The organism is [Pseudopropionibacterium] massiliense (genome assembly GCF_900607225.1).
GTDB lineage: Bacteria > Actinomycetota > Actinomycetes > Propionibacteriales > Propionibacteriaceae > Arachnia > Arachnia massiliensis.
In genome coordinates this window covers 1,652,067-1,709,737 of sequence record NZ_LR027842.1, presented here as the reverse complement: position 1 = coordinate 1,709,737, position 57,671 = coordinate 1,652,067, and the positions used below count along the sequence as shown (strand labels likewise).

The following is a 57,671-nucleotide window of genomic DNA, read 5'->3' as shown; positions in this document are numbered from 1 at the left end:
GCAGAGCTGCTGGGATCGCACATCGCATCAGGGCGCTCCCACGTCACGGGGCGTTGGCACGATCTCAACCACCGCGCCGCCACGGCGGTTTTCGGGCACCTCGGGATCGAATGGGACCTGGCCCGGGCCTCGGAGGAAGAGCTTGCCGGGCTGGCCTGGTGGATCGCCTGGTACAAGGAACACCGCGGGCGACTGCTGACGGGGCGGCTGGTGCGGGTCGCCATGCCGGACCCCGGGGTCTGGTTCAAGGGTGTGGTCAACGAGATGGGTGGCATCTACTCTCTCTCGATGCTCGAGGCGACGCCCGCGGTGAACCTCGGTGTGCTGAGGTTCCCGGGGTTGGAGCCCGGGCCGCGCTACCGGGTTCAGGTCATTGAGCGCCCCGCGCTGGCGTCGAACCACCAGGTTCCCTGGGTCAACGCCGGGCATCCCCTCGAACTGACCGGGGCGCAGCTGATGCACGTCGGTCTGAGGGCCCCGGTGCTCCGACCGTCGACAACCGTCCTGTTCGTTGTCACGAAGGCCTGAGAATTCGGCCGCGGGGCTTGTGCCATTACATATCTTTGTTGCAGAATCAAGTCATTCGTACCAACGGAGGTATGGCATGACCAGTCCAGGACTGACAGCGTCCGACCGGGTGGGCGCTGGCAAGGGCAGGAGCGATCTGCTTCTCGCCATGACGATGATCGCGCCTGCGTTCATCGGGTTCATCGTTTTCCTGTTGTGGCCGACGCTGAACGGCATCTGGCTCAGCTTCACCAACTACAACCTTCTCACGCAACCTGAGTTCGTCGGGTTCAAGAACTATCTTCGCATGCTGGAGGATCCGGTTTTCTGGAACGCGGCGGGCGTCACCGTCTACTACGTGGTGGTCAACATAGGGGTTCAGACCGTTCTGGCCCTGCTCATCGCGGTGTTGATGCACAGGCTCACCCAGTCCACCTGGGTGCGGTCCATAGTGCTGACCCCGTACCTGGTCTCCAACGTGGTGGCGGCGCTCGTGTTTATGTGGATCCTCGACACCCAGCTGGGAATCGGGAACCAGGTTCTCGCCTCGATGGGATTGAACACGATCCCCTTCCTGTCCCAGGAGTCGACGGTCATTCCCACGATCGCGTTGATCAATGTGTGGCGGCACATGGGGTACACGGCTCTGCTGATCTTCGCGGGCCTGCAGACCATCCCCGAATCTGCCTACGAGGCCGCGCGGGTGGACGGAGCTTCGGAGTGGCAGATGTTCTGGCGCATCACCATACCGCTGCTGCGCCCGATCCTGGCCCTGGTGCTGATCATGACGATCATCGGCTCGTTCCAGGTCTTCGACACGGTGGCGATCGCCACCCAGGGCGGACCCGTCAACTCGTCCCGGGTGCTCCAGCTCTACATCTACGACATGGCCTTCGGGAGATTCCAGTTCGGCTACGCATCCGCGCTCTCCGTGGCATTGCTGCTGATTCTCGTGGTGATCACTTTCTTCCAGTACCGGCTGACCCGCGCCGGTGAGACCGACTTGAACTGAGGAGCACGAGATGTCAACAGCAGCAGTCACCGCTCCCGGCCGGGCCAATGAGCGCCGTCAACTCGCCTGGGGAAGGACCCTCGCCTGGGTGGTGATGGGGATCATCATGCTGACCACCCTGTTCCCCCTCTACTGGATCCTGCGCACCGCGCTGTCCTCGAACTCCTCCCTCTACGGTGGCGCCACCTCGTGGTTGCCGACCGACTGGAACACCGGAAGCTTCGCCCGGGTCTTCGGGATCCAGGCCGGGGAGGAGGCGCTGGCGGAGGGAGGTTCCGGCCAGTCCATCGACTTCTGGCGCTACCTGGGCAACAGCATCGTCGTCGCGACCCTGGTCACGGTCGGGCAGGTGTTCTTCTCCGCCAGCGCCGCCTACGCCTTCTCGAGGCTGAAATGGAAAGGCAGGGACCTGGTCTACGGCCTCTTCCTCGGAGGTCTGATGGTGCCGGCCATCTTCACCTTCCTGCCGAACTTCGTGCTCATCAAACAACTCGGCCTGATCGACACCCTGCTCGGCATCTCGCTGCCGACCATGCTCATGACGCCGTTCGCGGTGTTCTTCCTGCGGCAGTTCTTCATGAACGTGCCCGTCGAGCTGGAGGAGGCCGCCCTGCTCGACGGTTCCAGCAAGATCGGCAACTTCTTCCGGCTCATCCTCCCGATGTCGGCGGCCCCGATAGCGACAATTTCCCTGCTCACCTTCATCAGCTCGTGGAACGATTACTTCTGGCCGTTGATGGTCTCCTACTCCGAGAACTCGCGGGTCCTCACCGTCGGCCTGGGTGTTTTCCGCTCCCAGACCCCGAGTACCGGACCCGACTGGTCAGGTCTCATGGCTGCCGCCCTCGTGGCGGCGGTCCCGATGCTCGTGCTCTTCGCCCTGAGTGCCAAGCGCATCGTCAATTCCATCGGTTTCAGCGGCATCAAGTGAGGATCACCATGAAGAAACGAACCGCAGCGGCCCTGTCCCTGCTGACCGTGGGAACACTGCTCACCGGCGGCTGCGTCGCGAAGGACGGTGGCCCTGACGGGGTCATCGACTACTGGTTGTGGGACGCCACCCAGCAACCCGGGTACCAGGCCTGCGCCGATTCCTTCGAGGCGGCGAATCCCGGGCTGAAGGTCAGGATCACCCAGTACGGGTGGGACGACTACTGGAGCAAGCTGACCGCCGGGTTCATCGCGGATCAGGCGCCCGATGTGTTCACCAATCACCTGACCAAGTACACGCAGTTCGTCGACCTGGAGGTCCTGGTACCGCTCGACGACCTCGAAGCGACCCGCGACGTCAGTGACGCCGACTACGTCGGGGGACTGGCGGGCCTCTGGAAGGGGCAGGACGGCAAACGCTACGGAATCCCCAAGGACTGGGACACCGTCGCCTACTTCTACGACCAGAGGGTCACCGATGCCGCCGGCGTAACCCGGGAACAGCTGACGAACATGGACTGGAATCCCGACGACGGGGGCAGTTTCGAGAAGGTCATCGCCCACCTGAGTGTGGACGTCAATGGTGTCCGCGGCGATGAGCCGGGGTTCGACAGGGACAACGTCGCGGTCTACGGACTCGCATCGGAGGGGGCCGGGGGCGAGAACCTCGGGCAGACCCAGTGGGGTGCCTACACCGGTTCCATCGGCTGGGAGCCCTTGGACAAGAACCCCTGGGGCACCCACTTCAACCTGGACGACCCCAGCTTCCAGAAGACCATGGCCTGGTACTTCGGCCTGGTGCAGAAGGGCTACATGCCCTCCTACGAAACCTTCGGCAAGCGGTCGGGCTCCTACCAGCAGGTGGCCCAGGGCAAGGCCGTGCTCGGCATGAACGGTTCCTGGATGATCTCCAGCTTCGCATCGATTCCCGGGATCGACCTGAGAACCGCCCCGACCCCCGTCGGCCCCATCGGGCATCGTTCGAGCCCCTTCAACGGTCTGGCGGACTCCGTCACCAGATTCGCCGACGACAAGGATGCGGCGGGCAAATGGGTTGCCTATCTGGGGTCCTCGGAGTGCCAGATGAAGATTGCCGACGCCGGGGTGGTCTTCCCCGCGCGACCCGAGGCGATGGAGCGGTCCATTCAGGTGCGCAACGCATCCGGGCTGGATGTCACGGCCTTCACATCGCACGTCAAGGATGGCACCACCCAGAATCCCGCGGTGACCATGAACGCGGCCGACGTGGCGGCCCTGACCTCTCCCGGATTCGAGGCGGTGTTCATCGGTCAGAAGGACGTGAGCTACCTGAGTGAGGTGAACCACCAAGTCAACCGGCTGTTGTCGCTAACATCGTAGTGACTACCACCAGAAGGAAAAACCAGTGATTCTCAACTCCATCGATCCCACGTCGCGACTAGTGGTGCAGACGGTTCTGCGTCACGGTCCCATCGCCCGAGTCGGCGTCGCCCAGCGCACCGGCCTGAGCTCAGGTTCCATGACCAGGCTGACCACCCCACTCGTCGCGGCGGGGATCCTCAAGGAGCAGAGGCCCGTGCCGGTCAAACAGCTCGGACGACCCGCGCTTCCTCTGGTGGTGGTCGATGACGCCGCGAGATTCGTCGGGATCAAGGTGATACCGGGGGAGCTGCACGCGGTGGTCACCGGGCTTGCCGGTCACGTGCGGGCCACGGATGTCCGCTCCGCCGACACTTCCACCCTCGAATCGACCGCGAGAGCAGTCGCCCGGGTCGTCGAGGACTTCGCCGATCACGAACCCAGCGCGGTCGGTGTGGCCTTGGCGGCCGCGGTGGATCCGTTCGGTGAGGTGCGGGCCTCGCCTCTGCTCGGTTGGGAGAACGGGAATCTTGCGGCACTCGTGACCGAGGCCTGCGGGCTTCCCTGCAAGGCCGCCAACGACGTCGATGCCCTGACACTCGCCGAGCACTGGGTGGGGCACGGGCGTGGCACACACAATTTCGCCGTCATCACGGTTGGCGCAGGGGTTGGTGCCGGCGCGGTGATCGCCGACGAGCTGCTCGTCGGGCACCAGGGGTCGACAGGCATGGTGGGGGAGGCGTGGACCACGTGGGGACAGCGGTTCCACGACGTCCTGGCCGACGAACCTCTTCGGGAGGCGGCGAGCGAGGCTGCGGGACGAGAAGTGGCCTTGGCGGAGCTGCGCATCACCGATGATCCCGCGATCGAGGCGGTACTGGAGCGGGCCGCAAGTGCCTTGGGGGAGCTCGTGGTGCTGACCAAACAATTCTGGGGACCGGAGAAGATTCTCCTGACCGGTGAGGGCATCGTCCACTTCGAGAGCCGCATGGGCCGGGTACATCACGTTGTGGCGGAGCGGCGCTTCGAGGACATTGATCCACCCGAACTCGTGGTCGCGAAACAGGACTTCCACGCCTGGGCGCGCGGAGCGGCGGCCCTGGCGACCCGGCTGAGTCTCGCGTACTGAGAGCGTCAACCGAGCTTGATCCTTTTTCCGGCGCGATGGGCCAGGCCGTCAGCGATGAGACCCGCGACGCAGCGGTCCAGCTGAACGGGATCATCCCAGACCAGGTCCACCGGTAGGACTCCGTGAGTGGACGCTCGCAGGGACGCCATGATCCGGCCCCTACACTGGCGGTCGGTTCCCGTCCACGGCTGGGCGGGGCGGGTGGGGCCATCCCACGCAGGGCTGCCGCTGGCGATCCAGCGGCAGTGTCCTCGAACCGGACAGGCGTCGCACGTGGGTGCTCCGGCCACGCACAGCAGCGCTCCCAGCTCCATCACCGCCTGCGACCATGCCGCGCACTCGGCGTCGCCCTCGGGGAGCCACGCGGTGGCGCGAGCGCGCTCGGCCCCGGTCTCGGTGGGGGCGGGTCGGGCCTGACCGTCGGCCAGGCGTGCAAGGACCCGGCGAACGTTGACATCCAGCACCAGCGAACGCCGCCCGAAGGCGAAGGCCAGGATTGCGGCGGCGGTGTAGCGGCCCACACCTGGCAGTTCTCGCAGCGCCTGTTCGTTGTCCGGAACTTCGTTGTCACGTGCCGCCAGTTTCTGTGCGGTTTCAATCAGACGTAGGGCGCGACGCGGATACCCGAGCCGACCCCAGGCTCTCAGCACCTCGTCGGTTCCGGCACGGGCCAGATCCGCGGGGGTGGGCCAACGGTTCATCCAGTGCCGCCAGGGTTCCACCACCCTGGAAACCGGGGTTTGCTGACTCATCACCTCACTCACCAACACGCCCCAGGCGCTCACGCCGGGGGTGCGCCACGGCAATGATCGTGCGTTCGCGACGTACCAGTCCATGATCAGGCCTCGGACGATCCCCCTGAACGCAGCACCGGCGGTTGATGGCGCCGTGGACCGCCCCCGGATCCCCTCGGTTCCCACATCAACCCCGGTTCGCCATGCTGCTCACCGCTGCTCGACGGGCAGCCCCTTGCGGCGCAGCAGATGCGACACATCGGGATCCGCCCGGCGGAAATCGCGCCACGCCCGCATGGGTTCGATGCTTCCGCCGCGCCCCAACAGCGTGCGGCGGAAGTGTTCCCCGGCTTCCCGGCACGAGCCGAGGTTTTCCGAGAACCAGGCGCAGGCATCGGCGTCCAAAACCTCGGCCCACAGATATCCGTAGTAGGCGGCCGCGTAGCCACCACCGAAGACGTGACTGAAGTAGCAGGAACGGTAACGCGGGGGAACCAGCTCATGGGCGACCCCGGCCCGCTCCAGCGCCGCGGTCTCGAAGGACTCCACATCCTCCACCGAGGCGGGCAGCTCCTCCAGGGCAGTGGTGTGCCAGGCCTGGTCCAGCAGCATCGCGGCCACCAACTCCAAGGTGTGGCGCCCCTCACCTGCGGCCTTGGAGGCCCGCAGCCTCGCCACCAGCCCGGCCGGCAACGGCTCGCCAGTTTCGTGATGGACCGCGAACCGGGAGATCAGGGTGTCGTCCCACGCCCACAGCTCGTTGACCTGCGAGGGGAATTCCACGAAATCGCGGGGAACCGCGGTCCCGGAACGTGACGGGTACCTGACCTCGGAGAGCAGGCCGTGGAGGGCGTGGCCGAACTCGTGGAACATCGTGATCACGTTGTCCCAGGTCAACAGGCAGGCATCACCCTCGGCGGGACGGGTGAAATTGCAGGTGTTCGTCACCACGGGCAGGGCACCGGTCAGATCCGACTGGTCCACCACCGAGGTCATCCACGCTCCGCCTCGCTTGGTGGGCCTGGTGAACGGGTCAAGGATCACCGCACCCAGCGGGGTACCGTCGGCCTCACGGACCTCGTAGACCTCGGACTCCGGGGTGAAGCCGCGCAGATCGGCTCGCGCATGGAAGGTGATGCCGTAGAGGGCGGTCGCGGCGGCGAAGACACCCTCGTGCAGCACCCGGTGATACTCCAGGTAGGGACGCAGCACGGCCGGGTCGACGGCCTCGGCGGCTGACTGCTTCGCGGCGTAGTGCTCCCAGTCCCAGGCCGCGAGTTCCGCCCCAGGGTGGTCCCGTTCCAAGGCCTTCTGCAGTTCTGCGGCCTCGCGGCCGGCGAGTTCGACGGCCCCCGGAGCCACCCGTCCGAGCAGTTCGAGAACCGCCTCGGTGGTGCGGGCGCAGCCATTGGCGGCCACCCAGGCCGCGTGGTGCTCGTAGCCCAGGAGCCGGGCACGTTCGGCGCGGCGCCGCGCGATGCCCAGCACCAGTCGCCGGGTGTCGTGCTCACCTCCCAGTCCCCGCCCCAAGGAGGCCTCCAGGACGCGGCGACGCAGATCACGGTTGGTCAGGTTCTCCAACACCGGCTGGCCCGTGGTGTTGGTCAGCTCGATCAGCCAGCCCTCCTGCCCGCGGTCCCGGGCGGCCTGCCGGGCGGCGGCGACCTCGTCCTCACCGAGCCCGGTCAACTCAGCGGGGTCGGTGACCAGTACCGCCGCGGCGTTCCGGCCCTCCACCAGGGCCTGCTCGAATGCCACGGACAGCCCGGCCAACTCCACGTTCAGCTCCCGCAGGCGCTGCTGTGCGGCGGCGTCGAGTGAGATCCCGGAACGCTCGAACTCGCGAATGTGCTCGTCCAGCCAGTAACGGTCCTGCTCGTCCAGGTTCACCTCCGCCGCCTCGGCGCGGGCGCGGAGCGCCATCAAACGGTCGTAGAGGCGCCGGTCCAGCAGGATCGCATTGCCGTGTTCGGCCAGTTTCGGCGCCAAGGCCGTTTCGACGGCATCACGTTGTTCGTTGGCATCGGCGGCCTTCGCCACCCAGAAAGCTGATCCAGCGCGATCCAACGTCGTCGAGCTGAGTTCCCAGGCCACGATGGTGTTCTCCACGTCGGGTGCATCGGGATTGGTCGCGATCGCATCCAAGGCGGTTCGCTGCTCGGCCAGGCCGACCTCCATCGCATCCTTGAACTGTGCATCGGTCAGGTTGGCGTAGTCGGGAAGTTGGAAGGGCAGCGTCGGGGCGGTCAGCAGCGGGTTCATGGCCCCATCCAACCATGCGTAGAATCTCCCGGTCCGAAACTTGGAAGGAGGATCGAGTGGTCGAGCCGCTCCACCTGCACGCGCCCAGCAGGCGTGACGCCGTCGTGGTGGCGCTTCCCGTGGTGCTGGCCCCCATGGCAGGAATCACGAATGCCGCCTACCGGGCACTCTGCCTGGAGCAGGGGGCCGGGTTGTACGTCTGCGAGATGATGACATCACGGGGAATCGTCGTTGGTGACCACAAAACCCGCTCTATGCTGGCCTTCGACCCGACCGAGACCATCCGCTCGGTGCAGCTCTACGGCGTGGACCCGGAGGTCATGGCGCATGCGACGAAAATCCTGATCGCCGAGCACGGAGTTCACCACATCGACCTCAATTTCGGCTGTCCCGTTCCCAAGGTCACCCGGAAAGGCGGGGGTGGGGTCCTGCCATACAAACGCGACCGGTTGCGCGCCATCATCCGTGCCACGGTGCGCGCCGCCGATGAGTTCGGGGTTCCTGTCACGGTCAAGACCCGGGTCGGCATCGACGAGGCCCATGAGACCTTCCTTGACACGGGGCGCATCGCCGAGGAGGAGGGGGTCGCGGCCATAGCGCTGCACGCCAGAACCGTGCAGCAGGCCTACTCCGGCAGGGCCGACTGGTCCCGGATCGCAGAACTCAAACAGGCAGTGGGCATTCCCGTGCTGGGCAACGGCGACCTGTGGGAAGCAGAGGACGCGTTGCGGATGATGAACGAGACAGGCTGCGACGGGGTGGTCATCGGGCGCGGCTGCCTCGGCAGACCGTGGCTGTTCGGTGACCTGGCAGCCGCCTTCGCCGGGGAACCTCGACGTGCCCGACCCACGCTCGGGGAGGTCGGCTCCATGATCATCCGCCATGCGGAGCTGCTGACCGCTCTCAGGGGTGAACGGGGGGTGGTGGATCTGCGCAAACACATGGCCTGGTACTTCAAGGGCTATCCCGTCGGGGAGCTGCGGAGGCGATTCGCCATGGTCGCATCGCTCGACGAGTTGCGCACACTGGTCGAGCTTCTTGAGGCTGATCAACCCTTCCCCGTGGGAGAACTCGGAACTCCCAGGGGTCGGCAGGGCGGCCCGAGGGGAAAAGTTGTCCTTCCCCATGGCTGGTATGACGACACAGGAGGGTGTGGGCTCGACCTGTCCGATGCCGAGGACGACATCAGCGGAGGATAGCCGGTCGGTTTCCTTCACCCGCTTGTAACAGGGGCGTCACACAACCCGGATACGGTGACCGGATCTTTGGAGAAACGGAGGAGTCTTCATGTCCGATACCGTGACCCTGATCGTCGACGGCATCGCCCACGAACTGCCCCTCGTCACCGGAACCGAGGGAGAAAGGGCGGTGGACATCTCGAAACTACGGGCCACCACCGGTCTCATCACCCTCGACGACGCCTACAGCAACACCGGATCCTGCAGCTCGGCCATCACCTTCATCGACGGTGAACGCGGCATCCTTCGATACCGAGGGGTTCCCATCGAGGACCTTGCCGCTCGCTCCTCCTTCATCGAGGTGGCGGAACTGCTGATCTTCGGCGACCTGCCTGACGACGACGAGCGCGACGAGTTCCGTCAGCTGTTGACCGAGAACTCCTCCCTCCACCGTGACATGCGCAAACACTTCGACGGATTCCCTGTCGACGCCCACCCCATGGCGATCCTCTCGGCGATGATCAACGCCATCCAGGCCTATGACCTGCCCGAGATCCACATCACCGAAGAAGCGGGATTCCGCCGGGCGGCCGCCTTGCTGCTGGCCAAGACCCGCACCATCGCGGCCGCATCCTACAAGAGCCACATCGGGCAGCCCATCGCGTATCCCCGCTACGACCTGCCGTATGCGGAGAACTTCCTCCACATGATGTTCACCGTTCCCTATCGGGAATACGAGGCCACCCCCGAGGCGGCTCATGCCTTGAACATGTTCTTCGTGCTTCATGCCGACCACGAACAGAACTGCTCCACATCCACGGTGCGAACGGTTGCCTCCAGCGGCGCGAACCTGTTCACCGCCGTGTCCGCAGGGGTCACGGCCCTGTGGGGGCCGTTGCACGGTGGGGCGAACATGGGTGTGATCGAGATGCTGGAGCAGATCCGTAACGAGGGCATGTCGGTGGGTTCATACCTGGCCAAGGCCAAGGATCGGAAATCCGGGATCCGGCTCATGGGTTTCGGGCACCGCGTCTACCGTAACTTCGACCCGCGTGCGAAGATCCTCAAGAAAGCCGCTCACGACCTCCTGGAATCGATGAACATCGACGATCCGCTGCTCGACATAGCCCGGGAGGTGGAGGATGCGGCACTGGCCGACGACTACTTCGCTGAACGCCGTCTCTACCCCAACGTCGACTTCTACTCGGGCATCATCCTGCGGGCCATCGGGATTCCCCTCGACATGTTCACGGTGCTGTTCGCCATCGGGCGTACCGCTGGTTGGATCGCTCACTGGAAGGAGGTCAACGACAACACCGCCCAGCGCATCCACCGCCCCCGCCAGCTCTACACGGGAAACAAGCTCACGAAGTGGCTACCCCTCGACGAACGCTGAGTTCGCCCGGATCGGTGAGCGCCTGAGGGTGATGACTCCCCGGGCCTCGTAGGCTGTCTGGTGATGAACGAACCGCTCCCCAGGGCCCGTGAATGGGCCAGGACCATGCACGGCCACGGCGATGACGTGGTGGTGGCCCACCGCGACTCCGCAGCCCGGGTGATGCCCTACCCGCCCAGGCGCAGGGAGCAACGGGAGGATCTGGAGAGACTCAGCCTCAACCCGGCCGCGACCTTCGCCTCCGGCGCGGGGGAGAGGGAACGGGAGGAGGAGCCCTGCGAGTTCCGCACCTGTTTCGAGCGAGACCGGGACCGCATCGTCCACTCGGCCTCGTTCCGGAGGCTGGCGGGCAAGACCCAGGTGGTCGTGTACCCCACCGACCACCAGCGCACCCGGCTGACCCACGCCATCGAGGTGGCGCAGTGCGCCGTCGCGATGGCCCGCGGGATCGGGGCCAACCCGGCCCTCACCGAGGCCATGGCGCTCGGCCACGACTGCGGACACGGCCCCGGCGGTCACGCCTCCGAGGACGCCTTCGACGCCTTTCTCCCGGGGGGTTACGATCACGGCCCGTGGGGCGCCGACGTGGTGCTCAAGGGCCTGAACCTGACATCCCAGACCCTCGACGGCATCCGCAACCACTCCTGGTCGCGGCCTGCACCCGCCACCCTGGAGGGGGAGATCGTCAGCTGGGCCGACCGGATCGCCTACTGCGCCCACGATCTGGAGGACGCCATCGCGGCCGGGATCGTCACGGCCACCGAACTGCCCCGGGTGGTGACCGAGGTGGCAGGCACTGCGCGCCGCGTTCAGCTGGCACAGTTCATCGGGGCCGTGATCGAGACCACCATGGCCACCGGCATCGTCGGCATGGACCCACTGACCGCGGAGGCGCTGGGGGAACTGCGTCGTTTCAACTATGAACGCATCTACACCCGCCCCGAGTCGGTGGCGCAGTCCCGCACGGTGGTGGAGGTGCTGCGAGGGCTGGTCGAGTACTTCCTGGAGCATCCCGGAGAACTGCCCGCTGAGTACCGGACGGAGGACGCGGTGCGCGGGGCCGTGACCTACGTCGGGGGGATGACCGACCGGTTCGCCTTCGACCACGCCGAGCGCCTGCTCGGCTGGGACCGGGCGCTGCTGCCCAGGGGCATCGGGCGGGGCGCCTGAGAGGCGGTTGACCGGGGCGGGCGTGATGTTTGTCATGCCGTAATCGTGATTGCCGCCCCGGGTCCGGGGCCCAGCCGGCTGTGATCCTGAGGACATGAACGCCATTGAGTTGCAGCAGCTGCGCAAGACCTTCCGCAGCCCCGGTGGGCACGTCGAGGCCGTGTCCGGAATCGACGTGGTCATCGAACCGGGGGAGATCGTCGCCTTCCTCGGCCCCAACGGGGCCGGGAAAACCACCACCCTCGACATGGTGCTGGGGTTGACCGGCCCCACCTCGGGAACGGCTCGGGTCTGCGGTCTGGAACCCCGGGAAGCCATCCGGCGGGGAATGGTCGGGGCGGTGCTGCAGACGGGGGGTCTGCTGCGCGACATGAGCGTCGGCGAGACCATCCGGGCGATCGCGGCCCTGCAGGAGGCCACCCCCCGGATCGGGGCGGTGATGTCGACAGCAGGGCTGGAGGAGATCGCCCGAAGACACGTTTCCCGCTGCTCCGGCGGGGAACAACAACGGATCAAGTTCGCACTGGCCCTGCTCACCGACCCCCGGGTGCTGATCCTCGACGAACCCACCGCGGGACTGGACGTCACCGCCCGGCGTGACTTCTGGGATGCCATGCGCCAGCAGGCGGAAAGGGGCCGCACCATCGTGTTCGCCACCCACTACCTGGAGGAGGCGCAGAACTTCGCCGACCGGATCGTGCTCATCGCGAAGGGCCACATCATCGCGGACGGCACGGTCGATCAGATCCGTGCCCTGACCAGTCACCGCCATGTCACCGCCCTGCTGCCGGTGGATCGCGCGGACGCCCTGGTGACGGAGCTCCGGCCCCTCCTCGGCAGGAACGTCACTCTGGAAGGGACCCGTCTCAGCGCGATGGTTCCCGATTCCGACGCCCTGGCCCTGGCCCTGCTGCAGCGGGGTGCCCACGACCTGGAGGTGGTTGCCCCCAGCCTGGAGGACGCCTTCCTCGCCCTCACGGGGACGAGGTGAGCGACGTGAATCTCACCTACATCCGCATCGACCTGGCCCGTTGCTTCCGGGACGTCACCAACCTGTTGTTCACCCTCGCCATGCCGGTGTTCATGTACCTGCTGTTCGGCAGGGCCCAGTACTCCGACTACCAGTCGGGCCGGGGCACGGTCGGGTTCTACGTCATGTCGTCCATGGGAGCCTACGGTGCCGTCATCGCCGCAACAGCCATCGCCGCCACGGCGGCCACCGAGTCGATGCTGGGCTGGGGCCGCCAGCTGGCCCTGACCAAGCAGCGGCCGCTGGGTTTCGTCGCGAACAAGGTCGCGGTCGCCCTCGTGCTCGGCGCCCTCTCCTCCGGGCTGGTGTTCATGGTCGGGGCCCTCACCGGCGCCAAGGCCGATGCCTGGTGGGTCTGGGTTGCCTCCTGGGTCATTGGCATCCTCGGTGCGGGGCTGTTCGGGGTCTACGGGCTGGCGATGGGATTGCTGCTCAAATCCGAGAGCGCCGCAGGCATAGCGTCGGGAACCGTGGTTTTCCTGGCCTTCTTCGGGAACATGTTCATGCCCCTCACCGGCGTGATGCTCGACATTGCCAGGTTCACCCCCATGTACGGCTATGTTGGCCTCGTGAGGTATCCGCAAGTCGAGGGTGAGATCCAGCAGACCGATCCGCCGCAGACCGACTCGGTCTGGCTGCTGGCCGCCAACTGTCTCGCCTGGCTGCTGGTCTTCTCTGGGTTGGCGGTGCTGGGTCACAGACGCTCCAGGAAGCGCCGGTGAAACGTCTCAGGAGCTGGCTTCTGGAGGCGGTCACGGGCCCCCACGTGGGGGTCGTGATCGCCTCCGTCTGGCTGGTGTGCCTCGTTTTCCCGGTGCACTCCCTGCTGAGTCTGGAGGACCGGGTCCGCTGCCTCGTGGGCCTGCTCGCGTTGGTCCTCTTCGTTCCCGTCTACCTCGCGGGTTTCCGTGACCTGGGGAGCCGGCTCGACGCGGCTGGCAGGCGCTGGCAGCTGCTGCGGGGCGGTTTCGTGCTGGCGGTGATGGGTGTGCTCTGCTGGGCCATCGGCCTTGACGCGATCAGCCTGCTGCCCTTCCTGGTCACCTTCGCCAGCTACGGCCTGTGGCCCCCGGTACGTCTGCCCGCCGTTGTCGTGCTGGTCGGTTCCGGTTTCCTGGTTCTGGCTCTGATGAACGAACCGGATGCCGGCAAAAGCGTCAACATGCTCATCACCGCGCTCGTCGCCGTTCTCGGCTTGCTCACCGTGAAGACGATCGAGAGCGGCATCGCCGTCTCCGAACAGGACCGGCGGCGCGCAGCCCTGGAGCAGCGAGAACGGATGGCCCGCGACGTCCACGACCTGCTCGGGCACTCCCTGACCGTTGCGAACCTCCAGCTTCAGCTGGCGGAACGCCTGTTCGACTCCGATCCGGAACGTGCCCGCGCCGAACTGGCCCGGACCCGGGTCTTCCTGGGCGAGGCCCAGGAGGAACTGCGGCGCAGCGTCACCGACCAGCGCGGGCGAACCATCGCGGAGGAGCTCGACAGCGTCCGCGACGTGTTGCTCTCGGGCGGCCTCGAGGTCGCCGTCACGGGGGACCCGGACGAGATCACCGGGCCCATCGGGCTCGTGCTCGGCTGGGTGCTGAGGGAGGCCGCCACCAATGTGCTGCGGCACGCGCACGCCACACGCGTCGAGATCTCCTTCGCCCCCGGCAGGTTCTCGGTGGCCGACGACGGCGACGGATACGCGGGGGGAGAGGGCAACGGCCTTACCGGGATGCGGGAGCGAGTGGCCGCCGCCGGCGGTGAATTACGCTGCGGCGCATCCCCGCTCGGGGGTTTCGAGGTGGTGGTTATGTGGTGATCAGGGTGCTGCTCGCCGACGACCAGGCTCTCGTCCGCGGGGCCATGGGGGCGCTGCTCGACCTCGAACCCGACATCGAGGTGGTTGCCCAGGCCGGGCGGGGCGACGAGGTGGTTGCCGCGGCCCGGGAATCCGGGGCCGATGTGTGTCTGTTGGACATCCAGATGCCCGGTGTCGACGGCGTGGAAGCGGCCCGGCAGGTCCGGGATCAGCTTCCCGGGGTGCGGGTGGTGATGGTGACCACCTTCGACCGCCCCGGCTACCTGAGACGCGCACTGGACGCGGGGGCCGTCGGTTTCGTGGTGAAAACCACCCCGGCAGCGCGGCTCGCGGAGGCGGTGCGGCGCGCCCACGCGGGTCTTCGCACCGTGGATCCGCAGCTCGCCAACGACCTGCTGTTCAGCGGCCCCAATCCCCTGACCGCCAGGGAACAGGAGGTGTTGCGCCTGGCCCGGGACGGGGAACCCGTCGCGAAGCTGGCCCGGAAACTGTTCCTGTCCCCGGGGACGGTGCGCAACCACCTCTCCAACGCCATCGGCAAGACGGGCGCGGCCAACCGGGTGGAGGCGGCACGGATCGCCACCGAACGCGGCTGGTTGTGAACCCGCACTACACTTCCCGCCATGGCAGGGCGGATCAACGACGAGGACATCGCACTGGTTCGGGAGCGCTGCCGGATAGATGACGTGGTTCGCGACTACGTCGCCCTGCGCTCCGCGGGCGGTGGGTCATGGAAGGGGCTGTGCCCGTTCCACGACGAGAAGACCCCGAGTTTCACCGTCACCCCGTCGCGTGGCTTCTTCTACTGCTTCGGGTGCGGTGAGGGCGGTGACGTCATCACCTTCCTGCAACGCCAGCAGAACCTCAGTTTCACCGAGGCCGTGCAGACCCTCGCGGACCGCGCCGGGATCACCCTGAGGATCACCGACGACGGTCAGGGACCCGGCCAGCCGCCGGGACAGCGCAAACGCATCCTCGAGGCGAACGCCGCCGCCCAGGAGTTCTTCGCCGCCCAACTGGCTTCCCCGGAGGCCGTAACGGCGCGCCAGTTCCTCGACCAGCGGGGCTTCGACCGGGCCGTCGCGGAACAGTTCGTGCTCGGCTACGCCCCCCGTGGCGGGCATGCACTCAGGCAGGCGCTCACCTCGCAGGGCTTCGACGAGGCCACGCTGAGGGCAGCGGGACTCGTGCGCGACGGAGGCCGCGACTTCTTCGCCGGGAGATTGCTGTGGCCGATCCGCGACTCGGCCAGCTCAGTGCTGGGTTTCGGCGGCCGCCGGATCTTCGACGACGACCGGCTGCCCGCCAAGTACATCAACACTCCCGAAACCCCCGTCTACAAGAAATCCCACGTGCTCTACGGCCTGGACCTGGCCCGCAGGGCCATCGGGAAACGCGCGCAGGCTGTGGTGGTCGAGGGCTACACCGACGTGATGGCCGCCCACCTGTCCGGGGTCGACACCGCCGTGGCCAGCTGCGGCACCGCCTTCGGCGACGACCACGCCCGCATGCTCCAGCGCCTCCTCGGCACCCACGACGGGCTGCACGGTGAGGTGGTCTTCACCTTCGACGGCGACACAGCGGGCCAGAAGGCCGCGTTGAAGGTGTTCCAGGGGGACCACAACTTCATGGTCCAGACCTATGTCGCGGTCGAACCATCGGGCCTCGATCCCTGCGACCTCTGGCAGCGCGACGGGGAGGCCGCGGTCCGGGAACTCGTCGGCAGACGGATACCGCTGTACCGGTTCGTGATGTCCAACGTCCTGAAGGGCTACGACCTGGAACGCGCTGACGGGCGGCTGGGGGCGCTCCGTGAGGCCGCCGGGCTGCTGGGCGCGATTCGTGACCGTTCCTTGGTGAACCAGTACCTGAGGGAACTGGCCGACATGCTCGGCATGGACCTGGAGGACGTGCGCAGGGAGGCCGCGAACCGGTCCCGCCGCACCCCGGGCGGCAGCCCCGGCCTGGACGCGAACCCGCGCTCCGGCAGGGCCAATGCGGACTGGCCGGACCCGGACGATCCTGCGCTGCGGCTGGAACGCGACACCCTGAAGCTGATGCTCCAGTATCCGTTCACCTTCGATCAGGCCTGGAACTCGGTTCGACCCGAGCAGTTCTCCCACCCCGGCTACGCCGCGGTGTTCCGGGTGATCTCCGCAACCGAGCCGGGGGACGGCTGGACGGAGGAGCTGCGGCGAGGCTGCCCGAACGAACTGGTGCTCCAACTGCTCGTCATGCTGCTGGTAGAACCCCTCCTGCGGCAGGCGGACGAGAGCTACTCCCTGGCCCACACGAACCGGCTTCAGCTGGCGGACCTGTCCCGGCGAATAACCGGGCTGAAATCCAGGCTCCAGCGGACCGATCCCGTCAAGGAACCGGAACAGCACAAGGCGATGTTCGAGGAACTGACCGGGCTCGAGCTGCGCCGCAAGCGCCTCCTGGAGCAGAGCCTTTCCTGATGACCTCGATCCGGCAGCGCTCCGCGTTCAAAAGTCGACGCGCCTCGAGCAGAGCACGTTCCTCGATGCGTTTGATGCTCGTCGCCGACATTCCGAGCACGGCTCCGGCCTGGCCTCGCGTGCGGCAGGCGGTCCCGATTCCGAAACGGAGTTTCAGCACCGTTCCGCCGACACCCAGCAGGTCGAGGAAATCCATGGAGGAGAGCTCCACCGCGTCGAATCCACCATCGCATGCGAGCATGTGGGACGGCACCTGGTCCAGGTCCGTGAACTGTATCGGGCGACGACTTCCGTCGGCGGGCCTCACCAGATCCAGGCTTCCGCATCGTGTGCGCGCGGAACGCGTCAGGGCCCGCGACACGTACTCGTGAGCGAGGGTGCTGAAACGTGTGCCACGTGTGTGGTCGAAGTGCTGAATGGCTTCTCCCAGCGCCAGACATCCTTCCTGGAACAGGTCATCGAGGGGTAGACCCGTACGCTTCACGGCCTTCCCCGTGAGTTTCATGACAAGCCGGAGATTTGCCCGGAAAAGAGTCTCCCGGGCCTTGGAACCGTTCTCCACGACGCACATCAGCGCGCTGATGCGATGACGCCGGTCGGCGGTGATGATCAAATGTCTGGCGTAGACACCGGCCTCGATCCTCCGGGCCAGTTCTCTCTCCTCCTCGGCGCTGAGCAACGGGGTCGAGAAAACGAGTTTCGTGGTATCCATGCCCGGAACGCTGCCATCGTGCGGGAGACGGGTCCAGTGTTTCAGATGGATCACCAACACCGGGGAAAGAAGTGACAACACCTTGCGCAACCGGGAAAACACCTCACCGGTTCGCGGGCACAATGGGTGCATGCCGAACCGAACGCGTCACATGCCCCATCGCCCAGAGGTGGAGGCGGTGACCGGTGACGGCCACTCGGCTGGGCCGAGGGGCCGGGGGCAGTGGTGGCCACCACGGGCATGCTCGTCGCGCGGCTCGACGGTGGGTGGCGGAGCTGTGGGAGCAGGTGTTGCGTGGGGGGTGGCGCGAGGAGGGCTCCGTGCTGTTCTGGGAGGCCGGTGGGGAACGCCTCGAATGCGTGCTCGACTCCCCGGGAGAGTTGCTGTCGATTTTCAGGGAACGGGTGCTCGCATCGACGGTGATGACCGTCAATCACGACCTTCCGGATGGTGCCGTGCAGATCATCGCCCGGCGAAACCTCCTGGACGGGGACGTGACCTGGCTGGCCAGTGTCAGCGGTGGAGCCAGCCTGGAGGATCCCGGAACGGCAGCCTTCGTGGTGGCCGAGACCGACCGACTGCGATCCGAGTACGGAATCTGAACGGTAGGTTCTTCCCTCGTGGACATCATCTTCATCAGGCACGCCGAATCCACCAACAACAAGACCTGGGCCGAGAAGCGCGACGAGACGCTCAGGGTGCCCGATCCCCGGCTGACCGAACTCGGGCGGACCCAGGCGAGGGCGCTGGCCGAGTGGTTCCCGGGATTCACTCCGCGCCCGACCCGCGTGTTCTCCTCACCGTTCATGCGCGCCTTGGAGACGGCGGTTCCCCTGGCGAAGAACCTCGGTATGGACGTTGCGGTCAGAACCGACTTGATGGAACGCGGCGGACCGTTCGTAGGCCCGATCATGGATCACCGTCACCATCCGGGGTCGCCCCGATCGGTGCTCCAGAAGGTCTCCTCCCGGCTCGTGCTGCCGGACGAGGTCACGGAGGAAGGGTGGTGGAAGGGTCCTTTCGAGACCCGCGACCAGGCCATTGAACGCGCCAAGAACCTGGTGACGTGGTTGCGTCGGGACTTCGATTCCGACGACTGCGTGGTGCTCGTCAGCCACGGGGCCATCGGTTCCCTGTTCGCAACCGCCCTGTTCTGCCCGTCCGAGCTGACCCGGTGTTCCGACCAGATCGTGGGGGAGACCTCGAGCTGGTTCGCCCTCGACAACACCTCGGTCTCGTGGTTCCGGTTGTTCCCCGGCAACGACACGGAGCTGCGCTGCTTCAACCGTGTCGATCACCTGGTGCTGGCAGGAATACCGAGCGTCATCATGCTCCAGCCAAGCTGATTGGCGTTCCCGGTGAGACCCTGCTAGAGTCTCACCCCGTGGCCAGCAGGCCGCGATGATCCCTGGTAGCTCAATTGGCAGAGCATTCGACTGTTAATCGAAGGGTTACTGGTTCGAGTCCAGTCCGGGGAGCTCTCCCTTACGCCTCGCCGGGTGAAACGTCACCAGACGGGGTACTTGTCGTTTCCGGAGCCACACCCGATCCGTCCCTCCCAGGTTCGGGAGAACGCGCCAAATTTTGGATTTTCCCCCACATGACCCGGATTTCCTCTAGGGTGGCGAGAACACGCAGTTTCAAGGCAGAGAGAACTTTGCAGTTCGTGAGGAGAACGATGAGGTTCAAAACTAGGGCAGTCGCATTTCTGGCGACCGCTGCTCTGATTGCCCCGGGATTGGTGGCGTGCTCGTCAGGATCGGGGGGAGGGACAACACTGACATGGTTCATCAACCCTGATGGTGGCGGATCCTCCGAGACCGGGGGTGGGCAGGCGCAGCTGGCAGCCGAGTGCAGCGCGGCCTCCGGCGGCGAGTACACCATCAGGGTCGAGCAACTACCCAACGATGCGTCGGACCAGCGGCAACAGCTCATCCGGCGGCTGGCGGCCCACGACACCGGGGTCGACATCATGAGCCTGGACCCGGTGGTGGTACCGGAATTCGCCGAGGCAAACTACCTGGTGGACGTCCCGGGGCAGTACGAACAGGACTTCACCGCGGACCGGGTGAAGGGCTCGCTGGACGCGTCCAGATGGAAGGGCAAGATGGTGGCGGCACCGTTCTGGGCCAATACCCAGCTGCTGTGGTATCGCAAGTCCGTGGCCCAGCAGGCCGGGCTCGACATGACCCGGCCGGTCACCTTCGACCAGCTGATGGATGCCGCCAAGGCAACCGGCAAGGACATCGCGGTGCAGGGCAAGCGCTACGAGGGATACACCGTTCTCGTCAACGCACTGGTCTCGGGAGCCGGCGGGAAGATCGTCGAGAACGAGGGCGCCGCCGCCGAGGACACCAAGCTGGGGTTCGACACCCCGGCCGGCCAGCGGGCAGCGTCCCTGATCTCGAAACTCGCCCACTCCGGAGTCGTCGGCCCCGCCATGTCGTCGATGGACGAGACCATGTCGCTCAACATGTTCCAGGCCGAGGACAGCTCGGGATTCATGCTGAACTGGCCCTACGTCTACGCGGCCATGAAGGCCAACGGGGTCTCCTTCATCGATGATGTCGCGTGGACCACCTATCCCCGGGTGGACGCGGACAAGGAATCCGCGCCGCCGTTCGGCGGCATCGAACTCGGGGTGAACGCGGCCTCCCAGAAACAGGACGCGGCCTGGAAGGCGATCCAGTGCATCACCAGTGAGCAGCACCAGAAGGACTACATGCTGGGAACCGGTAATCCGGCCTCCAGGGCGGCGGTCTTCGGGGACGCAGAAGTACGTGAGCAGTTCCCGATGGCCGATGCCATCAGGGAATCGCTCGATGCAGCGGTTCAACGGCCCCGCACCGCCTACTACGGGGATCTGTCGACGGCGGTCCAGCGCACTTGGTCGCCACCCGAATCGGTGGACCCTGCGACTACCCCGAAGCAGTCCACCGACCTGATCATGAAGGTTCTCAAGGGGGAGGCGTTGCTGTGAGCAAGTCCAGTTCCAGTGGATCGCAAATGTCGGATCGCGCGCGTGAGGAACGCAGGCTCGGTTGGAAACTCGCCGGCCCAGCCTTCGTGATCATGGTGCTGGTGACCTTCTACCCGATTCTCCAGGCCGTCTACAGTTCCCTTTTCAAGCACCGGCTCACCGATCCCGGGGCCCAGAAGTTCGTGTTTCTCGAGAATTACCTGATCATTCTCCGTGATCCGCTCTGGTGGCAGGCGTTCGGGACCACGGCCTTCATCACCGTCGTCACGGTGGTGGTTGAGCTCGTACTCGGGTTCCTGATCGCGCTGGCGATGGCCAAGATCATCTATGGTCGCGGACTGCTGCGCACCATCGTGCTGATCCCCTACTCGATCATCACCGTGGTCTCGGCGTTCTCCTGGTTCTACGCCTTCGCCACCGACACCGGATTCGTCGACCCCCTGCTGCACACTCTCAGCTTCGGGGTCTTCCCGGAGAAGTTCGACTGGTTCGGCGGGTTCTGGACCTCCATGGTCCCGATCTGTGTCTCCGAGATCTGGAAGACCACCCCCTTCATGTCGTTGCTGCTGCTGGCAGGCCTCACCCAGATCGACTCGGCAATGGAGGAGGCCGCGATCGTCGACGGCGCCACCTGGGGTGAACGGATGCGACGTGTCGTGCTGCCGAACATGAAGTCGGCGATCATGGTCGCGCTGCTGTTCCGCACCCTCGACGCCTTCCGTATCTTCGACAACATCTTCATCATGACCGCGGGCAGCCACGACACGGCGTCGCTGTCCCTGGTCGCCTACAACCAGACCATCTCGCGCACGGAGGTCGGGCTCGGCTCCGCTGTGTCGGTGCTGCTGTTCCTGTGCGTGGTCATCATCGCAGTGATCTTTGTCAAGGGGTTCCGTGTGGACCTCGCCCGGGGAAGGAGGTGAGCGGACATGACTCGGGAACTCACCGCCGGCCAGAAGTTCTGGCAGATCGTCGTCACCATCGCGATCATCGTCTACACGATCATTCCGCTGCTCTGGATCGTCAACCTGTCGCTCAAACCGAGCGCGGACCGTGCCGACGGCAATTTCTGGGCTGTGCACCCGACCTTCGAGAACTACGAGCTGATCTTCACCGGGGGTGCGAAGGACCTGTTCCTTCCTGCCCTGGTCAACTCGGTCGTGGTGACGCTCGTCGCGACGCTCATCGCCGTGATTCTTGCAACTTTCTGCGCCTATGCCATCGCCCGACTCGACTTTCCCGGCAAACGGCTCATCCTCGGGACGGCACTCACGGTGTCGTTCTTCCCCGTGATCTCACTGGTCACCCCGCTGTTCGACCTGTGGCGCCAGATCCACCTGTTCGACACCATCCCGGGTCTGATCCTGCCCTACCTGGTTCTCACCCTGCCGCTGTCGATCTGGACGCTGTCCGCTTTCTTCCAGCAGATTCCCTGGGAGATGGAGCAGGCTGCCCAGGTTGATGGCGCGAGCAGCTGGGAGGCATTTCGCAAGGTCATCGTGCCCCTGGCGGCGCCCGGGGTGTTCACGACCGCGATCATCGCTTTCTTCACGGCATGGAACGACTTCGTCTTCGCGATCTCGCTCACCAGCGACAAGGCACGCACCGTCCCGGCGGCGCTGGCCTTCTTCACCGGCGCCAGCCAGTTCGAGTCACCCACCGGCGCCATCTGCGCCGCGGGCGTCGTCGTGACGGTCCCCGTGGTCGTGCTCGTCCTCATCTTCCAGCGCCGGATCGTCTCCGGCCTCACCTCTGGCGCAGTCAAGGGCTGACCCCGACAAGGAGCAGAAAGTAATGGCCCACATCACCCTCAAGAACATCGTCAAGGAGTACGGAGACGGCTTCAAGGCCGTCAACAACATCAACCTGGACATCGCGGACGGCGAGTTCATGATCTTCGTCGGACCCTCCGGCTGCGGCAAGTCGACAACCCTGCGCATGGTCGTCGGGTTGGAGGACATCACCTCCGGTGACCTTCTGATCGACGGGAAACCCGTGAACGACCTGGCCCCCAAGGACCGCAACCTGGCCATGGTCTTCCAGAACTACGCCCTGTACCCGCACCTGACCGTCCGGGAGAACATCGCCTTCCCGTTGCGTCTCAACCGCAACAAGCTCCCGGAACAGGAGATCCGCCACCGAGTGGACCAGGCAGCCGAGATGCTGGAACTGACGGAACACCTGGAACGCAAACCCGCCAACCTCTCGGGTGGCCAGCGGCAGCGCGTCGCGATGGGACGCGCGATCGTCCGGGAAGCCGACGCGTTCCTCTTCGACGAGCCGTTGAGCAACCTCGACGCCAAGCTGCGCGGTCAGATGCGTACGGAGATCTCCCGGCTGCAGCGCCGGCTGGGCATCACCACCATCTACGTCACCCACGACCAGACCGAGGCCATGACCCTGGGAGACAGGGTCGCGGTGCTGAAACGCGGGGTGTTGCAGCAGTGCGCCTCCCCACGGGAGCTCTACGAGGAGCCGGTGAACCTGTTCGTCGCGGGTTTCATCGGGTCGCCTCCGATGAACTTCCTCCCGGCCACGGTCCAGGGGGATCACCTGGAGCTTCCCATGGCCACCGTTCCCGTTCCGGAAAGCGCCCGCCAGGACCTCGCCGGCAAGAAGGTCGTCATCGTCGGGTTGCGTCCTGAACACATCAAGGACGCCGATGTGGTAACGCCTCCCGAGGGAGCCGTGGTTTTCAACTCGGTCGTCGACGTCACCGAATGGCTCGGCAACGAGCAGTACGCCTACATCCCGTTCCAATCCGATCCGTCCGTACAGAGCACCCTGGAGGAACTGGACCGGGACCTCGACGGCGAGGGCATGCGCACCCAGTTCGTCGTCAACCTCGATCCCAGATCCCAGATCCTGGAGGGCGAGGAGGCCAGGCTCTACTTCATGCCGGAGAACATGATGGTCTTCGATCCCGAATCCGGCCGCAACCTGACCCGGGACGAGCAGAACGCCCAGCGCATCGCCGAGCGTTCCGAAACGGCCAGGAAACGTGCCTTGGAGCGGGCCAGGACCCAGGAGAACGAATCGAGCAAATCCCAAAAGGACGAGCCGCGGTAGAGCAGTTGCTGCCCGTCCGCGGGTTCCGCGGACGGGCAGCAACTGCACGCCGGAATCCGGTCACCGCCGAAAGGAGTCATCGAAATGGCCAACCACATCATCATCGGGGGGCACGGGAAGGTTGCCCTGCTGACCATGCCCCTGCTCCGGGAAGCTGGGCATTCGGTGACGGGTGTGATCCGCAATCCGGAACACGAGCATGACATCGAAGCGGCAGGCGGGAAACCGCTCGTGCTGGACATGGAAACCGCGTTGGAGGATGACCTGGTGCGGGCCTTCGAGGGGAAGGACGCGGTGGTGTGGTCGGCCGGGGCCGGGGGAGGGAATCCCGGACGCACCTACGCGGTCGACCGGGACGCGGCGATCCGCAGCATGGACGCCGCGCTCCGGGCGGGTGCGCGGCGATACGTCATGGTTTCCTACTTCGGGGCGGGCCCGGACCACGGCATTCCCCAGGATGATCCCTTCCACGCCTACGCTCAGGCCAAGGCTGCGGCGGACGCTCATCTGCGTTCCTCCGGGCTCGACTGGACGATTCTCGGTCCCGCCACCCTCACCCTCGAGAAACCCACCGGAACCATCGACCTCGCCCCGCTCCGCGAATCGGCGGGGAGAACGGTCTCCAGGGGAAACGTAGCGTTGACCATCCAAGCCGCTCTCGAAATGGGTGAAACCATTGGCAGGACTCTCGAATACGTCGACGGCGCCACCGACATCCGAGAAGCGTTCCGCTCCCGGGGCTGACTTCGCCGGGGAAGCGGTTCTTGTTCCCCGCCGATTGGGCCTGGGGAACCTCCCTGAACGCGATTCACCGAATGGAACTTGGTTCCCTATCCCTGATTAGCATCGAGTGATGTTTGCAGCTATGATTCAGCTGCTTGATTTTCGCCGGGTTCCGGCGACAGGCGTCTACTCGATGTAGCCAGGGGGGAAGAAATGGTCTTGAAGACCGTCGGCAGGTGGAGAACACGTGCCCTGACCATTCTGGGGATCGGCGTCCTGATCGGGGCGATGTCTCCTGTGGTCGCGCACGCCACCCCGCAACTGAGCATTGATGTCACGGTCAAGAGCGACGGCACTCCGTCATTCGATGCCGACGACTCAGCAGGAAACGATTCCAGTGCAACCAACGGAATTGTCCGGGTCAACGACAGCATCACCTACAGGGTCCAGTACGGGGTGAACCAGGATGTCGGGGACAACACCACCGTCAAGATCGGTTTTCCCAAGGGAATCTACATGGAGGAGCTGCCCGGATTCTGCACAGGGGCGGGATCGGCCCTAACTCCGGAGACACTGCCCACGCCCCAGCTTCCGCTGTCGGCGAACTCCTTGGATTCCATGCCCGCGCAGAGCCTCGTCTGCAATCTCGGGAACAAACCTGCTGCCAGCTCTGATTTCTTCGATTTCACGGCCAAGGTCAGCAATCTCGTGCGCAACGGCACCGCCCTACCGCTGGCCTCGGCCGAGCTCAGCGCGGATGGTGCGACCACGGTCTCCAGCCCCACGGTCGCCACCGTCACCGCATCCTCCCGACTGAAATGGGACATCTCAAAGAACAGCATTTCATCCTCGCCGAACCAGGGCTACGTGTACGGCCCCACCAACACCGCCTGTCCATGGGACAAGGCCGCGACCTGCAAGATGACCGCCTACACCGCGCTCATCGGTGCTCCTACCGGTGGGAAGGGAGCCATGCCCGCGACAGGGGACGTCACGTGGACCGACGACGTGACTCCCGAGGCGATGTACCCCGGGCTGGAAGCAGGAAAGATCGCAGCCATCAAGGCGGACCTGGGGAAGTACGGAAGCCGCGTCTACCCGTACGACTACTTCTACAGCGCACCCGGCCCCAAGATCGGTGTGAGCGGTGGAACCTCGCTGAATTCGGTGCGGGACTCGGGAACGGTTGAAATCAACCAGGACGGCCCGGGACAACCCGCCAAGTTCACGGTCAAAAATGCTGACATGACCCTGTGGACCTATCCGAAACAAACGTTCAGGCCCGTTGGGAACGCCATCCCAGCGGACACGGCCTACGCGATCTCCACATCGTTCATCGTCTACACGCCCGTGGCAACCATCAAGGATTTCGGTGTGGAGGCGGACAACACCTGGACCCTTGCCACCACCAACTCCTACACCAATCTGAACATAACCGGCCTGACCGCCGCGGATGTTCAGACCAGCGCTGCCCCCGGTGACGACTCGCAGGACGAGAAGGACTGGAACAATCACCGGAGCACCACTCCCCAGATCAGCGTGGGGACGGGCTTCTCCAAGTCTTTCGAAGGTGTTCCGGGAAGCCCGGGGAACATGAGCGCACAACAATTCAGTCCATCGGATTCAGCCCAGGGCGAGGGCCCAGCGGGAGGCGCCACCCGGATGTCCGGCGGCATTACGGTGGCTCCCACACAGGACATCCAGTCCCAGCTCGAGATAGTCGGTAGCAACCCCGGGTATCCCGGAAAGATCAGCGCCCTGATGTGTGATGCCTGGGACAGCTCACGCCTGCGACTCGAGGCCAGGAACGTCCCGGCCAGCACCGACCCCAACGCTCATTTCCAAAGGGTTGCTTCCGCTGGCGCACCTGTATGGGTTTCCGGCTACAACAATGCCTTGGTGAACGGCAGTGCCGTCTACGCGACGGAATCCTCCCAGGTGCCCGGCATCCAGGTTCAGTACTCCGCGGTGCCCGGGGGCAATGGTGAGGCCTCGGAGTGTGGCGAGGCCCAAGGACCTTGGTACGACGATCCGGCCGCTGTCCCGGGCAATGATCCGGATCTGCTGGCCAGGGGGGTCTATTCCGCGGTTTCCCGAGTGCGTATCTACACGGTGCTGCCCGAACCCGTCGCCAACAATGAGACGGTTGGTGTCGGGGTCCGGATGGTAGTGGCCATCAGCCACGAGGTGGTCGACTCCGGTCGTCCCACCGGCGACATCCTGCCGAACTGGGCCGGTGTGAAACGGGTCAACATGTCGGAACTGACCCGACAAGAACTCCTGGATAACAAGTCTGCTTGGGGGCGTTCCAGCTACGATCCGGCGAACCACTCCGGCCAGTACGGCGACAGGCTCATCCTGGCAGCCGCCCAGGTCCGGGTGGACAAGCAGGTTCGCAAGGGGACCTCTGGCGAGTTCAGCTCGGTTCCTCCGCAGGTGACAGGAGGCGACACCGCCCAGTTCCAGCTCACTCCTTCCCTGACCTCGCCTGCTCAGGTTCCCGGCATCCTGAAGGATGTGTGGGTGGAGGACTGCCTTCCCACAGCCGCTGCTTTCACCTCCGCCTCGATCAGCCCGTCCGTGGTCTCTGAGGGATCCACCCCGGCCGATGCCAAACGTCCGGCCTGCGATGAGGGGGAAACCTACCTGCGATGGGTGTTCCCCGGTCACGAGGTGAACAAGGCCATGGAACCCATCGTCGTCACCACCGAGATCTCCCCGGCCGCGGTCAACGGAACCTACATCAACGACGTCGTGGTCTGGGCCGAGGACGATGCCTCCACCCTGGAGCAGCGCACCGATCAAGCGGAGATCGTCACCGCGAACCTGGCCGGGATCAAGCTGCAGAAAACGGCTCTCACCCCCGTGACCCAGGTGAATCTCCCGGGCCAGACCACCAACGAGCCGAACAAGTGGCGGGTGCGTCTGACCAACACACTGCCCAGCCCCGAGGCCGACTCCGTGAACAACCCGGACGTCATCGACGTCCTGCCCCGCAACGGCGTCACCAGCGGTTTGACGGGCGTGACCGAGACGAAGTACTCCGGAACCTTCGAGTTCCAGTCGGCTGCCATCACCAAGGGAACAACGGCTGCGAGGATTCTCTACACCTCGGCCGGTGAGGTCAACCAGGACCCGGATGACGCCAGCAATTCCCCTGCGGGAGGCACCACGTGGTGCGATTCCCCGGCGGGAGGCACCGCGGTGTACGGCACGGGTACCTGCCCGGCCGCAGCCTCCGAGGTCACTGCCCTGCGGGTGATCCAGCCCGGTGCCTTCGGCTCAGGTGAGGTCCTCGAGTTCGACATCGCCATGGCCGGGATTGGGAACGCCGAGGGAGACGTCTACACCAACAAGGCGTTCGCCCGGGCAGCGGGTTTCCAGTTCCCCGTCGGGCCGATTGCCCGCACGGAACGGGTGGTGAGCAGCAGCATCGGCGACCGCACCTGGCTGGACATCAACCGCAACGGGATCCAGGATCAGTTCGACGGATCTGATGAACCGCCCATGGCCGGGGTGGAGGTCGGTCTGAAAGGAACCGATGACCTGAGCAATGCGGTCTCGCTCAGCACGAAGACAGACGCCCAGGGCGCCTACGGATTCCCGAACCTGCGGGCCTCCGATGCAGCTGGATACACCGTTACCTTCGGGAAGGCGGCGGATGGCTTCACCCAGCAGACAGCCGGGTCCGACCCCGCTCTCGACTCGAATGCCGATGCCACCACCGGCCAGAGTGCTCCTGTGATACTGCCGGAGAACACCGACGATCCGACCGTCGATGCGGGCTATCTGGCCAGCGGTGCTCTCACCGTGACCAAACAACTCGAAGGACAGGGCGTGGTTCCCTTCGCGGGCGGGGACGAGTTCACTTTCTCCGTGATCTGCACCCTGGACGGCAAGGAGGTGCTGAACAGAGCCGACGTCAAGGTGAAAACCCCGGACGGCGCCACCTCGGCCGACAGCGACCCGATCACGGGGATCCCGGTCGGCAGCGTCTGCGTGGTCACGGAAACGGACGCCGCAGATGCCGACCCGCAAGCACAACCCCCGTCCAGCACCGTGACCATCGGCTGGGACGCGGACGGATCGGCGGGCCAGAGTGTCAAGGCCTCACTCACCAACTACTACTCGGCCGGAAAGGTCAAGGTCACCAAGGAACTGAACGGGGATGCGGCAGCTGTGGAGGCTGCCAAGGAAAAGGAATTCACCGTCACCGTCACCTGCCAATTGCCAGATGACAACGGGGCGGCCGGGACGACCGTGTTCAGCGGTCCCGTCAAGCTCAAGGGCGGGCAGAGCGTCACCGTCACCGACGCCACCGGGGCGGAGGCCAAACTGCCGCTGGGCGCGCGCTGCTTCGGCGAGGAGACGGACACCGGGGGAGCCACCAGCCACGAGGTGACCCCGGGGGATTGGGCCAACGCCATCCCGGTTGAAACCAACGATCCGAACACGATCGCCGAGATCGGCATCAAGGTCGTCAACACCTTCCTCAACCCTCCGGAGGTGAAGGTGACCAAGGAAGTCCAGGAGACTCGTCAGGAAGGCCAGGACGCAACCACCACGTACAGGATCACGGTGGCCAACACCGGATCCCGGGCGGGTGTCTACGACCTCACCGACACCCCCGCACCCGGCGAGGGGGTCGTCATCGAGAAGGTGTCGCTGCTCTCGGTCGAGGGCGGCCCGGCGACCAACGCCGGTTTCGACGGTGCCACGGACAAGGTCCTCGCGAGCAACCAGACCATCGAGGGAGGTGCCTCGCACACCTTCGTCATCGAGGTTCGGGCAAAGGTTCTCACAGGAATCACGGATACGGCCGCTGACTGCGCATTGGACGCGGGGGAGAACGGGACGGGGCTGCTGAACCGGGCAACCCTCACCCTCGGAGGGGAGGAATCCTCGGCGCAGGCCTGCGCCCCGGTGACTCCTCCACCCCCGGATGTTTCGCCGAGCCCGCCGGTTTCTCCCTCACCGACGAGCACACCGAGCCCCTCGGTTCCCCCGGAGCCGGTGCCCTCGCCAACCCCGGCGCCCATCAGGCCTGGATTGCCGAACACTGGTACCTGAGAAGCACGATGAAGGGGCCCGCAGGAATCTGATTCCTGCGGGCCCCTTCATCGTGGGGCGTGCGGGGCTCGAACCCGCGACCCAGGGATTATGAGTCCCTTGCTCTGACCGGCTGAGCTAACGCCCCGGCTTGATGGCACGGCACAGTCTAGCGGGATGATGCTCATGCCGTGTGCGAAGCGTCGCCACAGGCCCCGCACAGGGCGGTTCGCGAGGGTGTTCAGCATGACGAACTCACGACCTTCCCGCCGAGCCATCATCACCGGCGTTGCCGGAGCCGTTGGGCTGGCAGCGGCGGGTGGCACGGCCTGGGCCCTCGACCGGTACCTGATCGAACACACCGATGTCACCTCGGCATCCGACTACCAGGGGCTGCCCGGCACCCAGGTCAGCGGCACCGCCACAGCCACCGCCACCTCGGCCGGGGACGGGGTGATCGAGGGCACGACCTACACCTCCAGCGACCGGCAGATCACCATCACCTCGCACTCCTCCGGCTCCGGGAACTCCGCCAAGGCCTGGTACGTGGCCGACGTGAAACTGAACGACGCCACCGCCCTGCGCAACGCCTTCGCGAAGAACAGCTTCGGAACCAACATCATCGAGTACCCGACGACGATCGCGGAGAACGTCGGGGCCCTGTTCGCCATCAACGGCGACTACTACGGCTTCCGCGACACCGGGATCATCATCCGCGACGGCGTCGCATTCCGTGACGACCCCGCCCGCCAAGGTCTGGCGATCATGCGGGACGGCACCATGCTCAGCTACGACGAAACCAGCACCAACGCCACGAAACTGATCTCCGACGGCGCTTGGCAGACCCTCTCCTTCGGCCCCACGCTCGTCGATGGCGGAACCGCCATCGACGGCATCGACAAACTCGAGATCGACACCAACTTCGGCAACCACTCCATCCAGGGCACCCAGCCCAGGACGGGACTGGGAATGATCGCCGCCAATCATTTCGTCTTCGTCGTGGTGGACGGCCGTTCCTCCGGGTACAGCAACGGCATCACCATGACCGATTTCGCACAGCTCTTCGTGGATCTGGGAGCTCAGGTCGCCTACAACCTCGACGGCGGCGGTTCCAGCCAGATGGTCTTCAACGGCTCCCTCGTCAACAATCCCCTCGGCAAGAACAAGGAACGCGGCACCAGCGACATCCTGTGGATCGGAAAGTGACATCATGCTCGTTCTCATCCCCGCCTACGAACCCGGCGACTCGCTCATCGCCCTGGTCCGTGAGCTGCGGGCCCACCCCGCGGCCCCCAGCGTCCTCGTGGTGGACGACGGTTCCGGCCCCGACCACGACGAGATCTTCGCCCTGGCCCGCATCCACGGCGCCACCGTGCACCGCTACCGGGAGAACCGCGGAAAGGGCCACGCGCTCAAAACTGGATTCGCCATCGCCGGGCGGTACCACCCGGGTGAGGTGGTCGTGTGCGCCGACTCCGACGGCCAGCACACGGTCCCCGACATCATGCGGGTGGCCCGCGAGGTCGATGTCGGCTCCCGCGAGATGGTGCTCGGTGGACGTCGTTTCACCGGCCGGGTGCCGCTGCGCAGCGCCTTCGGGAACAAGGTCACCAGCTGGCTGTTCAAGACCCTGACAGCGATCAGGGTGGGTGACACCCAGACCGGGCTGCGCGCCTACCCGCCGAGCCTGCTCGAATGGCTCGGAACCATCCCGGGGGAGCGGTTCGAGTACGAGCTGTCCCTGCTGCTCCAGGCCAGGAAAGCCGGAATCAGCATCCGGGAGATCGAGATCGAAACCATCTACCTGCACGGCAACAAGAGTTCCCACTTCCGCCCGATCCGGGACTCGTGGCGGGTGTACCGGCCGCTCCTGGCCTTCGCAGGATCCTCGCTGGCCGGGTTCGCCGTGGACTTCGCGGCCCTGTTGCTCCTGGTGGCCGCAACCCACAACCTGCTGTTCAGCGTGGTCGTCGCCCGGGTGCTGTCCGCCACCGTCAACTACCTGCTCAACCGGCATGCGGTGTTTCGCGACGGCGACCGCAGCACCCCGCTGAGGTACGCGCTCCTCGCGTGCGGAATCCTCGTGGCCAACTACGTGCTGTTGCGGGCCCTGTCGATGGTCATGCCACTGGCGGTGGCGAAGCTGCTGACCGAGGTCACGCTCTTCGCGATCAGTTTCGCGGCCCAACGCGCCCTGGTGTTCACCCACAAGGAACTGAGCACCCGGAACGGGCACCTGATCACCCGATAGGTTGGGTGCATGCGCACATCCACTCCACTCGACGCCGTCGCCGAGGCCCACGTCGAAGCACTGGCGGCCAACGACCCCCTCGCAGCAACGGGAATCGGCCTGCCGGGGCACGACCACGAACTGCCCGACTACTCCCCGGAGGGCACCGGCCGCTGGGTTGATGAGCTGCGGCGCACGCTCCGGCTGATCGAGGAAACCCCGAGAACGGACGCGGTCGACGAGGTCACAGCTGCGGCCATGACGGAGCGGATCGGTCTCGAACTGGAGAGCATCGAGGCAGGCGATCGGTTCGCCGCGGTCAACAACATCGACTCGCCCGTCCAGTGGCTGCGGGACGTCTTCGACCTGATGCCCACCGGGACCGACGAGGACTGGAGCAACATCGCCTCCCGGCTGGCGGGTATGCCCCGGGCCGTCGGCGGCTACGTCGAGACCCTGCGCGAGGGCATCGCCCGGGGCATCGTCCCGGCCCGCCGCGCTGTGACCGACGTGGCGGCCCAGGCCGCCGCCCTGGCCGGGGAGAAATCGAGGTTCCGCCAGCTGGCGGCCGAATCCGGGCGGGAGGGAACACTCGGCGCCGAGCTGCAACGGGCCGCGGAGCTCGCCCGCGGCGCCTTCGGGGACTTGGCCCGGTTCCTCACCCAGGACCTGGCCCCCGTCGCCCGGGAAGCTGATGCGGTGGGGCGGGAACGCTACCAGCGGGCCTCCCGCGAGTTCCTGGGAGCCCGGATCAACCTCGATGAAACCTACGAGTGGGGGGTTGAATCGCTGGCCCGGATCACCGCCGAACAGGAGGCCATCGCACGCGAGATCGCGGGACCCGGGGCCACCATCGCAGACGCGATCGCCGCGCTGAACGCCGATCCCGCGAACCAGCTGCACGGCACCGGGGCGCTGCGGGAATGGATGCAACGCACCGCCGACGAGGCCGTGACGGCCCTCGACGGGAAGTACTTCACCCTGGATCCGCGGGTGCGCACCATCGAGGGCATGATCGCTCCCTCGGCGACCGGCGGCATCTACTACACCGGCCCGTCCGCCGACTTCTCCCGCCCCGGCCGGATGTGGTGGTCCGTTCCCGAAGGGGTCACCGAGTTCACCACCTGGCAGGAGAAGACCACCGTCCACCACGAGGGCGTCCCCGGCCACCATCTGCAGATCGGGCAGGCCGTCGCCCAGGCGGAGAACCTGAACCGCTGGCGGTCGCTGGTCTGCTGGGTCTCCGGGCACGGCGAGGGCTGGGCGCTGTACGCGGAACGCCTCATGGATGAGTTCGGTTTCCTGAACCCGGGGGAGCGTCTCGGGATGCTCGACGGCCAACGGTTGCGCGCCACCCGGGTCGTCCTCGACCTGGGAATCCACCTCGGCAAACCAGCCTTCGACCGTTACGGCGGAGGGATCTGGGACCACGACAAGTGCTGGCAGCTGCTGCGCGACAACGTCGCCATGGAGGAAAACCAGTTGCGTTTCGAGTTGCACCGCTACCTGAGCTGGGCGGGACAGGCCCCCAGCTACCGCATCGGCCAGCGGATCTGGGAGCAGATCCGCGACGACGCGGCCCGCCGGGCCGGGCAGGAATTCGACCTGCGCGACTTCCACGACCGCGCCCTGGCTGTCGGTTCGCTGCCACTTGACGTGCTGCGTGAGGTGCTGGCCGGGTAGTCTGGCCCGGTGCTGACGATGCAAGACGCCCTCCGGATCCTGTCCGATTACTGGACCTCGCGCGGCTGCCTGACCTGGCAGCCCTACAACTCGGAAGTGGGGGCCGGCACCATGAACCCCGCCACCGTGCTGCGGGTCCTCGGACCGGAACCGTGGGATGTGGCCTACGTGGAGCCGTCGGTGCGCCCCGACGACTCCCGCTATGGCGAGAACCCGATGCGTATTCAGACGTTTACCCAGTTTCAGGTGATCCTGAAGCCGGAGCCTGGCGACCCGCAGGAGCTCTACCTCGGGTCGCTGGAGGCCCTCGGGATCGACCTCGACGCCCACGACGTGCGTTTCGTCGAGGACAACTGGGCGCAGCCCGCCATCGGCGCCTGGGGACTCGGCTGGGAGGTGTGGCTGGACGGGATGGAGATCACCCAGTTCACCTACTTCCAGCAGGTCGGCGGGCAGGACCTCGACCCGATTCCCGTGGAACTGACCTACGGGATCGAACGCATCCTGATGGCGCAGCAGCGCGTCACCCACTTCAAGGACATCGCCTACGCCCGCAAAGCCGACGGCAGTATCGTCACCTACGGTGAGGCGTTCGGCCAGCAGGAGTACGAGATGAGCCGCTACTACCTGGACGACGCCGACATCGAGACGAACCGGCGGCTCTACGAGGCCTACGTTTCGGAGGCCACCCGCATGGTGGAGGCACGGCTGCCGGTTCCCGCCCACTCCTACATCCTCAAATCCAGTCACGCCTTCAACGTGCTCGACGCCCGCGGCGCGATTTCCACCACGGAACGCGCCCAGGCGTTCAGCACCATGCGCCGCCTGATGCGCGACACCGCAGCGCTGTGGGTGGAACGGCGAGGCGAACTCGGGTTCCCGCTCCTCAAGGAAACCGAGAGGAAAACCGGGACACCAGAGGAGGCCATTGAGGAACCCGCCACGGACCGGCCCCGGACCTTCGCCCTGGAGATCGGCCTGGAGGAGCTTCCCCCGCACGTCGTCGGCCCCACCGTCGAGGCGGTGAACAAGACCCTCACGAACGGGCTTGCGGCCTCACGCCTGGCGCACGGCGAGATCCGCGTCGACGGCACCCCCAGGCGCATCGTGGCAATCGTCGACGGGGTTGCGGCCCGGGAACCGGAGGCCACGAACCTGCGGAAAGGCCCGAAATGGGCGGTTTCCTTCGATGCCGACGGCAACCCCACCAAACCGTTGCAGGGTTTCATGCGCGGCCAAGGAGTCACCCTGGAGCAGGTCGTAAAGGCTGAGGTGAACGGCGCCGAACACGCCTGCGTCGCCGTCGAATCACCGGGCCGCAACGCCCTGGAGGTGCTGAAGGGCATCGTCGAGGACTGCGTTTCCGGGCTGCGTGCCGAGAAGAACATGCGCTGGCGCGACCCGAAGCTGTCCTTCTCCCGGGCCGTGCGCTGGCTGGTGGCGCTCTGGGGGGAACAGATCGTCCCGGCCCGCGTCTCCGAGGTGGCCGCGGGGCGCAGCACCTATCTGCAACGCACCACCGCCGCATCCACCGGGAGCGGGAAACGTCTCGACGGCGTTCCTGTCGGATTCCACGACCTCGCTTCCGCCGACGACCTGCCGGGCCTGCTCGCCGAGGGACGGATCGCGCTCGGTTTCGCGGAACGCCGAGGGGCGGTCGTGGACCAGGCGGAGAAACTGGCAGCCGGTGTGGGAGGCGTCATCGATTTCGAGGACAATGCCGCGCTGGTCGACGAGATCACCAACCTGGTGGAGGAACCCTTCGGGGTGCTGGGCAGTTTCGACGAGCGCTACCTGGAGCTCCCGGACCGGATTCTGGTCTCGGTCATGGCAAAGCATCAGCGTTACCTGCCGGTCCGCGACGCCGAGGGGCGCCTGTTGCCGTATTTCGTAACCATGGCCAACGGAGCCTGCGACGAGACCGTGGTGGCGGCGGGCAACGAGTCGGTGCTGCGGGCCCGCTACGAGGACGCCTTGTTCTTCTGGAACCAGGACCTCGAGGTCGAATCGGTCGACGTCTTCGTGCCGGGCCTCGAGAAGCTGACCTTCGAGAACCGGCTCGGCTCGGTGGGGCAGCGCGCCCGCCGCATCGCCGCGGTGGCCACCAGTGTGGGGGAGGGGCTGGGCCTCGCCCCGGAGCAGGCCGCAACCCTGGCACGCGCCGGGCAGCTGGCGAAGTACGACCTGGCGACGAACCTCGTCACGGACATGACCAGCCTCGCCGGTTTCGTAGCCCGCGAGTACGCGCTCCGCAAGGGCGAGACCCCCGCGGTCGCCGAGGCCCTCCACGAGATGGAACAGCCCCACACCTCCGCCGACGCGGTCCCGGCCTCGCTTCCGGGCGCCCTGCTGGCCCTTGGGGACCGCTTCGACCTGCTGATGGCGATGTTCGCCCTCGGCGCGAAACCCTCCGGTTCCTCCGACCCCTATGGGCTGCGGCGGGCCGCGCTGGGCGTGGTGCGCGTGCTGCGTGAGGTTCCCGGGCTGACCGGCATCGGTGTGCGCGACGGCCTGGAGGCCGCAGCGGAGGCGTTGACGACCCAGGGCATCACGGTTTCGCAGGACGCGATCGTAGCGGCCGAGGAATTCGTCATCGGCCGCTACGCCCAGCTGATGCGCGACGAGGGGCGCTCCGCCGACATGGTGGCCGCGGTCCTGCCGTCGGCCACCCACCCGGCGGAGGCGGAGACGAAGGCCAACGACCTGGAGGCCCTTCTCGGGGAACCCGGCTGGCGGGCCATCGTGGAGGCCATCGTGCGGATCCACCGCATCCTCCCCGCGGGCACCACCCCGGGGTTCGATCCGGCGGCCCTGGTCGACGACGCGGAGAAGGCCCTCGCCGTGGCCATTGCGGACAGGAAACCCTGCGAATCCGTCTCCGATTTCGCAACCTCGGCGAAGGACCTGGTCGACCCCATCGCCCGGTTCTTCAACGACACCCTGGTGATGGCGAAGGAACCCGGGCTGAGGGCGGCTCGCCTGGGTTTGCTGGCCGGCGTCGCGGCCCTCGCTCCGGTGGGCCTGGACTGGGCCGCCATCGACGCGGCCACGAAGTGAGAACACCGGGGACGGTTCCGGGAGCGGGCGGTCCTCGGTGTCATTACCGCCCACCCTGCGGGCGCTGGGTGATGCGGTTCACGCATCCAGCAGGCGCAGGATCTGTTCGCCGACGGCCCCCTCGTTGTTGGGGCCGATCCGGGTGAAACCCCGGCCGAGCAGGCACGGATCGGCGTCCGCCATGACGTAGCCCCGGCCCACCAGCTCCAGCATCCCCAGGTCGTTGTGCATGTCACCGAAAGCGACCGCGTCGGCCGCATCGACGCCGATCTCCTCCAGCAGCCTCGCCAGGGCGGCGCCCTTGGTGACGCCCGGCGCCGACAGCTCGACGGTGCCGCACACGTCGTGCCAGGAGAAGGTGGCCTGGAGGAGCTCTCCCGCGGCGGCGACGGCCACGGGGGAGAAGGCGTGGGTGTCGGCGTGGCGGGTGCGGGCGAGCACCTTGATGATCGGGGCGGCCGTGACCAGGTCGGCGAGGCCTGCCACCTGGTCGGCCCCGGAGAAGTGCCCAACCGGGTAGCCGGGTTCGCGACCCCACCCGTGCTCGTACTCCACCGCGAATGAAACCTCGAGTTCCGGCGGCAGCGCCGCCGAGAAGGCCAGGGCCCGTTCCGGTTCGATCGGGTGGAGGAAGTCGGGGCGGGGTCTTGCCAGCCGGCCGACGGCGGCCCCGTTGCTGGAGATCGCCACGGGATCCAGGGCACGCAGCTCCGCCAGTGCGTCGAGCCAGCGCCTGGGCCTGCCCGTGGCGATCACGAGGACGACACCCTCCTCGACGGCTCGTCGTGCCGCCGCCAGGTTCGACTGGAGGAGAACGGCGTTCGCACCCAGGAAGGTGCCGTCCAGGTCCGTGGCGATCAGGGCCGGTTTCATGTCATCAGGCTACCGGCCTTCACCGGGTCACCTTCCGGGCCGGTCGTTCTGCTGATTCGTGCCGGTCGCGTACTGGTTGGCCGGGACGGTGCCGGCCGACTTGCCGCCCAGCAGGATCTCGTAGCTGCTTTCCGCCGAGATGGAGGGGCCTGAGTACAGCACCGAGGAGTACTGCTTGGAGGAGCTCTGGGTGGCTATCACGTTCCCGCTGGAATCGGCGATGGAGACCTCGCCGGTGGAGCCGCCGTTCAGGTTCGCGAACACGAAGGCCTGGGTGGAGCCCTCGGCAGGGGACTCGGCCATGCCGGAGGCCCCGATCGCCCACAGCTCACCGCCGGTGACGGTCAACCCCGACTGCACGTCGACCGAGCCGTTTCCTCCCATGGTGGGGCCGAGGATCACGACGCTGCCCCCCGAGATCGTCCCGGAGGCGTTGGAGTCGAGCCCGTCGCCCTCCGATTCGATCCTGACGGTGCCGCCGGTGATGGTGAACCCCTGCGGGTTGTCGCCGGAGATGTTGATGCCGTCGTCGCTGCTGGTCAGCCGGGTCTCACCTCCGGAGATCACGAGGGTCTGGGCCTCGATCGCCTCCAGGGACCCGGAGACGGTGACGGAGCCTCCCGATATCGCGACGTCGTTGAATCCCTTGACGCCGTCGTCCCCGGCCGTGATGTTGACGGTTCCGTTCTCGATCAGGACGTAGCCGCGGTCGGCGTCGGTCTCGTTGTCGGACTTGATGCCGTCGCCGGTGGCCTCCACGTCGACGGTTCCTCCCGAGACGATGACGTAGTCCTTGCCCCGGATGCCGTCGTCGACCGCTTTGACCGTGACGTCGCCACCCGCGATGACGAGTCCGTCCGCGGAGTTGATCGCGTCGTTGTTGTTGCCCGTGACGCTCAGCGACCCGTTTCCGGCGATGCTGAGGTCGCTGGCCGAGTCAATGGCCGATGACGGGGCCTCACCGGAGGCGTCCGCGTAGGTGCTCGCGTCGGAGACCGTGTTCTCGGTGCCGTCGGCGAGGATCAGGGTCACCTCGTCCGCGGCCGTGACGACCATCGGGGAACCCGACGGGTTGGTCAGCTCGACGCCGTTCAGGATCAGTTTCACGTCCTGGGAGTCGGCGTTGACGATCACCTGCCCGGCCAGGGAACCGGTCAGACGGTAGGTTCCCGCGGATGTGATCGTGACGGTGGATCCGTCGACCGTGACCCCGTCACCCGAGGCGGTGGCCGAGGAACCGTTGAGGGTGATGTCCACAACGGAGGACTCGTCGTAGCCGGAGTCGTCCTGGGAGTAGTGGGATTTCTGATTCGCGGCGAGCAGGGCGGTCAGGGCCTCGCTGCTTCCGCCGTCGCCGGTGGCGGTGGAATGGGTCGCGGTTTCCCCGGAGGCGCCGGTGAGCGCGGTGGCCGGGGAGCAGGCGGCGAGGACGGCGACTGCCGCGAGTGAGGCGAATCCGAGTTTGAGATTTCGCATTTTCATGTTCGGTCCTTCGGCGTTCTCGTTGGTCAGAAGTGTCGGTTCAGGACCCGGCGCCAGCGGTTCGCGGGCAGCTCGGGGTGTAGGGCGGCGAGTCCCGTGGCGTACTTGGAGATCCGTTGCGGGCGGTAGCCGTGGTACCAGAGGATCCGGTCCGCGGGGCTGGGGGACGCCCCCGCCTTGGTCTCGATGATCGCCAGCCGGGGGACCCGCAGGCTGCGGCCGTTCTCCGTCCAGGCGAGTTCCCGGTCCAGGGTGAGCCGGGCCCGGCCGTCGGCGGCGAGCAGCGTGGTGCGCAGGTAACTGGTTTCCAGGCACGGTCCCAGCCACTGCGGGAGGATGCCGCGGATCCCCCCGGCAGCGAGGCGGTCGCTGATGAAGCCGTACTGCTCGGGCGCGATCTCGAACAGCGCCGAGGGATCGTGGGGGATGCGTTCCTTGACGGTGCTTCCGCCGCGCCGGGTCTTGACCTCCAGGAAGGCCTCGCCCGAATCCCGGTAGTGGCGGACCCTCACCTTGAACCGGTGCGGCCGGCCCCGCGCGGCCAGCAGGTAGGAATCGCGGGCCGTGGTGTCGAAGTAGACGGATGTGTACCCGAACTCCGTTCTTCCCCCGATGTCCAGAACCCTGGTTCCGGTCGGCAGGGAATCGAGTATCGCCTCGGCGGTGCGCTGGTGCAGTGGATACTTGCGGTCCACCCGGCTCATGAACTCGGCCGCCGCGTTGAGTTCGTCAAGGTGAACGGGAGCCAGATCGCTCAGGCTCATCGCAGGGCCTCCATCTTCTCGGTGACCGGGAGACCGGCCCCCGGGGCGTAGCGGACCTCGACGAGGGTGGTGTCGGCGACGAAGTCGAGTCGCTGGACGTTCACCCCGAGCACCCGGCCCCCGAGACGGGTCGCCAGTTCGTAGCGGAGTTCCTCGGGGTCGGTGATCGCCCGATCAAGGTTGACGACCTCACGTCTGACACCCGTTCGGAACCGGGAGGAATCAGCCGCTGCCAGGACCACCACGATGAGGGCCATGGTCGCGTAAGTTGTGGTGGAACCGCCGAGCCCGCCGAGCAGACCGAGCGCGAGTGAGCTGAAGTAGTAGGCAACCTCGTGCTGGGCCAGTTCGTCGGAGCGGAGCCGGATGATCGACAGCACCCCGAACAGACCCAGGCCGAGCCCAGCAGCGACCGCGCTGTTCAGCAGCCCGATGGAAACCGCCATGACACCGACGTTGACGCCCAGATAGGCGACCGCCAGGTCACGGCGGTGATGCCGTGGCAGGTAGATGGCGAAGACGAGAACGCAGATCGCGGCGATGTTGGCCAGGTAGGGCAGAAATTGCATGATTGTTGCCTCGGTGGTCGAGATTGAGAGGTGCTACCTCTGGGCGATCACCATTCAGCCGGACCAACTTGTACGTTACCTGTGCTCCCCGAATGCACTGGGTGTGAAGGCGGGTAACTACAACTTGCGCTCGGGGCTCGGACTGCCCGGTCCCGAGGAGTCACCCGAGGGCTGATCCATCGAGGGGGTGTCGCTGCGACTCTCCGGTTCCGTGGGTTCTGCTGAGGATGGCTCCCCGGAGGACGGCTCCTCCGAGGAGGAGCTGGGGGATCCGCCACTGGAAGCGGATGCGGAACTCGGCACGGGGGCGGGCGGCGGTACCTTCTGCTGGTTCTGGAACACCAGGATCGCCAACAGCACCGCGACGGAGGCGATCAGCACCATCAGCAGGAAGGACGTGAGCAGGGTGAGCCAACCGGCTCGGTCCTTGCGGCCGGGCCAGGGAAGCGGCCACATCCGCCACGTTCCCGGGCGGATGTTCTGCCACCAGTGCATCTGGAAATCGGGCCCCGCGGGGGAGCCGAGCTGAGGGGTGTGCACGAGATCGACGGCGGCGAGCACCCGCTGTGCCTCGGCCACGGCCCCGGGGGAACCGGAGAAGGCCAGGGCCACCCACGGGGCGAGGGGGCGGTGGGAGGCGACGATCGGGTCGTCGTCCTCGTCCCGGAAACGCACTGCCATGCGGCCATCATCCTGGCCCTGGCCGCCACGGGCCACGACGGTGTCGATGTGCATGGCATTGATCTCGCCGGAGAAACGTGCCCGCGCCGCGGGATCGGAGGCCGCGCCGTCGCGCAGGTGGATCAGCATCACCGGATCCGAACCGTCCGCGTGCGCGCAGTAGACAACACCCGCTGGGCTCTCCGCGAGGCGTGAGTCGATCCAGAAATCGCCCACGCGAACCGGGTCCTCCGGGAGGAGGGGAAAGTGCTCCGCATGTTCGGGTGCGGAGTCTGGTGGCTGAGTCATCAAGGACTATGACACCACATCGAAGTGTCTTTCCGCTCCTCGACCACCGCGTCTCGGTCCTGCTCCTGCAGGCGCGGTATCGTGGTGCGCGATCGTTTCAAGGAGACTCCAAGTTGACTACCCCCAGCGCGCAGCCAGCTCTGCCCACCACCATTGCCGATGCAGCTCGCCTCCTGGGCGTGGCAATCAGTCAGGTGCAACGGGTCATCGTCGGGCAGGAACACATGGTCCAGCAGTTGATGGTGGCTCTTCTGGCGAAGGGCCACTGCCTTCTCGAAGGTGTACCGGGTGTCGCGAAAACCTTGGCGGTGCGTTCCTTCGCGACGGTTGTGGGAGGGGATTTCGCCCGAGTGCAGTTCACCCCCGACCTGGTGCCGTCAGACATCGTTGGAACCCGCATCTACTCCGCCAGCTCCGAGTCCTTCGAGATCGAACTCGGTCCGGTTTTCGTCAATTTCGTGCTGGCCGACGAGATCAACCGGGCTCCCGCGAAGGTGCAGTCCGCGATGCTCGAGCTGATGGCCGAGAAACAGGTCTCCATCGGTGGCAGGACCTACCCGGCACCTGAGCCGTTCATCGTGATCGCAACCCAGAACCCGGTTGAGTCGGAGGGCGTGTATCCACTCCCCGAGGCCCAACGGGACCGCTTCCTCGTGAAGGTGGACGTGCCCTATCCGAGGGGAAACGAGGAGTTCGAGATTCTCAGGCGCATGAGCGTCAAACCTCCGCAGGCGGAACAGGTCCTGAACCCCGGGCTGGTGCGCCATCTGCAGGACATGGCGTCCAAGGTTTTCGTCCACAACCTCGTCAGCGAGTACATCGTGCGCCTCGTGCTCGCCACTCGCGATCCAGCCGAGTTCGGGATGCCGGATCTGGAACCGGTGATCCAGATCGGCTGTTCCCCCCGCGCCACACTCGGCCTGGTCGCCGCATCGCGTTCCCTCGCATTGATCAACGGCCGCGACTACGTGCTCCCCACCGATGTCCAGGCCGTGGCGCGTGACGTCATGTCCCACCGCATCGTGCTCGGTTTCGACGCGGTTGCGGACAACGTTCTCACCACCGACGTGGTGGATCGGATACTGGCCATGGTTCCGGCACCCACACCCGTGTGGAACGACCAGTCGCGTCAGCAACGTCACCAGCAGCACGGCTACCAGCCCGGTCAGGCCTGAGGTCACCTTGACCTCCCCAATCTTCGTACCCGCAGCTCAGGCTCCCCGCGACCCGGGGGCAGCCACGTCCGTGCTGAAGACGCCGAGCGGCCCCACCATTCCGCTGACCAAACTGGCCCCGGAAGCCGCCCTGCGGCGTCTGGAGCTCGCAGTGGTCCGTCGTCTGGAGGGTTTTCTCCATGGTGATCACCTGGGGCTGCTTCCCGGACCGGGATCCGACACCAACGATGCCCGCCCCTACCAGCCGGGTCAGGACGATGTCAGGATGATGGACTGGGCCGTGACGGCACGCACCACGGTTCCCCATGTTCGCGACACCATGGCTGATCGGGAACTCGAGGTGTGGGGACTGCTCGACGTGACCCCGTCGATGAACTGGGGCACCGAGGGCATCACCAAGCGTGATCTGGGCATCGCCGCCATCGCCACGATCGGCTTCCTCAGTCAGCGGATGGGAGATCGTTTCGGCGGGCTGATGATGCTGCCCGACCGTATCAAACGATTGCCAGCCCGCTCGGGACGGACCGCCCTGTACGGGATGCTGCGGCAGATGCTCACCGAACCCATCGTGCCCGACAACGCCCCCGGTGACTTGGAACTGGCGGACGGTATCGAGCAGATGGCACGCTCCCAGCGTCGCCGCGGCATGCGGGTGGTGGTCTCGGATTTCCTGACCGCGGGTGAAGCAGAGCTCGACCCGGACCGTCCACCGCCCTGGGAACGGGCGATCAGGCGATTGGCGGTTCGTAACCAGGTGCTGTGTGTCGAGGTGGTGGACCGGCACGAGCTGGAGTTTCCCGACGTCGGTGAGATGCTGATCCGTGACCCGGAAACCTCATTCCTGCGCTACATCAACACGTCCGACCCTGTCGCCCGTCAGCGGATGGATGAGGCTTCTCGTGCCCAGCGTGAACGTATCAAGGTGGCGCTCAGACGCTCGGGAGCGGGGCACATCCAGCTGCGCACGGATCGCGACTGGGTTGCCGACATCGCGCGTTTCGTCCTTGGATACCGGCGGGTTGCCAGTGCCCTTCACGCCCCGCCGCAGGGGGTGAGTCGATGATGGACTGGCTGGCCTTCAAAACTCCTGAGCGTCTGTGGGCGCTGCTGGTTCTTCCCGCGCTCGTCATCGCCTACCTGGTGCTGATGCGTCTCAAGGGAAGAACGTCATTGCGTTTCACCAATACCGGGGTGCTGGGTCGGGTGATCGGCTCCCAGCGGAGGTGGACGCGACACCTGGCGGTTTTCATGTCGCTGTGTTCCCTGGTGGCGCTCACCCTGGCGTGGGCCCAGCCGCTCGGAACGGAGAAGGTTCCACGGGAACGGGCCACCGTGGTCCTGGTGATAGACACATCACTGTCCATGCAGGCCACCGACGTGGAACCGAACCGGTTGGACGCGGCCAAGGCGGCAGCACAGCAATTCGTTGACGCACTGCCCGACTCCTACAATGTCGCCCTGGTTTCCCTGAACGGCTCTCCTTCCATGATCATGCCGCCCACCACGGACCGAGGGGCGCTCACCAGAGCCATCAGCACTCTCGAGCTCAGGGAGGGAACCGCCATCGGGGACGCGTTGGACCAGTCACTCAGAGCCATCAGCGAAGCCCCTGCCCCCGGGGACGATTCCGAACCCGCCCCGGCAATGATCGTGATGTTGAGCGATGGTGGCAACACCGCGGGAACGGATCCAGCGGAAAGCGCGACCCGTGTACAGCAGGCCGGTGTGCCGGTGTTCACCATTGCCTATGGAACCGAGAACGGTTATGTCGATCTGGAAGGGAAGCGCTACAACGTCGCCCCGGACAACGAGGTTCTCCGGTCGATCTCCGCGACCACGGGCGGGGAGTCGGTTTCCGCGGACAGCGCGGACAGTCTGAAGGACGCCTACAAGAGGATAGGTTCCTCAGTGGGCGCGGAAGAGGTGAGGAAACCGGTGACCGCGCAGTACGCGTTCGGGGCGCTGGGTTTCGCCGTGGTGGCGGCGTTGGGGGCCGTGATGATGGCTGCGAGGTGGCCGCGATGACGACACTGGTTCTCGAGTTCATGCAGCCCAACCGTCTGTGGGCGCTGGCGCTGATCCCCGTCATCGCGGGGGTCTACTGGTACCTGGCCAACCGGCTTCCCCAGTCGCGGACCCCGAACTCGCGGCTGAGGCTCGTCATCCCGAAGGATGCAGCCTGGAAACGCCACGGAGCCGTGTTGTTGGCGTTGCTCAGCCTCGCTTCGCTGGTGATCGCATGGGCGATGCCGAAGGACTACGGAAGGCAGGCGCGGGACCGGGCCACCATCGTCGTCACGATAGACGTGTCCTGGTCCATGGAGGCCGATGACGTGGCCCCCAACCGGCTCGAGGCCGCGAAGGAATCGGCAAAGAAATTCATTGCGAGCCTCCCGGAGCGCTTCAACGTCGCGCTGGTGACCTTCGCCGGCACCGCGGACATCAACGTTCCCCCCACCGTGGACAGAGGCGTGTTGAATCGCGCCATCGACGGCCTCCAGATGGCCCCTTCCACCGCGATCGGAGAGGCGATCTACACCAGCCTCGACGCGCTGAAACTGGTGCCACCGGATCCCGACCATCCCGATGAGACGGCTCCTGCCGCCATAGTGCTGCTCTCGGACGGGGCTTCCAACCTTGGGAGGAACTCAGCCACGGCGGCCGAGCAGTCGAAACAGCTGGGTGTTCCCATCCACACCATCGCCTACGGAACGCAGGACGGCTACATCGAATCCAACGGTAGGCGGGAACGTGTGGCCGTGGACCACCATGAGCTCTACGTCGTCGCCGAGAATTCCGGGGGCAAGAAGTTCTCGGCCGAGTCGGCCGGCGAACTCAGCGAGATCTACCAGGCGATCTCATCCGACCTGGGCTACGAGCTGGTTCCGATGGAGATCACGGACCAGTATGCGGGGCTGGCGATCATCTTCGCGATCCTCGCCGCCATCGGCGTGATCTCCCTGGGGGCCCGCTGGCCCTGATCCGTTTCCCCTTCCCCTCAGGGGTCGAGGTTCTCGATCGGCAGGACGGGAACGTCGTCGCTGAGCGGCAGGCCGAAAACCTGTTCCAGGAAGGAGAGCTGGGATTCCAGTGACTGTTCGCGGGCCGCGAGCGAGCGGAAACCGTGGCCCTCGTGCTCGAACGTCACCAGCGCCAGGGGAAGCCCTTTGGCGCGCACCGCATCCGCCATGTCGAAGGCCTGCCCGGGCGGCACGACGCGATCCTCCAGGCCCTGCAGAATCAGCATGGGGGCATTGAGGCGGTCGAGCCGGGTGATCGGGGAACGTTCCCGGTAGACCTGCTCTCCTTCCGGCCATGGGGCGACCAGGGCGGAGGTGTAATGGGACTCCGCTTTGTGGGTTTCCTCGACGAGACTCCGCAGATCCCCGATGCCGTAGGAGCTGATGCCGGCGGCGAAGAAATCGCTGGTCACCAGGGCCTGCAGGGTGGTGTAACCGCCCGCGCTGCCACCGGCGATGGCCACACGCCCGGGATCCGCCAGCCCCTCCCGGCACACGTCACGGGCCGCGGTAACCACGTCGGCGACATCCAGGACGCCCCACCGCCCCTTCAACCGGTCCCGGTAGGCGCGGCCGAAACCGGTGGAACCCGAGTAGTTCACGTCCAGCACGCAGATCCCGCGGGACACCCAGAACTGGATCAGTTTGTCGAAGCTCGGGTAGTGAACGGAGGTGGGGCCGCCGTGGGTGAGAACGAGCATGGGCGGTGCTGCTGCGGCATCTGGAACCGGGTAGAACCAGGAGTGCACCGGCCCCGCCGGTCCCTCGGACCAGCGACAAACGGGGCGGCTCAGATCCGCCAGCGGTTCGGAGGCCACGAGCTCGGTTCGTTCCCCGGTGGGGGAGATGCGCACCAGGGAAGCGGGACGGTCATCCCATTCCGCTATCGCGAACAGATCCTGCCCGGAAGATGCCAGGGACTCGATCATGGCCGTCCCCGGCAGTGGATGGGTGACACTGCCGCTGCGCGGATGCCACAGCGCGAGCGTGCCGCGGCCGTCGGCGATCTGGACCGTCGCCAGCAGGTCGTCCCCCACTGCGCATGCGGGTGGGGCGTCCAGCACCCACACCGGGATCGAGCAGTCGTGAGGGGTTCTCCAGATCAGCGTCCCCTCTCGGTGGTGCACCACCCAGTTCCAATGGCCGGACCCGTCCGTGACGTAGGCAAGGGAACCGTTCCCGAGCCAGACCGGGTGCTGCGCGCTGACCCCGGGCTTCCCGAAGACCCTGTCGACCTGCCCGGGATCGTCAAGTTTCGTGGCGCACACCGAGGCCTCGTCCCAGCTCATGTTCGGGTGCATCCACTGGAACCAGGCGAGGCGACCATCACGCACCACCGGGCCCGCGTAGAAATCGGCGCCACTCACCAGCACACGACCTCCGTCGCTGTTGCCGGAATCCAGGTCAAGAGCGACGATTTCGCTGCGTTCCTCGGGGGTCGCCTCGTGATCCTCACGGACCGCGAGAAGCAGCCGGTGTTGGGGGTCCAGGGCCAGCCCGCCGTAGCGAAACCGGGTGCTCCCGGGGGTCAGGGGGCGGGTGGTTTCCCCATCCAGGAGCCACAGCCGTTTGGTGAAATCGTCGCACCACGCCACCAGGGCGTCAGCCACCGCGTAGGCGCCCCCACCGTACTCCATCACCCGGGAACGAACGTTGAAACCGGGGGTGATCTCGGTGATCCCGTCTTCCCGCCAGCATCGAATGGTCACCCGGCCGTCCTCGGCGGCGATCCCCGCCAGCCAGAAAACCCCGTCCCCATTGGCCCGGACCTGGCGGATGGAGTCCGCGCCCGTGAGGGCCTGATCGATGGACATGCGCTGCATGGTCACAGTCTATGGCCGGCACCGCCGCCTCTTGTTGTGCCTTTCCCGTAGCTGTAGCACAATTGACACCGCTTGGAGTCGAGACGGATCGCAGGGGAAGGCAATCCGGCCGAGACCCAGGAGAACAACATGAACGCTTGCACGGCTACCGAGAGCCTGCCCGGGGCGCGAGGGATGATCTTCATCCACTCCACCCCGGCCGCGCTGTGCCCGCATCTGGAATGGGCAGCCGCCTCGGTGCTGGGGGCGGGGCTCAACTGGCAGTGGAGCGAACAAAATGCCGAACCCGGCTCTCACCGGGCCGAACTCTCGTGGTCAGGACCAACTGGTTCCGGGGCCAGGTTGGCGTCTCGTCTGGCCGAGTTCGGCCGTATTCGTTTCGAGGTGACCGAGGATGCCGTGCTCGGCGCCGAAGGAACCCGTTACTGCTACACCCCGGCGCTGGGGCCATTCGCCGCGACAATCGGGGTGCACGGCGACATCCTGGTTCCAGAGGACCGCATCCGCCACGCCCTCGACACCGCGTCCGCCAAGGGAATGAGCGCTCACCAGGCCATGGAACGACTCCTCGGTACTGAGTGGGACGAGGAACTCGAACAGTTCCGGTACGGATCGGAGGATGCACCGATCCGCTGGCTCCATCAGGTCGTGTGAGAACGAGCCGGGCATGAGCTGGAGCTGGACGTGCCCCCGACACGCAGCGTGTCGGGGGCACGTCCAGCTCTGGCGGTCAGCCGGTGACGTTGGCGTTGGTCACGGTCACGGCCACATTGGAGCCACCGAAACCGAAGGAATTGTTCACTGCGGCAAGGTCACCTTCAGGAAGTCGACGCGGCTCGTTCACGGCGATGTCGATGGGAAGCCCGGGTTCCAGATTCTCGATGTTGATGGTCGGGGGCACGACCCGGTTCTTGAGAGCCATCACGGTCGCGAAGGTCTCCAGAGCACCCGCACTGCCGAGCAGATGGCCGCTCATAGATTTCGTGGAGGTTACGATGCACTCGTCCACGGCGGAACCGAGGGCGGTGGCAATGGAATTCGCCTCGGTGATGTCGCCCTGTGGGGTTGAGGTGCCGTGGGCGTTGATGTGTTTGATGTCGCCGGGTCGGAGGTCCGAGGCCTGCAGGGCCTTGAGCATGGCGGTGGACTGACCGCGGCCCGTCGGTTCGGGCTGAACCATGTCGTGATTGTCATTGCTGATTCCGGCCCCGGCGAGGGTGCCGTAGATGCGTGCCCCGCGTGCGCGGGCGTGCTCGAGGGTTTCGATGACCATGATGACGGAACCTTCACCGAGGACGAATCCGTCGCGACCGATGTCCCAGGGACGTGAGGCATGTTCCGGGTCATCATTGCGGCGGCTCAGGGCCTGCATCTGGGCGAAGGCGTTGATGGGCAGCGGATGAATGACACCCTCCGACCCCCCGACGACGGCGATGTCGCAGCGACCCAGTCGGATCTGGTCGAGGCCGAGCGAGATGGCCTCATTCGACGATGCGCAGGCGCTGACGGGCGCGTGGACACCGGCCGCGGCACCGAACTTCAGGCCCAGGTTGGCGGCGGGTGCATTCGCCATGAGCATGGGAATGGTGAAGGGGGAGACCCTGCGGAGTCCCTTCTCCTTCTGGAGATCCCAGTTGCCGAGCAGCGAGTGCAGGCCACCGATGCCGGTACCGACGCACACGGCCAGCCGATCCGGATCGAGGGAATTGTCATCGCCGGTTTCGAGACCGGCATCCCTCCAGGCCTCCTGCCCGGCGACCATGGCGAGCTGCGAACTCCTGTCGAGACGACGGGCCTCGATCCGATCGAGTTTCTCGGTGGGGTCGCCAGCCGCCTCTGCCGCGAACGTGACGGGCAGCGGCTTCGCCCACTCGTAGGGAAGGGTGTGCACACCGGAGTGGCCGGCGAGCATGGCCTCCCAGGTGCTGGGGGCGTCTACGCCGAGTGGGGTGAACGCACCGAAACCGGTGATGACTACCTCGGTCATGTTGAACTCCTGGGATCTGAGGTGCTTTCGCGTGGATTGAAAGGAGTGGTGGGGGCGGCGAGGACGGGTGCCACCCCCACCGGCCGATCTCAGGCCTGGGCGCGCTCGATGTAGGCGACCGCATCGCCCACGGTCTTCAGGTTCTTGGAGTCCTCGTCGGGGATCGAGACGCCGAACTTGTCCTCGCAGGCGTAGATGATTTCCACCATGGAGAGGGAATCGACGCCCAGGTCATCGACGAAGGACTTGTCCAGCTGGACGTCCTCCGCCGCCACGCCTGCGACGTCGTTGACGATCTCGGCGAGGTCGGTGCGGATCTCTTCAGTGCTTGCCATTGCTGTCTCCTTGTTGGTCGATGGCTGGTTGGGTCATGGAAGGGTGACGACCTGGCCCGCGAAAACGAGCCCGGCGCCGAAACCGATGATCAGGGCGGTCTGCCCGGATGCGGCCTCGCCCGATTCGAGCAGGGCCTCCATCGCCAGCGGAATCGAGGCCGCTGACGAGTTGCCCATGTGTGTGATGTCGCGGGACACCACCACGTTCTCGGGCAGTTTCAGATGGCGCAACATCGAATCGGTGATCCGATTGTTGGCCTGGTGGGGTATGAAGACGTCCAGTTCCCCGGGAGTGATCCCGGCTGCTTTCACGGCTTCGAGGGCCTTGGTCGTGATGTAGGTGGTGGCCCAGCGGAAAACGGTGCGGCCGTCCATGCTGATCAGGGGCATCCGCTGTTCCGGGTCGGTCACATCGGCCCAGTCCTGGATCTGGATGGTGAGGGCCTGGGAGCCGTCGGAGCCCCAGACGACGGGACCGATGGCGGGCTCGTCGCTCGGGCCGACGATGGCGGCCCCGGCGCCGTCGGAGAACAGGAAGGCGGTGGTGCGATCCTCCAGGTTGACCATGCGGCTCAGGGTCTCGACGCCGATGACCAGGACGTTGGTGGCTGCCCCGGAACGCACCAGCGATTCGGCGATGCTGATTCCGTGGCAGAAACCGGCGCACGCCGCCGAGATGTCGAAGGCGACCGGACCGGCGCTCAGGCCCAGTTCATGGGCGACGTAGACGGCCAGTGAGGGGGACTGTTGGAAATGGGAAACGGTGGAGCAGATGATCCCGTCGATCCGGGACGGCTCCAGCCCGGCGCGGTCAAGGGCCTTGCGTGCCGCGGCCACCGCCATGAACAGGGGGGTTTCCTCATCGGTCGCCCAGCGACGTTCCTGGATGCCGGTGCGCTGCTCGATCCACTCCGGGGTGGAATCGATGATGGTGCACATCTCATCGTTGTCGACGACTCGCGAACCACGGTAGCCGCCGACGCTCAGGATACGGGCGTGGCGGCTACCGGTGGAGGGGGTCAGTGTCATGTCGCGGCCTTTCGGGCGGTTCGGTGAAGCAGGGGTAGGGGTTTCAGGCCTTGGCCGAGTGGGTCTCGCAGAATGCGCGGGCCTCGTCCACCTGGTCCGGGGTGTTGAGTTTGAACAATTCGACGTCCTTGAGGTTGCGTTTCGCGATACCCGTCAGGGTGCCCGCGGGCGCGAGTTCGAGGATTCCGGTGACGCCGAGACCCGCCATGGTCTCCATGCACAGATCCCAGCGAACCGGGTTCGCCACCTGCCGGACCAGGCGCTCCAGGTACTCGCGCCCCGAGGTCACGACCGCTCCATCGGCATTGCTGAGGAGACCGGTGCGAGGATCCTCGGTGGGTACGGCCGCCGCCAGCGCTTCCAGACGGGCCACGGCGGGGGTCATGTGATGGGTGTGGAAGGCCCCGGCGACGCTGAGGGGTTTCAGCCGGGCGCGGTGGGGGGCGTTGTCGGCCAGGGTTGCCAGCTGCTCCGTTGTGCCTGCGGCGACGATCTGGCCGGGGCCGTTGTTGTTGGCGGGAGTCAGACCCGCTGCCTCGATGGCCGCCAGCACCTCTTCGCGGTCTCCTCCGATCACGGCGGTCATGGAGGTGGGTGTGGTGGCGGAAGCCGCGGCCATGCTGCGGCCTCGTTCCCGGACCAGCACCATCGCGGACTCGACGGAGATCACCCCTGCCATGGCCGCGGCGGCGAGTTCACCCACGGAATGCCCGGCGACCACATCTGCACGCTCGGAAACATCGGGGTGCAGCTGCTCAGATGTGGCGAGTGCGGATGCGACCAGCAGGGGCTGTGCCACCGCGGTGTCCCGGATGGTCTCCGCATCCGATGTGGTTCCGTGGGCCACGAGGTCGATGTCGGTGATGGCACTCAGCCACTCGAGGCGGGTCCTGAAGCTGGGTTCCTCCAGCCAAGCGGCGAGAAATCCGGGGGTCTGGGCTCCTTGGCCCGGAGCGACGATAGCTAGCACGAACCCAACTCTGCCCTCTCGCTGACGATGTGTGTGGCTGTGAAGGTGACGAAAATGACTCTGAAGGGATTGTGGGATTCCCACAAGAACGGGTCTGACGGGCGTCGATGTTCGGGATCACTCCTGGAGGCGTCCCAACGTGATTGCCAGCCTCAGAACGTAGGCTTCTCGCGCATCCGTCGGGTTGTACCCCGTCACGTCCTGGATCCGCCGCAGGCGGTAGCGGACGGTGTTGGGATGGATGAACATGGCTCGTGCCGTGGCCTCCATCGAGGATCCGGCGTCGAGAAAACCGATGCAGGTATCGAGAAGCTCCTTGGCCCCCTTGAGAAGACCGAAGATGTCGCGGGCCAAGGTTCTGCGGGCGTGTCCGTCACCCGCGAGTGCCCGCTCCGGAAGCAGGTCGTGCGACAGCAGGGTCCTGGGGCCCTCGGGCCATGCCCGGGCTGCCCGATATCCGGATGCGGCGGACCTGGCGGAGGTGGGGGCCCCGCGGAGCCCTTCCGCGAGCGGGCCGATCACGATGGGACCGGGAGCGAAGTGTGGCTCGAGCTTTGTCACCAGGGCGCATGCCCGAGCAGGGTCGGTCAGCACCTCACCAGCGAAGATGCACACGAGACGTTCACCTTGGGGAGCCGCGAGCACGTCCAAGGAGAGTCGCGCAGATGCTCTGCGCAGTTCATCGACCCGCGGATCCTTGGGGGCGCCCGCCATGACCACGATCGTGGGGGCCTCGGAATCCCAGCCGAGGGTGGATGCCCTCGACGTGACGGATTCATCGGCCTCGGCCCGGACCACCGCGTCGACGATCGTTGCCTCGATGCGGGAGTCCCAGGCTCCCCGCGCCTCTGCGGCGCGTGCGTAGACCGCGGCTGCCACGAAAGCGATCTCACGGGAATAGTGCACTATTCCCAGCTGCAACGGTTGTTGGTCCGCGCGTGGCAACAGAAGTTGGATCTGTTCCTCCACGACATCGGTGGTGGTGCGCACCAGGTCGACCGTCTGTCTCAGGGAGATGCGTCCTGCGAGAGCCCGGGGGGCGGAGTCGAAGACCGACTCGAAGGAGAAGGCCGAACCACTGACCCAGTTCACGAAACCGTCGATTCCCCCCCGGGCCAGCACGTTGATCCAGGACCGGGATTCGGCATCGAGTTCCGCGAACCATGTGTGCCGAGCCTCCAAGGCCGTGAGGGTGGCGGTGTTCATGGTCGCTGTGGTGGCCCGCAGTCGTTTCAGGATGGCGGCTCGGGATCGAGCTGACGATACGGTGGCGGGAAGAGTACCCGGCCGTGCGGGCTGATGAGCGGTCATGGTGGCTGCCAGCCTACTCGGTCCGGGGTGGATGGCCGTCATGGGAGCGGGGTGGTTGATCAGGTTCTCGGCCAGGAGTTCTCTATCTCGGTCAGTACGTCCCGGGAGGACTTGTCCAGCGAGATCCAGTCCGTCATGCCGGTCCAGAAAGTTCCGGTACCGACGGCTCCCGGCATCTGATCCGACGCGTCGAAACGGAGAACGCTGCTGTCATTGGTGATCAGTTCGTAGGAGAGCCTGTCGATGGGAGACGACAGGGTGGAGGGATCAAGTTTCTTGTTCGCCGAGATCCATCCATGTCCCGTGACCTTTGCTTTCGTGTTGCTGAACTCAGGTGAGGTCAAATATGCCTGAAAAGCCCGCACCTCTTCACGGTCGTTGAATGCCGCCGCGAACTCACCGCCGACGAGGACCGGTTGTTCCGTATCGGTTTTGCCGGGGAGGAGGAAGGCGAAAATGTCGCCGTCCTCCGAGATCTTCTTCTCGGTGGGCCAGTTCACTTGGTAGAAGGAGGCCTGACGGTGCAGGAAGCAGGTGTTGTCAAGTATCGGCAGGCCTGCGGCTGTGAAAGAAGTGGTAGCGATGGATTTCACGCTTCCCAGTCCGCCGTTCACATAGGTTTCATTCTTCAGAATGCTTCCCGTTTGGTCCATGGCGGCAACCACCCGGGGATCGTTGAATGGAATCCTGTGTGAGACCCACAGGTCGTATTCGTCCGGGCCTGCGGTGCGCAACATCATGTCCTCGAGCCAGTCGGTGGCCGGCCACCCGGTTCCGTTGCTGGCTTGGATTCCCGCACACCAAGGTTTTGCGTTCGGATGCTCCTCCGCGATCCTCTGGGTCAGGGTGATCAGTTCCTCCCATGTCCGGGGAATCTGGTATCCGTTCTCCGTGAAGGCGCGCGGCGAGTACCAGACGAAAGATTTCACGCTCGCCCCCACGGGAACCGCATAGATTCTGTCCTCAACGGATCCGTACTCTTTCCAGACGTTCCGGTAATTGGCGTCGAGGTTTGTCAGGGCTTGTCCCTGAACTTCTTTGATCCTGCCGGGAAAACGGGTGATGAGACTTCTCAGCAGGCCGGGCTGTGGGAAATAAGCGATGTCCGGTGGGGCGTCGGCGTCGATCTTGATGGGGAGCTGGGTCTCGAACTCACGGGACCCTTCGTAGTTGATCTTGACTCCGGTGCATTCTTCGAATGGCTTGAAGGACTCGATGTGGGACTGGTCCTCGGGGGAGACGATAGGGGCATAGACATTGACTGACCTGCCCTGCAGGTTTCCGTATTGTGTGAAGGTGGCGCATCCGCTCGGAACGTCGCTTGGGCTGTTCGTGGGCTCTTCCAAGGGGGTGCTGCTGCAGGCGACCAGGGCGAACAAGGAGATGATGCTCAAGGTGGCGACAGCAGCCCGTTTCTTCAGGCGGAACATCCCTGTCCTTTCCGTTGGGGCGAAACATGACTCCACCCGGCCACCTTGACATCGTGTGAACAGGTTTGCAAGCCGGACGGGGCGGCCGCGGCCCGGTGATAATTCGCGGACCGGCTGTCGCGCGGTATCTTTGCCTCTACCGTGCACATCATCGCGACGAGAGGACTCACGTGAGCATCCAGGACCAGGTCGGGCCGATCCTCAACGGCCTGCCGACGAACCTCCCGGACACAGATCCGGGAGAGACCGCCGAGTGGCTGGAGTCGCTCGACGGGGTGATCGAGCACGGCGGTCGCAACCGTGCCCGCTATGTCATGCTGAAGCTGTTGGAACGGGCGCGCGAGCGCCACGTTGGGGTTCCCTCGCTGACCGGCACCGACTACGTCAACACCATTCCGACGGACAAGGAACCGCCCTATCCGGGGGACGAGGATCTGGAACGTCAGATCCGCCGCCTGCTCCGTTGGAACGCCGCCATCACCGTTCACCGGGCCCAGCGTCCGGGAATCGGTGTCGGCGGACACATCTCAACCTACGCCTCCGCCGCGACCCTGTACGAGGTGGGGATGAACCACTTCTTCCGGGGCAAGGACCACCCGGGAGGCGGCGACCAGGTGTTCTTCCAAGGGCATGCCTCCCCCGGCATGTACGCCCGGGCCTTCCTGGAGGGGCGCCTCGAGGAGGCGGACCTGGACGGGTTCCGTCAGGAGCACAGCCACATCGTCGACGGCAGGGTGCGGGCCCTGCCCAGCTACCCGCACCCCCACCAGATGCAGAACTTCTGGGAGTTCCCGACGGTCTCCATGGGGATCGGCCCCATGAACGCCATCTACCAGGCGCAGTTCAACCGTTACCTGCAGAACCGCGGCATCAAGGACACCTCCCAGCAGCGCGTCTGGGCGTTCCTGGGTGACGGTGAGATGGACGAACCCGAGTCCCGTGGCCTGCTGCAGCTGGCAGCCAACGAGGAACTCGACAACCTCACCTTCGTGATCAACTGCAACCTGCAGCGCCTCGACGGTCCGGTGCGCGGCAACGGCAAGATCGTCCAGGAACTCGAGGCATTCTTCCGAGGGGCGGGTTGGAACGTCATCAAGCTGATCTGGGGCCGGGGCTGGGACCCGTTGCTCGCAGCGGACAGTGACGGCGCACTGGTCACCTTGATGAACACCACGACCGACGGTGACTACCAGACCTTCAAGGCCAACGACGGCGCCTACGTGCGCGAGCATTTCTTCGGGCGCGACGCCCGCACCGCGGCCATGGTCAAGGACTGGACCGACGATCAGATCTGGGCGCTGACCCGCGGCGGCCACGACTTCCACAAGGTCTACGCCGCCTACAAGGCGGCGACCGAGTTCACGGGTGCGCCCACGGTCGTTCTCGCCCACACCATCAAGGGCTACTTCCTGGGCCAGCACTTCGCGGGCCGCAACGCCACACACCAGATGAAGAAGATGGCCCTCGATGATCTCAAGGCGTTCCGTGACCGTGTGCACGTGCCGGTCTCCGATGCCGTGCTCGAGGCCGATCCCTACCGCCCACCGTACGTGCGGCCCGGGGCGGAGGATCCGCGGATGCAGTACCTGCAGGAACGCCGCCGCGCGCTTGGTGGCTACGTGCCGGAACGCCGAGGGGATCGCAAGTTCATCTCGCTGCCGGGCGAGAAGGCCTACGAATCCGTTCGCAAGGGCTCCGGCAAGCAGGAGGTGGCCACCACCATGGCGTTCGTGCGCCTGCTCAAGGACTTGATGCGCGACAAGGCATTCGCTCCGCGCGTGGTGCCCATCATCCCCGACGAGGCGCGCACCTTCGGTATCGACGCCTTCTTCCCGACCATCAAGATCTACAATCCCGGCGGCCAGAAGTACACGCCCGTCGATGCGGACCTGTTCCTCAGTTACCGGGAGGCCACCAATGGTCAGATCCTCCACACCGGGATCAACGAAGCCGGTTCGATGGCGGCCTTCACCGCCGCAGGGACCTCCTACGCCACCCACGGCGAGCCCATGGTCCCGATCTACGTGTTCTACTCGATGTTCGGGTTTCAGCGCACCGGCGACTCCATGTGGGCGGCCGGCGATCAGCTCGCTCGCGGGTTCGTGATCGGGGCCACAGCCGGTCGCACCACTCTGACGGGCGAGGGCACGCAGCACATGGACGGTCACTCACCGGTCCTGGCCTCCACCAACACCGCCTTCGCCGCCTACGATCCCGCCTACGGCTACGAGCTGGCGCACATCGTCCGCGACGGCCTGCGCCGGATGTACGGGGAGAAGCCAGAGAACGTCATGTACTACCTCACCGTCTACAACGAGCCCTACGTGCAGCCCGCCGAACCGGAGAACGTGGACGTCGAGGGAATCCTGAAGGGCATGTACCTGTTGCGTCCCGGATCCTTCGACGGGGTCGGCCAGGATGCCCGCCGCGCGCAGATCCTCGCCTCCGGCGTTGGCGTGCCGTGGGCGCTTGAGGCCCAGCAGTTGCTCAAGGACGACTACGGAGTGGTCGCGGACGTCTGGTCCGTCACGTCCTGGGGTGAGCTGCGTCGCGAGGGACTCGCCCGCGACAAGGCCAGGTTCAACGACCCGTTCGGGGAGCACGCCCCCACCTGGGTCGAGTCGAAGCTTGCCGGCACGCAGGGCCCCGTCGTCGCCGTCAGCGATTACATGCACGCCGTGCCGGACCTGATCCGGCCCTGGGTGCCACGCGAGTACACGACTCTCGGTGCGGACGGGTTCGGTTTCTCCGACACCCGGGCGGCTGCTCGGCGCTACTACAACATCGACGGTCATTCCATCGCCGTCGCGGTGTTGCAACAGCTGGCCCTGAAGGATGAGATACCCCGCGAATGGCCCTTGGAAGCTGCCCGGCGGTACCGCCTCGACGACGTCACCGCAGGAACCTCCGGCAAGACCGGGGACGCCGAGTGAGGCCTTGAAACTGATTCGATCTGATCCCCCGGGTGCACAGGGCCCGGGGGATCTGGCAGGCTAGATCCCGTGGGACACATAATTCAAGGGGAAGTGTCGTGACCGTGGCGCGGGGAGCCGAATTGCTCGGGCTGGACGCCGGTATGATCGTCCAAGAACTGGGGTGGGACGAGGACACCGATCCCGAACTGCGCGATGAGATCATGGACGTCATTGACGCCGACATGATTGAGGACGCCATAGAAGCGGTGGACGTGGTCGTTCTCTGGTGGCGGGAGGATGACGGTGACGTGGTCGACGGACTGGTGGATGCGATGAAGGATCTGGCGGCCACCGGTTTCATCTGGTTGCTGACCCCGAAGGTCGGAAGGCCCGGTTACGTCGCTCCGAGCGACCTGGCGGAGGGAACCGCAACCGCAGGCCTGTCACTGACCAGTTCCGCAAACGTGTCGCCGGACTGGCAGGCACACAAGGTGGTTCGCCCCAGGGGAGCCGCTCGACGTTGACACCCACCTCGGAAGGAGCGTGGAAATGACCGCCAGAACG

At 65.9% G+C, this 57,671-nt stretch carries 48 protein-coding genes and 2 tRNA genes (2 of these 50 cut by a window edge); 34 read left to right on the top strand and 16 right to left on the bottom strand.

Annotated elements, in window-relative coordinates; all coding sequences use genetic code 11:
* From E0E39_RS07590 to E0E39_RS07570, 5 genes are all read left to right on the top strand, one after another.
* Positions 1-528, top strand: the end of a protein-coding gene (locus E0E39_RS07590; RefSeq protein ID WP_130874195.1) for an alpha-galactosidase. 1,617 nt of this gene lie to the left of the window's left edge; the window shows 528 of its 2,145 coding nt (coding positions 1,618-2,145); the start codon falls outside the window, past its left edge; it ends in the stop codon at positions 526-528.
* 76 nt (positions 529-604) lie between these two features.
* Entirely contained in the window at positions 605-1,519 is a 915-nt protein-coding gene (locus tag E0E39_RS07585) for a carbohydrate ABC transporter permease (protein ID WP_130874194.1), read from the top strand.
* A 10-nt stretch (positions 1,520-1,529) separates the two neighbouring features.
* Positions 1,530-2,450: a carbohydrate ABC transporter permease gene (locus E0E39_RS07580; protein ID WP_130874193.1), complete on the top strand. Its 921-nt coding sequence runs from the start codon at positions 1,530-1,532 to the stop codon at positions 2,448-2,450.
* 8 nt (positions 2,451-2,458) lie between these two features.
* Positions 2,459-3,808: an ABC transporter substrate-binding protein gene (locus E0E39_RS07575; RefSeq protein ID WP_130874192.1), complete on the top strand. Its 1,350-nt coding sequence runs from the start codon at positions 2,459-2,461 to the stop codon at positions 3,806-3,808.
* Between the two features lie 25 nt (positions 3,809-3,833).
* Complete coding sequence (locus E0E39_RS07570; protein WP_130874191.1) at positions 3,834-4,916, top strand: ROK family protein; 1,083 nt, start codon at positions 3,834-3,836, stop codon at positions 4,914-4,916.
* Between the two features lie 5 nt (positions 4,917-4,921).
* Here the strand turns inward: E0E39_RS07570 and E0E39_RS07565 are convergent, their stop codons facing one another.
* Both E0E39_RS07565 and E0E39_RS07560 read right to left on the bottom strand, forming a co-directional pair.
* Positions 4,922-5,752, bottom strand: coding sequence for an HhH-GPD family protein (locus E0E39_RS07565; RefSeq protein WP_130874190.1), 831 nt, complete (start codon positions 5,750-5,752; stop codon positions 4,922-4,924).
* Positions 5,753-5,860: 108 nt separating this feature from the next.
* Complete coding sequence (locus tag E0E39_RS07560; protein ID WP_130874189.1) at positions 5,861-7,912, bottom strand: M3 family metallopeptidase; 2,052 nt, start codon at positions 7,910-7,912, stop codon at positions 5,861-5,863.
* A 56-nt stretch (positions 7,913-7,968) separates the two neighbouring features.
* On the opposite strand from E0E39_RS07560, the gene dusB reads away from it, so the two are divergent.
* From dusB to dnaG, 8 genes are all read left to right on the top strand, one after another.
* Entirely contained in the window at positions 7,969-9,111 is a 1,143-nt protein-coding gene (gene dusB / locus E0E39_RS07555) for a tRNA dihydrouridine synthase DusB (protein WP_130874188.1), read from the top strand.
* 88 nt (positions 9,112-9,199) lie between these two features.
* Positions 9,200-10,486 carry a citrate synthase gene (locus tag E0E39_RS07550; RefSeq protein WP_130874187.1) on the top strand — a complete coding sequence of 429 codons (1,287 nt, stop codon included), beginning with the start codon at positions 9,200-9,202 and terminating at the stop codon, positions 10,484-10,486.
* A 63-nt stretch (positions 10,487-10,549) separates the two neighbouring features.
* A complete protein-coding gene (locus E0E39_RS07545; RefSeq protein WP_130874186.1) occupies positions 10,550-11,656 on the top strand; it encodes an HD domain-containing protein in 1,107 nt (368 codons plus the stop codon).
* Between the two features lie 94 nt (positions 11,657-11,750).
* Positions 11,751-12,647, top strand: a complete 897-nt coding sequence (locus E0E39_RS07540; RefSeq protein WP_245988230.1) for an ABC transporter ATP-binding protein — start codon at positions 11,751-11,753, stop codon at positions 12,645-12,647.
* 5 nt (positions 12,648-12,652) lie between these two features.
* Positions 12,653-13,408 carry an ABC transporter permease gene (locus tag E0E39_RS07535; RefSeq protein ID WP_245988229.1) on the top strand — a complete coding sequence of 252 codons (756 nt, stop codon included), beginning with the start codon at positions 12,653-12,655 and terminating at the stop codon, positions 13,406-13,408.
* Positions 13,405-14,493, top strand: coding sequence for a sensor histidine kinase (locus E0E39_RS07530; RefSeq protein WP_130874183.1), 1,089 nt, complete (start codon positions 13,405-13,407; stop codon positions 14,491-14,493). The genes E0E39_RS07535 and E0E39_RS07530 overlap by 4 nt, the downstream gene beginning before the upstream one ends.
* Positions 14,487-15,095: a response regulator transcription factor gene (locus E0E39_RS07525; protein WP_126377779.1), complete on the top strand. Its 609-nt coding sequence runs from the start codon at positions 14,487-14,489 to the stop codon at positions 15,093-15,095. The genes E0E39_RS07530 and E0E39_RS07525 overlap by 7 nt, the downstream gene beginning before the upstream one ends.
* Positions 15,096-15,116: 21 nt before the next feature.
* On the top strand, positions 15,117-16,952 hold the full coding sequence (gene dnaG, locus E0E39_RS07520; RefSeq protein ID WP_130874182.1) for a DNA primase: 1,836 nt from the start codon (positions 15,117-15,119) through the stop codon (positions 16,950-16,952).
* Here dnaG and E0E39_RS07515 read toward each other — a convergent pair.
* Complete coding sequence (locus E0E39_RS07515) at positions 16,861-17,664, bottom strand: sigma factor (RefSeq protein ID WP_165444855.1); 804 nt, start codon at positions 17,662-17,664, stop codon at positions 16,861-16,863. The two genes, dnaG and E0E39_RS07515, sit on opposite strands and share 92 nt — an antisense overlap.
* Positions 17,665-17,849: 185 nt before the next feature.
* Between E0E39_RS07515 and E0E39_RS07510 the strand changes: the two genes are divergently transcribed.
* The 9 genes from E0E39_RS07510 to E0E39_RS07470 all read left to right on the top strand — a co-directional run bounded on the left by E0E39_RS07510 (position 17,850) and on the right by E0E39_RS07470 (position 29,506).
* A complete protein-coding gene (locus E0E39_RS07510) occupies positions 17,850-18,266 on the top strand; it encodes a hypothetical protein (RefSeq protein WP_130874180.1) in 417 nt (138 codons plus the stop codon).
* Positions 18,267-18,284: 18 nt separating this feature from the next.
* Positions 18,285-19,010: a histidine phosphatase family protein gene (locus E0E39_RS07505; protein WP_130874179.1), complete on the top strand. Its 726-nt coding sequence runs from the start codon at positions 18,285-18,287 to the stop codon at positions 19,008-19,010.
* 59 nt (positions 19,011-19,069) lie between these two features.
* Positions 19,070-19,142 (top strand) — tRNA-Asn (locus tag E0E39_RS07500).
* Positions 19,143-19,342: 200 nt separating this feature from the next.
* The gene (locus E0E39_RS07495; protein WP_165444683.1) at positions 19,343-20,644 is read left to right on the top strand and encodes an extracellular solute-binding protein; all 1,302 of its coding nucleotides are present in this window, start codon (positions 19,343-19,345) and stop codon (positions 20,642-20,644) included.
* Positions 20,645-20,670: 26 nt separating this feature from the next.
* Complete coding sequence (locus E0E39_RS07490; protein WP_207302448.1) at positions 20,671-21,567, top strand: carbohydrate ABC transporter permease; 897 nt, start codon at positions 20,671-20,673, stop codon at positions 21,565-21,567.
* A 6-nt stretch (positions 21,568-21,573) separates the two neighbouring features.
* A complete protein-coding gene (locus E0E39_RS07485) occupies positions 21,574-22,416 on the top strand; it encodes a carbohydrate ABC transporter permease (RefSeq protein WP_130874176.1) in 843 nt (280 codons plus the stop codon).
* A 22-nt stretch (positions 22,417-22,438) separates the two neighbouring features.
* Entirely contained in the window at positions 22,439-23,713 is a 1,275-nt protein-coding gene (locus tag E0E39_RS07480) for an ABC transporter ATP-binding protein (protein ID WP_130874175.1), read from the top strand.
* Positions 23,714-23,797: 84 nt separating this feature from the next.
* Entirely contained in the window at positions 23,798-24,457 is a 660-nt protein-coding gene (locus E0E39_RS07475; protein WP_130874174.1) for an SDR family oxidoreductase, read from the top strand.
* A 192-nt stretch (positions 24,458-24,649) separates the two neighbouring features.
* The gene (locus tag E0E39_RS07470; RefSeq protein WP_130874173.1) at positions 24,650-29,506 is read left to right on the top strand and encodes an SdrD B-like domain-containing protein; all 4,857 of its coding nucleotides are present in this window, start codon (positions 24,650-24,652) and stop codon (positions 29,504-29,506) included.
* Positions 29,507-29,559: 53 nt separating this feature from the next.
* On the opposite strand, the gene E0E39_RS07465 is transcribed toward E0E39_RS07470, so the two are convergent.
* A tRNA-Ile gene (locus E0E39_RS07465) sits at positions 29,560-29,633 on the bottom strand.
* 98 nt (positions 29,634-29,731) lie between these two features.
* Between E0E39_RS07465 and E0E39_RS07460 the strand changes: the two genes are divergently transcribed.
* The 4 genes from E0E39_RS07460 to E0E39_RS07445 are packed head-to-tail and all read left to right on the top strand — an operon-like array spanning position 29,732 to position 36,455.
* Entirely contained in the window at positions 29,732-30,691 is a 960-nt protein-coding gene (locus E0E39_RS07460; RefSeq protein ID WP_130874172.1) for a phosphodiester glycosidase family protein, read from the top strand.
* 4 nt (positions 30,692-30,695) lie between these two features.
* Positions 30,696-31,736, top strand: coding sequence for a bifunctional glycosyltransferase family 2/GtrA family protein (locus E0E39_RS07455; protein ID WP_130874171.1), 1,041 nt, complete (start codon positions 30,696-30,698; stop codon positions 31,734-31,736).
* Positions 31,737-31,745: 9 nt separating this feature from the next.
* Positions 31,746-33,398: a DUF885 domain-containing protein gene (locus tag E0E39_RS07450; protein ID WP_130874170.1), complete on the top strand. Its 1,653-nt coding sequence runs from the start codon at positions 31,746-31,748 to the stop codon at positions 33,396-33,398.
* Between the two features lie 18 nt (positions 33,399-33,416).
* On the top strand, positions 33,417-36,455 hold the full coding sequence (locus E0E39_RS07445) for a glycine--tRNA ligase (protein ID WP_245988441.1): 3,039 nt from the start codon (positions 33,417-33,419) through the stop codon (positions 36,453-36,455).
* Between the two features lie 78 nt (positions 36,456-36,533).
* Here the strand turns inward: E0E39_RS07445 and E0E39_RS07440 are convergent, their stop codons facing one another.
* The 5 genes from E0E39_RS07440 to E0E39_RS07420 form a co-directional block, all read right to left on the bottom strand.
* Complete coding sequence (locus tag E0E39_RS07440; protein ID WP_130874168.1) at positions 36,534-37,328, bottom strand: HAD family hydrolase; 795 nt, start codon at positions 37,326-37,328, stop codon at positions 36,534-36,536.
* Positions 37,329-37,355: 27 nt separating this feature from the next.
* Positions 37,356-38,810 (bottom strand): carbohydrate-binding domain-containing protein, encoded by a 1,455-nt coding sequence (locus E0E39_RS07435; protein ID WP_130874167.1) that lies wholly within the window; start codon positions 38,808-38,810, stop codon positions 37,356-37,358.
* 26 nt (positions 38,811-38,836) lie between these two features.
* Positions 38,837-39,574 carry a polyphosphate polymerase domain-containing protein gene (locus E0E39_RS07430; RefSeq protein ID WP_130874166.1) on the bottom strand — a complete coding sequence of 246 codons (738 nt, stop codon included), beginning with the start codon at positions 39,572-39,574 and terminating at the stop codon, positions 38,837-38,839.
* Positions 39,571-40,143, bottom strand: a complete 573-nt coding sequence (locus E0E39_RS07425; protein ID WP_130874165.1) for a DUF4956 domain-containing protein — start codon at positions 40,141-40,143, stop codon at positions 39,571-39,573. Before E0E39_RS07425 ends, E0E39_RS07430 begins: the two co-directional genes overlap by 4 nt.
* Positions 40,144-40,260: 117 nt before the next feature.
* The gene (locus E0E39_RS07420; protein WP_130874164.1) at positions 40,261-41,040 is read right to left on the bottom strand and encodes a hypothetical protein; all 780 of its coding nucleotides are present in this window, start codon (positions 41,038-41,040) and stop codon (positions 40,261-40,263) included.
* 185 nt (positions 41,041-41,225) lie between these two features.
* On the opposite strand from E0E39_RS07420, the gene E0E39_RS07415 reads away from it, so the two are divergent.
* The 4 genes from E0E39_RS07415 to E0E39_RS07400 all read left to right on the top strand — a co-directional run bounded on the left by E0E39_RS07415 (position 41,226) and on the right by E0E39_RS07400 (position 45,268).
* The gene (locus E0E39_RS07415; protein WP_130874163.1) at positions 41,226-42,287 is read left to right on the top strand and encodes an AAA family ATPase; all 1,062 of its coding nucleotides are present in this window, start codon (positions 41,226-41,228) and stop codon (positions 42,285-42,287) included.
* A gap of 70 nt (positions 42,288-42,357) precedes the next feature.
* Positions 42,358-43,350: a DUF58 domain-containing protein gene (locus E0E39_RS07410; protein ID WP_425470706.1), complete on the top strand. Its 993-nt coding sequence runs from the start codon at positions 42,358-42,360 to the stop codon at positions 43,348-43,350.
* A complete protein-coding gene (locus E0E39_RS07405; RefSeq protein WP_130874161.1) occupies positions 43,347-44,312 on the top strand; it encodes a VWA domain-containing protein in 966 nt (321 codons plus the stop codon). The genes E0E39_RS07410 and E0E39_RS07405 overlap by 4 nt, the downstream gene beginning before the upstream one ends.
* Positions 44,309-45,268: a VWA domain-containing protein gene (locus E0E39_RS07400; protein ID WP_130874160.1), complete on the top strand. Its 960-nt coding sequence runs from the start codon at positions 44,309-44,311 to the stop codon at positions 45,266-45,268. Before E0E39_RS07405 ends, E0E39_RS07400 begins: the two co-directional genes overlap by 4 nt.
* Positions 45,269-45,285: 17 nt before the next feature.
* Here the strand turns inward: E0E39_RS07400 and E0E39_RS07395 are convergent, their stop codons facing one another.
* Positions 45,286-47,130, bottom strand: coding sequence for an alpha/beta hydrolase family protein (locus E0E39_RS07395; protein WP_130874159.1), 1,845 nt, complete (start codon positions 47,128-47,130; stop codon positions 45,286-45,288).
* 129 nt (positions 47,131-47,259) lie between these two features.
* Here E0E39_RS07395 and E0E39_RS07390 point away from each other — a divergent pair, with 129 nt between their 5' ends.
* The gene (locus tag E0E39_RS07390) at positions 47,260-47,784 is read left to right on the top strand and encodes a DUF3145 domain-containing protein (protein ID WP_207302447.1); all 525 of its coding nucleotides are present in this window, start codon (positions 47,260-47,262) and stop codon (positions 47,782-47,784) included.
* A gap of 76 nt (positions 47,785-47,860) precedes the next feature.
* Here E0E39_RS07390 and E0E39_RS07385 read toward each other — a convergent pair whose 3' ends face one another.
* The 6 genes from E0E39_RS07385 to E0E39_RS07360 form a co-directional block, all read right to left on the bottom strand.
* Positions 47,861-49,117 (bottom strand): beta-ketoacyl-[acyl-carrier-protein] synthase family protein, encoded by a 1,257-nt coding sequence (locus E0E39_RS07385; RefSeq protein ID WP_130874158.1) that lies wholly within the window; start codon positions 49,115-49,117, stop codon positions 47,861-47,863.
* Positions 49,118-49,206: 89 nt separating this feature from the next.
* Positions 49,207-49,452 carry an acyl carrier protein gene (locus tag E0E39_RS07380; RefSeq protein ID WP_124841575.1) on the bottom strand — a complete coding sequence of 82 codons (246 nt, stop codon included), beginning with the start codon at positions 49,450-49,452 and terminating at the stop codon, positions 49,207-49,209.
* Between the two features lie 33 nt (positions 49,453-49,485).
* On the bottom strand, positions 49,486-50,481 hold the full coding sequence (locus E0E39_RS07375; protein ID WP_130874157.1) for a beta-ketoacyl-ACP synthase III: 996 nt from the start codon (positions 50,479-50,481) through the stop codon (positions 49,486-49,488).
* Positions 50,482-50,524: 43 nt separating this feature from the next.
* Positions 50,525-51,451: an ACP S-malonyltransferase gene (locus E0E39_RS07370; RefSeq protein ID WP_130874156.1), complete on the bottom strand. Its 927-nt coding sequence runs from the start codon at positions 51,449-51,451 to the stop codon at positions 50,525-50,527.
* 117 nt (positions 51,452-51,568) lie between these two features.
* A complete protein-coding gene (locus E0E39_RS07365; RefSeq protein WP_130874155.1) occupies positions 51,569-52,657 on the bottom strand; it encodes a PucR family transcriptional regulator in 1,089 nt (362 codons plus the stop codon).
* A gap of 164 nt (positions 52,658-52,821) precedes the next feature.
* Positions 52,822-54,192 carry an ABC transporter substrate-binding protein gene (locus tag E0E39_RS07360; protein ID WP_165444682.1) on the bottom strand — a complete coding sequence of 457 codons (1,371 nt, stop codon included), beginning with the start codon at positions 54,190-54,192 and terminating at the stop codon, positions 52,822-52,824.
* Positions 54,193-54,362: 170 nt separating this feature from the next.
* Here E0E39_RS07360 and aceE point away from each other — a divergent pair, with 170 nt between their 5' ends.
* The 3 genes from aceE to E0E39_RS07345 form a co-directional block, all read left to right on the top strand.
* Positions 54,363-57,125 carry a pyruvate dehydrogenase (acetyl-transferring), homodimeric type gene (aceE, locus tag E0E39_RS07355; RefSeq protein WP_130874154.1) on the top strand — a complete coding sequence of 921 codons (2,763 nt, stop codon included), beginning with the start codon at positions 54,363-54,365 and terminating at the stop codon, positions 57,123-57,125.
* Between the two features lie 98 nt (positions 57,126-57,223).
* Positions 57,224-57,631 (top strand): DUF3052 domain-containing protein, encoded by a 408-nt coding sequence (locus tag E0E39_RS07350; protein ID WP_425470621.1) that lies wholly within the window; start codon positions 57,224-57,226, stop codon positions 57,629-57,631.
* 25 nt (positions 57,632-57,656) lie between these two features.
* Positions 57,657-57,671, top strand: the start of a protein-coding gene (locus E0E39_RS07345; protein ID WP_130874153.1) for a 6-phosphofructokinase. It continues 2,199 nt past the right edge of the window; 15 of the gene's 2,214 nt are visible here — the first part of the coding sequence; it begins with the start codon at positions 57,657-57,659; its stop codon lies beyond the right edge, outside the window.

Bases quoted from the DNA above. Each gene is read 5' to 3' on its own strand.
- E0E39_RS07585 (WP_130874194.1), top strand. From the start codon at position 605: ATGACCAGTCCAGGACTGACAGCGTCCGACCGGGTGGGCGCTGGCAAG.
- E0E39_RS07580 (WP_130874193.1), top strand. From the start codon at position 1,530: ATGTCAACAGCAGCAGTCACCGCTCCCGGCCGGGCCAATGAGCGCCGT.
- E0E39_RS07575 (WP_130874192.1), top strand. From the start codon at position 2,459: ATGAAGAAACGAACCGCAGCGGCCCTGTCCCTGCTGACCGTGGGAACA.
- E0E39_RS07565 (WP_130874190.1), bottom strand. From the start codon at position 5,752: ATGGACTGGTACGTCGCGAACGCACGATCATTGCCGTGGCGCACCCCC.
- E0E39_RS07560 (WP_130874189.1), bottom strand. From the start codon at position 7,912: ATGAACCCGCTGCTGACCGCCCCGACGCTGCCCTTCCAACTTCCCGAC.
- E0E39_RS07550 (WP_130874187.1), top strand. From the start codon at position 9,200: ATGTCCGATACCGTGACCCTGATCGTCGACGGCATCGCCCACGAACTG.
- E0E39_RS07545 (WP_130874186.1), top strand. From the start codon at position 10,550: ATGAACGAACCGCTCCCCAGGGCCCGTGAATGGGCCAGGACCATGCAC.
- E0E39_RS07540 (WP_245988230.1), top strand. From the start codon at position 11,751: ATGAACGCCATTGAGTTGCAGCAGCTGCGCAAGACCTTCCGCAGCCCC.
- dnaG (WP_130874182.1), top strand. From the start codon at position 15,117: ATGGCAGGGCGGATCAACGACGAGGACATCGCACTGGTTCGGGAGCGC.
- E0E39_RS07515 (WP_165444855.1), bottom strand. From the start codon at position 17,664: ATGGATACCACGAAACTCGTTTTCTCGACCCCGTTGCTCAGCGCCGAG.
- E0E39_RS07495 (WP_165444683.1), top strand. From the start codon at position 19,343: ATGAGGTTCAAAACTAGGGCAGTCGCATTTCTGGCGACCGCTGCTCTG.
- E0E39_RS07490 (WP_207302448.1), top strand. From the start codon at position 20,671: ATGTCGGATCGCGCGCGTGAGGAACGCAGGCTCGGTTGGAAACTCGCC.
- E0E39_RS07485 (WP_130874176.1), top strand. From the start codon at position 21,574: ATGACTCGGGAACTCACCGCCGGCCAGAAGTTCTGGCAGATCGTCGTC.
- E0E39_RS07480 (WP_130874175.1), top strand. From the start codon at position 22,439: ATGGCCCACATCACCCTCAAGAACATCGTCAAGGAGTACGGAGACGGC.
- E0E39_RS07475 (WP_130874174.1), top strand. From the start codon at position 23,798: ATGGCCAACCACATCATCATCGGGGGGCACGGGAAGGTTGCCCTGCTG.
- E0E39_RS07470 (WP_130874173.1), top strand. From the start codon at position 24,650: ATGGTCTTGAAGACCGTCGGCAGGTGGAGAACACGTGCCCTGACCATT.
- E0E39_RS07460 (WP_130874172.1), top strand. From the start codon at position 29,732: ATGACGAACTCACGACCTTCCCGCCGAGCCATCATCACCGGCGTTGCC.
- E0E39_RS07455 (WP_130874171.1), top strand. From the start codon at position 30,696: ATGCTCGTTCTCATCCCCGCCTACGAACCCGGCGACTCGCTCATCGCC.
- E0E39_RS07450 (WP_130874170.1), top strand. From the start codon at position 31,746: ATGCGCACATCCACTCCACTCGACGCCGTCGCCGAGGCCCACGTCGAA.
- E0E39_RS07445 (WP_245988441.1), top strand. From the start codon at position 33,417: ATGCAAGACGCCCTCCGGATCCTGTCCGATTACTGGACCTCGCGCGGC.
- E0E39_RS07440 (WP_130874168.1), bottom strand. From the start codon at position 37,328: ATGAAACCGGCCCTGATCGCCACGGACCTGGACGGCACCTTCCTGGGT.
- E0E39_RS07435 (WP_130874167.1), bottom strand. From the start codon at position 38,810: ATGAAAATGCGAAATCTCAAACTCGGATTCGCCTCACTCGCGGCAGTC.
- E0E39_RS07430 (WP_130874166.1), bottom strand. From the start codon at position 39,574: ATGAGCCTGAGCGATCTGGCTCCCGTTCACCTTGACGAACTCAACGCG.
- E0E39_RS07425 (WP_130874165.1), bottom strand. From the start codon at position 40,143: ATGCAATTTCTGCCCTACCTGGCCAACATCGCCGCGATCTGCGTTCTC.
- E0E39_RS07405 (WP_130874161.1), top strand. From the start codon at position 43,347: ATGATGGACTGGCTGGCCTTCAAAACTCCTGAGCGTCTGTGGGCGCTG.
- E0E39_RS07400 (WP_130874160.1), top strand. From the start codon at position 44,309: ATGACGACACTGGTTCTCGAGTTCATGCAGCCCAACCGTCTGTGGGCG.
- E0E39_RS07395 (WP_130874159.1), bottom strand. From the start codon at position 47,130: ATGCAGCGCATGTCCATCGATCAGGCCCTCACGGGCGCGGACTCCATC.
- E0E39_RS07390 (WP_207302447.1), top strand. From the start codon at position 47,260: ATGAACGCTTGCACGGCTACCGAGAGCCTGCCCGGGGCGCGAGGGATG.
- E0E39_RS07385 (WP_130874158.1), bottom strand. From the start codon at position 49,117: ATGACCGAGGTAGTCATCACCGGTTTCGGTGCGTTCACCCCACTCGGC.
- E0E39_RS07380 (WP_124841575.1), bottom strand. From the start codon at position 49,452: ATGGCAAGCACTGAAGAGATCCGCACCGACCTCGCCGAGATCGTCAAC.
- E0E39_RS07375 (WP_130874157.1), bottom strand. From the start codon at position 50,481: ATGACACTGACCCCCTCCACCGGTAGCCGCCACGCCCGTATCCTGAGC.
- E0E39_RS07365 (WP_130874155.1), bottom strand. From the start codon at position 52,657: ATGAACACCGCCACCCTCACGGCCTTGGAGGCTCGGCACACATGGTTC.
- E0E39_RS07360 (WP_165444682.1), bottom strand. From the start codon at position 54,192: ATGTTCCGCCTGAAGAAACGGGCTGCTGTCGCCACCTTGAGCATCATC.